This is a genomic window from Hyphomicrobium sulfonivorans (assembly GCF_013306565.1).
Lineage (GTDB): Bacteria > Pseudomonadota > Alphaproteobacteria > Rhizobiales > Hyphomicrobiaceae > Hyphomicrobium_A > Hyphomicrobium_A sulfonivorans.
This window is the reverse complement of sequence record NZ_PZPO01000006.1, coordinates 230687-286936: the sequence shown is the minus strand read 5'-3', so window position 1 is coordinate 286936 and position 56250 is coordinate 230687. Positions and strand designations below refer to the sequence as shown.

Genomic DNA, 56250 nt, shown 5'->3' with positions numbered 1-56250 from the left:
TTCACACTGCCCAGAAGGTGGAAGCCCGGATCGACGACGAAAATTTCAGAGAACGTCTCCGGCAGGTCTTCGGTATCGCGGGCGAAGTCGATCACCTGCCCCACAGTCCAGAACGGCGGCACGGCGACAAAGTCGGCCTGCATAAGTCGGCCGGCGGTTTCGCCGGGATACAGCAGGTTGCGTTCCAGCGCGGCGCGATCGCTCTGCGGCAGCTGATCAAGAATTTCCTGCCGGTCGTCGGCCTCCAGGCTTTCAAGCAGGTAGGCGGCGTCGTCGCTGTCCAGCTCGGTAACGGCCTTGGCCAGAACGTCGTTTGGCAGCGCTTCGGAAATCTGGTCGCGGACTTTTTCGTCAACTTCGGTCAGCACCTCGAAGTCGAAATCCGCCCCCAGCGCTTCGATCAGCTCGACACGCTGTTCCGGCGCCAGTTCCTCGATGACGTCGGCCAGATCCGGATTTTCCAGCCCCGCGGCAACCTCGCGCACCTTCGCCAGATCGTGGCGTTCGAGCGCCTCCGAGATGGTAGAAATGCATTCGGCGATGGGTGTGTTGCCGCGCTCTGGCGCGACGGTCTCGTCAGCGTTCGTCATGGCAAGGAGGCACCCCGGATGGCGGCAGGAAACGGCCGGTGTCTGCCCGTTTAGAGATGATATGATGCGCGATGCAACGCCTTTAGCACGCTGCGACGATGAATACATCCGTGTGCGCAGATGCAACAGCACCCTGATGTTGTGCCGTGGAAGAGCAAAAAAGGCGGAAACTCTTTGCCGTTTCGGCCTACTAACAGGCTCATGAAGCTTATCGGCGGAGGGCGCTGCTGATGGCTGGATTTGGACGGGTTGCGGGGATGCGGCTGTTTAAAGCTTTCACCGTTGGCTTGCTTTGGCTTGCTCTGGGGCAGGCTTCGCCATTGCTTGCGCACGGCGCTCTGCAGGTGGAAGCATGCGCCAGCGGCGGCGATGGCATCGGCCTGTCGCGCATCGTCGAAGTAGATGCCGCGGGCGGCCCTTCGTTCGGACGCACCGTCAGCGGCCATCACGACTTCCTCAACAAGGGCGAGATCGTACTGACGTTCGATGACGGCCCGCTGAAGTCGCACACCCGCACTGTCCTGAAAGCCCTCGCCGAGCACTGCACCAAAGCCACCTTCTTCATGGTCGGACGCATGGTAGTGGCCGATCCGGCGATGGTGCGAGAGGTTGCAGCGGCCGGTCATACCGTCGGTGCACACACCTGGTCGCACGCCCGCCTGCCGTCGCTGTCCAAGGAAAAGATGCTGGAGGAAATCGAGCTCAGCTTCAGCGCGCTGTCGCAGGCGCTCGAGGGCGACGTCGCACCGTTTTTCCGCTTCCCCTATCTCAGCTTCAACAAAACCGGCACCGACTACCTGAAGCAGCGCAACATCGCGAACTTCACCATCGACATCGACTCACGCGACTTCCGCACCAAGGATGCAGCAACGGTCGAGCGCACCGTGCTTGCCCAGCTGGCGGAACGGGGCAAGGGCATCATCCTGTTCCACGACATTCAGCCCTCAACGGCCAAGGCCCTGTCGAGCCTGCTGACCAAACTGAAACAGCGTGGCTACAAGGTCGTGCATGTGGTGCCGCAGGACGATGTAGAAACGGTGGCGGAATACGACGAGCGCGCGCGCAAGATGATCGCGCGCAAGCTGGCCACGGCCAACAAGCAGCCGCTGGCCAAGCGCGCCGTCACCTGGCCCAATGCCGATACGCAGGCCGCGGTCGAGACCGACGAAAACGGACGCGAGATTCTGCCCTGGGCGCGCAAGGCCACCGATCCTTGATCGGCCATCGCGTCGCGGCAGCTCGCATGCCCGCTGTTTGCAGCTCGATCATCGTACCCCGCTGCTGCCGCCGCCGTCATATCCGCCGTTCCGACCGCTAGCGTTCGGCCCGCCTCTTCCCCTGGCTCAGCCGCACGCGATCGCTATTGCCGGCCCCTCGTGCCGTGGGAATTGCGCCTCACCCTGGCACGAAGTGCGCACGCACACTGTGATTTCTCGCCGACACACTGTAGATGGGATTTTAGGGTTCTGAACCAACCGAGGAAAAGCCTGTGATCCGCCGACTTTCCCTGACCATCGCCGTCTGCATCACAGCCGCCTCCCTCGGCACCGTCGCGGCGAAAGCCGAAGAGGCCTGCGCCTCTCCGAAAGGCGCACTTGGCGTCGAACGCATCGTCGAAATCGACCCGTCCACCGGACCGTTGTTCGGCGGTCTCACCAAGTACGAGCAGGAGCCGCGCTTTCTGCGTCCAAAGGAAGTCGTGCTGACATTCGACGACGGCCCACTGCCCAAGTTCACCAAGCCCATTCTCGACACGCTCGACAAGTTCTGCACCAAGGCGACGTTCTTCTATGTCGGCCGGATGGCGCAGGCCTATCCCAGCATGGTCAAAGAGGTGATGGACCGCGGCCACACCATGGGCACGCACACCTGGTCGCATCCGATGAACATGCGCGCGTTGCCGCTGGCCAAGGCCACGGACCAGATCGAACGCGGTTTTGCCGCCGTGGCGCTGGCCGCCGGACGTCCGATCGCTCCGTTCTTCCGCTTCCCCGGCCTGTCCGATTCAGGGCCGATGCTCACCCATATGCAGGAACGCGGCATCGCCTCGTTCACGGTCGATGTCGTCTCCAACGACAGCTACATCGCCAGCCCCCAGCGCCTTGCCGCACGCACCATCCAGCAGGTTGAGGCCCGCAACGGCGGCATCGTCCTGTTCCACGACATCAAGGCCTCAACCGCCGCCGCACTGCCGACCATCCTCACCGAGCTGAAGAAGCGCGGTTACAAGGTCGTGCATCTGCGTTCCAAAACCGAATTCAAGCCGCTGCCCGAACTGACCGCCGAACTTTCCAAGGCGATCCCGGAACAACCGGCGGGGCCGAAGCTGGTGCCGTTCTTCGCCGTCACCAACCTCGACACCAATAGCGAGCCTGAGGTGACGACGATTGAGCCGGATGCAAAAGACCGTGCCCGCACGGGCAAGAGCACGCATCCCGTCGATCGCGCCGTAGCAGCCGACACCGGTTCGACGGACGAGGATGACAGCGATGCGGCACCAAAGCCCGCACAGGCGCGCGCCAAGGCGGCTGCCAAAAAACAGAAAGAGTATTCAGTTCCCTCTAGCCTCGGTGAAGCAATCGGCGGCCGCTGGTAGGCTGTTACGGAAGCCGCGTACCCACGTGCCTCATTACCAACCGCCAGCGCGTTGCGCGGTCATCGGCGAGTGCACAACCATGCGCTAGCGGCCGGCTCCGCGAAGCGGAGTCGCCAGCGCGAACGAAGCTCCACGCAAGTCTCAGGATGCAACAGCCTAGCGGACGTTTGCACGTGCAGCGCCCATCAGCCGCCTGCATTCTGCCGTGCCCGCATAGTCCCTTCGCACCGTGAACATCGCATCGTGATACGATGCAAACCGATCGCGCTCTGGCTCTAACCCAGCTTACGTAGCGCTATGCCCTGAGCTGCAAGCGCATTCAGAGCCGCATCCAGACTGGCCGCCATGCTCGTCGAAGCGTCAACCTCGGTCCATTCCATCGGCCCGATGTCATACTTCAGCTGCTCGCGCACCACGCGCCGATCCGCATCCGAAGCATCGCCGACCCGTTGCTCCACGCGCTGAATGAGCGTGCTTTCCGGCGCCGTCAGCCAAAGCCCGGCAAACTGGCAACCGGCCTCCTCGGCAACAGCCGCCGCCATGGCCCGCTCCTCCGGCTTGGCAAACACAGCATCCACGATCACCGCGTGGCCAATGCGCAGTCCGCGCCGAGCCCGATCTTCCAGCATGCCGTAAACTCGCTGCGCGGTGGCGACGCGATAATGCTGCCGATCGAGTTTCTGCGTCTCGGGCACACCAAACAGCCGCTTGCGCTCAACATCGCTGCGCACATGCAGCGCGCCGGGCGCCGACCCGATATGGCTCGCCAGCATGGCCGCCAGTGTCGTCTTGCCGGTTCCCGACAATCCGCCGACGGCAATAAGCAGCGGCGGCGATGGTGTCAGATAGCCCTCGACCAGACGCGCATAGTGATCGACGACGCGCTCCACCTCGGCCCGTTCGCTTTCCACCACCTGACTGAGCCGCGCCATAGCAACGATGGCACGCACACCGGCGCGGCAAGCCAGGAACAACGGCAGACACGCCAGTCCCTCGATTTCGCCGCCTAAAGGTTCAAACGCACAGTAAGCGTTGAACACGGCGTTCGCCGCCGCATGATCGCCCCGCGCCTCAAGATCCATCAGCAGAAACGCCAGATCGTAAAGCACATCGATGGTGCCAAGCGCCTCGCTGAACTCAAGCGCATCGAACGGAATTGGCTGACCATCAATCAGTACGATGTTGCCCAGATGCAGGTCGCCATGGCAGCGGCGCACGCAGCCGGCATTGCCGCGTTCGGCAAGTTGTGCGCGCACGGTATCGAACGCGCCGCGCAGCCCGCGGGCAATCTGCGGCCGCTCGGTCGCCAGCGCCGTAGCAAGTTGCTCCACCACCGCCTGCATCCGCCCGGCGCCATCGCACAGCGTCGCAATGGGGCTGTCCTGATGGTACCGCGCCACCATATCGGCCAACGCCTTGGCCAGCGCATCACCCAGCGGGCCCTGCTGCGCCTTGAAGCTGAGCACAGCTTCCTGCGGAAAGCGCCGCATATGCACCAGCCAGTCGACGATCTCGCCCGCGACAGGCCCATCGGCCGCACCCAGTTGAAGCTGGCCATCACACCGCACGATCGGACGCAGGCCATGATACATGCGCGGCGCATGCGGCCGATTGAGCTCCAGTTCGCGTAGAGCAGCGGCGTAGCGCGCTTCCAGCGTCGAGAAATCGACAAAGCCGAAGTTCACCCGCTTGCGCAGTTTGTAGGCGTCATCCCCGGCCAGAAACACGCGCCCGATATGGGTCTCGACCACATCCACCCGGTCAACGCCGTAGGTCGCCGGATCGCCCAGCAAAGCGCAGACATCGCGCTCTTCTTCATCGGCGAAGGTGAATACTGAATCACCCATCGGCTCACCCCATCGGTATGCGCTGGCTCAGATTATCAATGCGGGCGCAATGTTAAATGCGGCTATAACAGCCGCAGCCCGCCCCGACAAACGTCTGGCGTTGGCGATTGCATCCCGCATCACCACAATATTTCTGGCCAATATGACGGGCAGGCACGCGCCGGTCTTTGCGCCGGAGCAAGCGGCGATCCAGCAACCGACCAACCAACGCGCAACGGAACAGCGGCGCGGCGGCGGCGTCAGATGCAACGGCACTGACTTCAAACAGCACCAACCCGGCGACTGTCACCAGCGTCCGCCGCGGCAAACCCGCAGCGAACGATCAGGCGCACCCGCACAACCCGCCGAGCTTCAGCTATCTCCGCGTCGCGAAAATTCCGTCTGTCCGCCCGACGCCAGAATGCGCGCCTGCTCGATCCAGTTCTCGCGTTCGATGCGGCCACGGAAATCGAGCAGATTGCTGACGTGCTCGACGTCCTCAACCGACCAGTTGGCGATCTGCTCGAAATAATGAACGCCAAGCTCATGCAGCTTGCGCTCGATAAGCACGCCCACGCCGCGAATACGCTTCAGGTCGTCCGGCTTGCCATCGAGATACAGCGCGCGCGAAGCATCGCCCAGCAGCAACTCCGAACGCACCGAGCGCAGCGCCCCAAGCTCGCTGCCGGAGTGATGCGGTTGCGTGTGGTGTGATTGAGTGTGCTGCGGCTGCTGGCTCTGCGCCTCCAGCTCAACACCATCGTTTACAGACGGCTCGCTTGCTGATGGCTCAGGCAGCGCGGCTGGCTCAGAGCTCGCAAGCCCCGCATCTTCACCCGCTTCACCACCATCGCTATCCGCCAACGCTTCAGCCTCCGCCGCCGCCCTGGCATATTCAGCCTCGGCGTAAACGGCGATCGGCACTTCCTCGTCCAACTGCTGCTCGGCTTCATGCGCGGCCGATGCCCCGCTCACCGCGGCGATTATCTCCTCAACGGCTGCCACTGCTTCCGCCGAAGCCGGCTCGGCGATCTGCTCCACTGCTGGCGCCACGTCGGCGACAACCTCAGACACATTTTCCGGCTCCGGTTCCGGGACGTTTGCAAGTTCCGGCAACAGCGAAGCTACCGTTGCCGAGGGAACAACAATCGCAGCGGCAGCGGCTGCGGTCGCCAGATCATGGCGGCGCGCATAATAGGTCTCGCCGCCCCGCGCCAGCACTGCGGCCTGCCCGAGCCAGTTTTCATCTACGATCCGATTGCCCAGACCAAAATGCGCGCTGAGGTCGGCAACATCCGTCGCGTTGAGCGATGCAAGCTGACGGAAATGGCGGATGCCCAGCTCGTTCAGAGCGCGGCGCATGCCAACATCGACGCCACGGATGCGCGTCAGGTCATCGCTCGGGCCACGTGCGGAAAGCTCGCGCGGCAGCGTTCCCGGCGCTTCGGGCTGATGCCGTGTTTCGGCAGCAGCCGAACCGCTTGCCGTTGAATGCATCGGCACTGTAAACGGCGGCACCGGATCGCCGCTGTCAGCGCGGCGCGCGTAATAGGTTTCACCGCCGGTCGCAAGAATGTGCGCCTGGCGCAACCAGTTTTCGTGCGCCACACGACCACGCTCGATTTCGAGCACCTCTTCGAATTCTTCGACATCCTCTGCCGAAAGCGACGCCAGCTCATAGAACCGCGTAATGCCCAGTTCGTGGATCTGGCTCTGCATCGCGATGTCGATGCCCCGGATGCGGGTAAAGTCATCCGCAGGCACAGTCAGTACGCTGACCGCGCTTTCGACGACGGGAGCAGGCGCCTCGTCCGCAGCAGCAGCAGCAGCAGCAGCAGCAAGCGTAGCGGCGGCGGCAGCTGCCAAGTCAACATTTGCATGGTCGGCGACGGCATCCGTTACTACGGGTGCCATGTCCTCCGGCTCAGGTTCCGACTCAATCGGAGCTGGCTCTGTTGTTGCAGGCTCGACAACAGCGACTGGGGCATCAACTTCCTGCTCAACGGCAACAGGCTCGGCAATCGTCTCTTCGGCAACAACCACAGCAGTCGGCGACGAAGCGGGCAGAGCAGCCTCAGTTGCCGGGCGTCCACCGATCCGTGCCGCAACCGCAGCCACTGCTGCGGCGGAAGCAGCAGCCGTTGCAGCGGCCGATCCGCGATTGCGCTTCAGCATCTGATATGTCGTGCCGCCTTCAGCGAGAACACGTGCCTGTCCGCGCCAGTTCTCGCTCACAACACGATCGCCCAGATCCAGCCGCTCGCTAATCGTCTGCACGTCGGTGTCATTAAGCGCCGCGACATGCTCATACCGCACCACGCCAAGGCGGTTCAGCTCGCCCTCAATGCCGGTATCAACTGCATGGATGCGCGTCAGATCCTGATGCGGATCGGTGCCCACGATGCGCGGCAGCGAACCAAGCTCAATCGGCTTGATCGCAACAGGCTGGGCAGCCGTCGCAACCGGAACGGTGAATGCAGGCACCGGAACGCCGCTATCGGCACGCAGCGCGTAATAGGTCAGACCGCCAGCGGCCAGCACCTGGGCCGAGCGCAGCCAGTTGTCGGTGGCAGCCCGCCCGCGCGCAACGCCGAGCCCGTCTTCAACCGCCTTCACTTCATCATCGCTCAACGCAGCAAATGCCGCAAAGCTCGTAATTCCGCGATCATGCAGCTGCTTCTGCATGACCTGATCGATGCCGCGAATACGCGTCAGGTCATCGCCACGGGCCGGCGCCACCGGAACGATGGCGGCAGCGGCGGCTGCGACGCCCCCGGCTGCAATCACGCTCGCAACGGCTGCCCCGACGCCACCCTCGCCATGCTTCGGAATGGGAACGAAGTTGGGGCCCAACACTGGCAGTGCGGTGTGCGGGATGAAATCACGGCGGGCGCCAGCAGCGATTTGGCCACTGATGGCCCGATTGAAGCGATCGTCCACCTCAGCGCGGGGCGTCACCTCGATGCGCGGTTCTCCGGGGGCGGCTGCGTATGCCGTGCCTACGGCGGCAATGGCGGCTGCCTTACTGGCGCGGCTATAATAGAAGTGGCGTTTCAGCCCGCAGGCCAGGACGGCTCCGAAAAAGAAGGCCGCGGCCAAAAGCAGACACGCCTGCCAAGCCAACTCCGACATAACTTCCCACTCCCCCACAAACAGACCAGCCGCATCCCGGTGCGGTTAGCCATCCACCCGCGCACACAAAATCCACGAAACAACGAAGCCGATCAAAAACGCACCGGCGATGTACCAGCCGAGATTGACGATGAGATAGTCCATCGGTCTCCCCTATCCCTTCGCCCCCGCAGCCGTCCTTCGCACCATGACGATCACCTCGACACGGCGATTTTTCGCCCGGTTGGTCCACGTGGTGTTCGGCGCGACGGGTTGCGTGTCGCCAAAGCCAACGGCGGTTAGCCTCTCGGCGTCAATACCCCTATCGACCATATACGCTACAACGGCACGTGCACGGCGTTTTGACAGTGCCAGATTGCTGCGCGGTCTGCCCGTTGAATCCGCGTGACCGGAAATTCGCAGCGACGCGTAGGGACATCCAAGCAACGCATCAACCAGTTGATCGAGTATCGATTTTTCAATCCGGTCGAGACGCGCAACACCATGGGCGAAATGCACTTCCACCCGTTCGGCTGCCTCCAGCACGCCCAGAATGCAGCCCGCATTCGGGTCGCTGTTGCTTTGCGGTAACGCAGCGGTGTCAAAGCGCGGAGCAGTCGGTTCCGCAGCAGGGCGCTCGACCCTGCGGACGGGTTTGGGCTTCGGTTCGGGCCTTGGCGCAACCTCGATCAGCGGTTCTGGTTCTGGTTCCGGCTCCAGCGCGGCAATTTCCGGTTCGGGCTCCGGCTCATCGACATCCCACGCCGTCACCGTCTCGCCCGGCTCCAGCACCGGCACCGCTGGGCCAAACGCCCAAGCCTCAGCCTCCGGCATTCGCGCCGTCAAACGCATCACCTGCACCGGCGGCCCCTTCAGTTCCGGCGCAGGCGGCTCCGTTTCGGCCTCCTCAGCGCCGGACCTGATGTCATAGATCGCCACCGTGCGGGCTCGGACACTACGCGGCGCTTTGCGGTCGGCCAGCAATTCCGGAATCTCCGCAACCGGGCCAACATCGCCATCGGGATAACCGGCCCAGGTCGCAACCGCCTGCCAGGCCGAGCGCCCGGGAGCCTGCTCGCGAACCGTCTCGATCGGAAAACCGCTGAACGCCGTCACTGTCATGGAACCGGCAACGCCCGCCGCGAGCGTCTCCGAAGGTTCGTCCGAGCCGAGCGCCGCTACCGGATACTCATCCGCCAGCAGCTGCGGACCGTCGTCGGGTTCTTTCGGCACCGGCAGCGCGTCATCGCCCACGAACGCGGGGATGCGTCCCGTCTCCGGCAGCCGCGCACGCACGTTAACCATGCGCACGCCCCACAGGTCGCGCACGATGTTGGCGGCCGTATCGACCTGCTGCTGATTATCGGCAAAGCCAACAAGCAATCCATCGCGGCCGGAAAACGCCACGGAAGCCCAGCCATGGCCGGAGCGCGCAAGTGCTGCTGCGCTGCGCTGTTCGAGCTCGGCTTCGATGGCATCTGTCTCGACATGGATGGCGAGCCAGCTCAACATCGCAACCGGAATGAGCCCCCACAGCCACCGTGCCGGATGGCATCTCATACGAACTCGTGCGCCTCCGCATTGAGCGCTGTTACGCTACTGTTGCCGAGACCCTGTCCCCTGGATCCCCCCGCCCGCGGCCGGGCGCCTGATACACTTTAGCCACGGGTGTGCCCGTGCCTGCGCAACTATAGTCAAATGCTGCTGGCTTTCCAAGCGGATGCCCGGCCACACACGCTGGCGAAAAGTCAAAAATGGCTAATTACTGCTGCTGCTTGCGGATCGGCGTTGGCTCGGCGCCGCCCAACCCCTTGTCAGCCGCAACACCGCTCTCGCGCTGCTCCGCCCGGACAACCTCAGGCCGGATACGCTCCACGCCATCATTGCCGCCGCGCACCGCCTCAGCCCGCGCCAGCTCTGCCTCGCGCATCCGCAGGTCTTCATATCGCTCAGCGATATAATCGCGCGTCAGCGGCACCGCATCGGCGCGGCGCACACACTGAACCTGGAACACAGCTACGTTCTGGAAGCGGAACGCCGCTTCACAGGCCGCTAGGTAATACTCCCACATCAGACAGAAGCGCTCGTCATAAAGCGCCTTGGCCTCATCGCGACGCGCCATGAAACGCTTGCGCCAATCCAGCAGCGTTTCAGCATAATGCATGCGCAGGCATTCAACATCCGTCACCATCAGTCCTGCGCGCTCAATCGCTGGCACAATTTCAGACAGCGCCGGCAGCTGGCCGCCGGGGAAGATGTACTTGTCCAGCCACGGATTCGGATACCACGGCCCATCCATATGGCCGATGGTATGCAGCACCATCACGCCATCGGGCTTCAGCACCTGACGGCATTTGTTGAAGTAGGCCGGATAATACTTCGGTCCCACATGCTCAAACATGCCAACCGACACGATCCGGTCGAAGCTGCCCTCAAGCTCGCGATAATCCTGCAGCACAAAGCGCACGCTGTCGGCCACGCCAGCAGCTTCCGCCCGCGCCCGCGCCACTTCAAGCTGCTCGGTGGAAAGCGTAACGCCATACACCTGCCGCGCGCCCGCAACGCGCTTCATATAAAGGCCCAGCCCACCCCAGCCGCAGCCGATATCCAGCACCCTGCTTTCGGGCTCGACCAGCAGCTTGGCCGCAACCAGCCGCTTTTTCGATGCCTGCGCTTCTTCCAGCGTGCATCCCGGGCGCTCATAATAGGCGCAGCTGTATTGCTTGTCCGGATCGAGAAACAGATCATACAGACGGTGATCGAGATCGTAATGGTGGGCGACATTGCGACGGGAGCGCCAGCGGCTGTTGGCGCTCACGGCGCGCCGCGTCGCCATCCGCAGCTTGCCCAGCATGCGCGTCGCCAGCGAGCGATCTTCAACCGCCGCATCGCGCATGACCAGCTCAAGAAAATCGTAGATCGTGCCTCGCTCGACGACAAAGCGGCCATCCATGAACATTTCGCCGAGCCGCAATTCCGGATTTAGCGCTACAGCGCGCTCAGCACCGCGATCCATGAAGCGCACGCGCACTTCTTCGCCTGTCCCGTCACCCAGTGTGTATTCCTTGCCGCTGGCGCTCACCACCACCAACGAGCCGCGCTTCACAAGACGGGCAAGTACTGTCGTAAGAATCTTTTCCATATGTACGACCACCGGCAATGTGCGAAAGGCCAACGACGCACGTCACACGTACGTCAGCTCCAAAACTGCGAGCGTACGCGCATTGTCTTATGAGAGACTAAATCTACATGCGGCTATCGCCAACACATTCACGCAGAAAATTCCGCACAATGTTTGTGCATGTTGCGCACAACGAACCTGTCCGGCGACTATCCAGACGAACATCAGTGCCAGACGATCAGCGACGTGCCTTGCGCCGTTGCGAGCGATAAACAGGCCGCTCACCGGCGGCTTGTGCTTCACAGAAACGACTTCTGGTGCCGCTCAGGCAGCCATACCGGTTCAGCAACTCCGCATCCCGCGCATTGGTCGGTCCGCCCGCTCTGGCGTTGGCACGCGCGGCTTCAACTTCCCAATAGGAGTCGGCCAAAACAGCGGACGGCGCCAACATGCAGGCGCCCACTCCCGCCGCAACAATCAATCGAACGAAGCCCATCATGCGTACTCCACTATAGGGTCCACACCCTCGGGCGCCCCGGCCATCTAAGTCCTCTAGATGTTTATCCGGCCTGAAAAATACAATCGGGCTCCGATGCAATTATCGGCAGCAAGGAAGCAGGCTACAATCAGCTTCCGGCAATGCACTAACGCGCGCCGGACAAATCAATCGCCGACGCACCTCAGTCAACGACGCTTATCCCTTCGCGCCCTGCCCGCGCGCGTAAACGTCCTCGTAGCGGGTGATGTCGTCCTCGCCGAGATAACTGCCGGTCTGCACTTCAATCAGCACCATCGCCACCTTGCCGGGGTTTTCCATGCGATGGATCGAACCGAGCGGCACATAGACAGACTGGTTCTCGGTCACCAGTTTGGTCTCGCCATCGATTGTGACCTTGGCTGTGCCTTCAACGACAATCCAATGTTCCGAACGGTGATGGTGTGACTGCAATGACAGCGCCGCGCCGGGATGAACCACAATGCGCTTCACCTGAAAGCGCGGTCCAATAGCCAAACTTTCAAACCAGCCCCACGGCCGATGGTCGATGGGGAATGTCGTTGCCTGACGCCGGTCGGCCAACTGCAACGCAGTCACCGCTTCCTTCACGCGCTGACTTTCCGACTTCGGCGCAACGAGCACGGCATCAGCCGTAGCAATGGCAACGATGTCTTTCAAACCGATGCCGACAAGCTCGATCCGTTCCGATTCCGAACGCAGCAGCGAACCCTCGCAGTCGATCGCCGTTGCGTGCTCCGAGCACACATTGCCAGCGCCATCGGGCCCGGTCTCCTGCCACACAGCTTCCCAGCCGCCGAGGTCGGACCATCCGGCGCGATAAGGCATCACCGCAAGGTTCGAAGCCTTTTCCATGATCGCATAATCGATCGAGTTGGACGGCACTCGCGCCCACGGCTCGGGCGCAAACCGCGTAAAGCCAAGATCCGTGGTCGCCTCGGCAACGGATGATTCAACCGGCGCCAGAATGTCCGGCGCATGCGCGCGAAACGCATCAATCAGTGTCCGCGCGGTGAAGAGAAAAATGCCCGCGTTCCAGAGAAAGTTTCCGGCCGCGACCATCGCGGCGGCGCGCTCAGCGTCCGGCTTTTCCACGAACCTCGCCAACCGCTGCGGATCATCGGCATCGATACGTCCGTCCGCCGCCAGTTCAAGATACCCATAGCCAGTTTCCGGACGCGTCGGCACAATGCCAAACGTCACCAGATCGCCAGCGCGCGCACGCGGCACAGCAGCAGCTACAGCAGTGCGGAAAGCCTGCGCGTCGGGAACAACGTGATCGGATGGCGCCACCAGCATCAACGCGTCCGCGTTGCTCTGCGCCAGAACGAGCGCGGCGGCAAGAACGGCAGGCGCAGTGTTGCGGCCATCGGGCTCGATCAGGATCGCCTGTGGAGCAATCTCAACTGCCGCCAGTTGCTCCGTCACGATGAAACGGAAATCGTTGCCCGTCACCACGACAGGCGCAGCATATCCCGGCCCGCACAGCCGCCGCGCCGCCTGCTGAAACAGGCTTTCATCACCGATCAGGCGCGAGAACTGTTTGGGATAGCTTTGACGCGACAACGGCCACAGCCGGGTGCCGGAACCGCCGCATAGAAGTACTGGATGAATATGCATGATCAACGATTTTCGCGTGGGTTGCAGAGTTGTGGCTTACCAGCAATTTGCTTCGCCGCACCACATCAATTGCCAATACCGTTAGCCGGTTATGAGTGGCTGCGGTTCCGCATGGCTGCCGGCTATTTTCACTTCGCCATGGATGATCGCAGCATACGCCCGCTGCACAGCGGTGAAGTCCGGGTCCATCGCAAATTTCGCCGAGGGCTTGAAGCCATCCGACTGGCATAGCGCAAACGCGATCAGCTTCACGACGCTGTCCTGGTCAAAATACGACGTATGGATCAGCTCCTGCCAGGTCAGATAATCCGCCACCACGTCGGACGTCGCCTCCGCCGTTTCGGCGCAGGTGAGGCTGTCGATAATGTTGCGAAACTTCGGCACAGCGTTGCCGATGGCACGATCGCTCGCCTGCTCCAGCGGAGCAGCGATGTCAGGCGTCAACGGAGGAAAACCGCGCGACAGCCAGATCGGCCACTCGCGCGCGTCGATGGCAAAATCTTCGCGCGCATCGCTGCCGTAGGTGGCGGCTTTTAGCTGCGAAAGCGTCACCGGGTTGAGCATCAGGCTCAGGCCGTGACTGACGGCGCGCGCAATAGCATTGAACACCAGCGTCAGCAGATAAACCGTGCCGATCAGCACCGCGATGCCAAACAGCACCAGCCCGATCTGCACCGGCAGCGGCGTTCCGTCGAACTGTACATCCGGCATGATCAGATTGGCGGGGATGATCAGCAGGCCCAGAAACAGCACCGCTGCATTCTCGAAAATGTTGGTGCCGTTGGAAGGATAAAGCTGCTCTGCCGCCAGCGCATCGATACTGCTGAACACACGCGCGGCGATGGCATTCATCACCGTCTGCGAATTAAGCGCCAGCAGACACAGCAGCGGCACGAAACCAACCGCCAGCAGATTAAGCGATGACACCGCAAAGTGGCGCGGAAAGATCGTCAGATCCAGGCGCTTCACCGCCTTCAGACATTGCACCGCCTCGTCTTTCGCGTGCCACAGCGAAAACCAGCGATCAGCGAAGTGCTTGTCGGCAAAACCCAGCAGCCGGCGATTGAACCGCAGTGAGCGCTTCGATTCCCGATACCTCAGCACCGCATAAAAAACTGCAATCGGCGTCAGAAACACTAAAACCAGCATCACCCACGCCTCAGGCGCGGAATCAACCGAGCCGCCCATCGCGATCATGATGCCCAGCACAAGAAACATCAGCAGCGTGAGATAAACCGCCTTGCCCAGAACACTCAGCCGCGAGAATAAAAACCGCTGCCGCCGCGTTTCAATGAACGGCGTGCCCACGGTGATCCAGCGCTGCATGTGTTGCATCGACTGCTTCATCCGCGACGCATTCAGCAGCGCCGCACTCAGCACCGAACCGCCATGGCTGTGACCGATAACGGCAAACGGCTCGCCCTGCTCATCAAGCTCGTGCAGCCTCGCCGCCAGTCGCGCCCCGGCGGCATTCCGCGCCATCTCGCTGTTGAGGCCATCCCAGATGAACGGCTCAACCTGAACCTTGCCGTTGCTGCCTTCGACCAGTTCGGCAATGCGCGTGCTGAAGCAGCTTCCCCGTTGCCACCACTTCTGCCCCTCAACCGGTCCACTCGAAAACGTGCCATGGACCGTGACGATCGTAGCCATGCTGCCCCTGTTTCCAACGCCCCAATACGGGCGCCGCCGCACCGCCACCCGAGGCAGCGAACCGCTATCAGCCAATGCGCCAACCGGTGCGCGAACCCTACAACGGGTTGCACCCATTCAGCGCATAAGGCTGCGGCCATGGTTATCGGTGAAAAAGGCAGGTCGAAGACGGTTTAGTTGGTCGCCGACGCGGCGGGTTATCGGGGCGCGTCTTCATCGGAGCAAGGCAGACCATCATCGCTCGCTGCCGGTCAGAAGGCATTAGCTGCTTCGAGCGCCCCGCCATCGCTGCCACACGCCCGTCGGCCTACGGCAGCCGCACCCAGCTAGCGCTTATCGTCGTCCCAGGGCAACCGCATGATCGTGATGCCCATCGAGACGCTTGAGAACGTCAACATATTGAAGAAATACAGCAAAAACATCGCCAGGAAGTACACGTCCGACCGCACGATCAGATCCTTGAGACCGGCAACATTGAACAGCAAAAGCGTGGAAACAAAAGCGACGCTTATCGCCGCCCCGATCAACCAGCTCAATCCTAGAACCTGCAACAGCATCGGGACTTTCGCGACATCAAAGGCTGGCGACCGGACAATCGATGGCTCAGCCGTCTCAGCAAAATGCACGACAGCTGTGCTCTCGGCGGCGATAGGCTGCTCAAGTGTGGCCATGGAAGCCTCCGGCTGACCCCACCAGCCGATTGGCCAGAGCTAAGTCAGCAACCTTTGTGGCAGACAGACACCTGCCAACTTGTCGCACCGAATATAACCACGATCAACTCTGCCCGCAACGAACTTAACGCTTTTGATACCGATCCGCCGTGGAGAGCGGTTTTTGTGCTCCCGATCCGGCACGCAGAACCGCACGCCTGCGCCACAACGCAAGCGCCGACCGCCGCGCAACATGCCACTACACAACGGGCAACCGTAAGCCGTTGGGAAAGGCACGACGCGACAAATATCGCTGAACGATATTATGACGGCAGCCGTCCACGCCGCCTCAAACGCAGCGTTCAATCACGCCGCAACGAACAAACTGCGCGGCCTGATCAGTGGGGCAAACCATCAAGATTGGTCTGGCGGCATTCGCCACCCAGATTGCGCAGCACGGTGCTTCTGATGCCCGCTTCCACCGGCACAATGCCGGGCGCACCAAGCTTAAGCCCATACAGAACGATCAGCGTGCCGTCGGCCGACTTGATCGTCGACTTGCCATCTTCGTTGATTGCGTACGTCCACACCGGCCGCTCATCGCCCGTGTAGCGCTTCCGGCTGCCATCGGCTGAAACCAGCGCACGCTCATAGAAAAGAGGCGTTTTGCCCTTCGCATAATCGACATCGAAATAGAAATAGAACGCGTTGCTGCGGGTGATGAAGGGACGGAACGCACAGTCGAGCGAAGGCGCCAACTCTGCCTCACGCGTTTCCTCAACGACTTCCGCAACCGGAGTCGGCGTCAAATTTTTCTCCACCTGATAGATCGCCACCACGGCCAACCCGACCACAATGGCAGCAACGATCCCGACGACGATCAAAGCTGCGGACCGGCCGGAAAGATGCGAGTTTATCAAGGCGTGTCTCCAGTAGAGAATGCAACGGCGCACGATGTATCCGTGAGCGCGACTACCGTTCACGAATAAACCATCGCCGCGGGGCCCAGTGGATGCACCCCGCGCACGATGTCAATGCCGCGGGCCGGACTATAGCCGATAGAGCCATAGTTTGGGCAACAGTCCGCTGTCCACCTGCCATAATGGCTGGCGTTCGGCTTCAACACAGGCAGCTGCTGCAAGGAAAATCCCCGCAAACTCTGCCTTTTTGCGTCGATTCAGTTGCATCGCACCCCGATTAAAACCGCGTTCGCTGGCATCCCGCTCGCTGTTCCACCCCTTTTTGCGCTGCGTTTGAGAAACGTTGCAGTAAAACTGCGCCGCGCGCAGCCTCCTCCCCATGTCCATGCCCAGCGCGTTGCTTATCATCAGAATGGCCGTTGACTTGCTGCGCCCCTTCCCTTCCCTAATCGGTCAAAGAACAGGACTAGGGAGATAACGATGACGGATTCTCGCGCGCCCAAATTTGACACCCTCGCGGTGCATGCAGGCGCGGCGCCGGACCCGACCACCAACGCGCGGGCGACGCCGATCTATCAAACCACATCCTATGTGTTCAACGACGCCGACCATGCCGCGCAACTCTTCGGCCTCGAAGCCTTTGGCAACATCTACACGCGCATCACAAACCCAACCCAGGCTGTGCTGGAAGGTCGGCTGGCCGCGCTTGAAGGCGGGTCCGCAGCGCTTGCTCTCGCGTCCGGTCACGCCGCGCAATTCCTGACCTTCCATACCTTGCTGGAACCGGGCGACGAATTCATCGCCGGTCGTCAGCTCTATGGCGGCTCCATCAATCAGTTCAATCACTCGTTCAAGAAGTTCGACTGGAACGTGCGTTGGGCAGACGCCACCGATGCCGCCAGCTTTGAGCAGGCCATCACGCCAAAAACCCGCGCAATCTTCGTTGAATCGCTGGCCAACCCCGGCGGTGTTGTTGTCGATCTGCCTGCCATCGCTGCGGTTGCCAAAAAAGCCGGCGTGCCGCTCATCGTCGACAACACGCTCGCAACGCCATACCTGTGCCGCCCGAAGGAATTTGGCGCCGATATCGTCGTTCACTCGCTGACGAAGTTCATCGGCGGTCACGGCAATTCCATCGGCGGCGCCATTGTCGATTGCGGCACTTTCGACTGGCGCGCCAGTCCACACCATTACAAAACGCTGGTGGATCCGAACGCCTCCTACAACGGCCTCAAGATCGCCGACACCTTCGGCAACATGGCCTTCGCCATCGCTGCCCGCGTCATGGGCCTGCGCGATCTCGGTCCCGCCATTTCGCCCTTCAATGCCTTCATGCTGCTGACCGGCTCTGAAACGCTGTCGCTGCGGATGGCGCGCCATTGCGAAAACGCGCTCGCGGTTGCCTCCTGGCTGGAGAAGCATCCCAAGGTTCGCTGGGTCAGTTATGCGGGGCTGCCCTCCAGCCCGTATTTTGATCTGCACAAACGCATCTGTCCCAACGGAGCAGGCGCCGTGTTCACCTTCGGCGTTGAGGGCGGATATGAGGCCGGCGTAAAGCTGGTTTCCAACCTCAAGCTGTTCAGTCTGCTGGCCAACATCGGCGACACGCGCAGCCTCGTCATTCACCCAGCTTCAACCACACATCGCCAGCTAACGGACGAGCAGCGCATCGCCGCCGGCGCCGGTCCTGATGTTGTGCGCTTGTCAGTTGGCATTGAGGACAAGGACGACATCATCGCCGATCTGGAACAGGCGCTGGCGCAGATCTAACGACCCGCCGTGCGGTTTTAAGTTAGCGCTGGCGACTGCGCTCCACGCAGCCGGCCGCCAGCGCTGATTGGCGCGCGCTGACCCGCCCGCCTGCGCACACCGTCACCTCGACAACGGTCGCGTGATTAAAATTTTTTCGCACCGGCGACGCCCCTACGGGGAGCCGCCGCCGGTGCATGATGGCTTTCCCGTACCGACGGGTTTCCTGGCGTGACGCACGCACTGTCCGAGCGGCGCCCAACCGGTCGAAGACGACTTCGCCAATGTTGACAGCACATTTGCTCGACATCTTTTCTCGCACCCGCGCCTCCACTGCGCGGACGTCCGCCGGTGCGTTTTGCTCCGCTCGCACCGACGGGCTTCCCGCGGGGCGACGGGCACCGGCGCGGACGGCACGATCACATCGGTGAGCGAAGCCGGGAGAACGCGCTCAACCCGCCCTCCTCCGCACATCGTCATCCCCGACAACGGTCGGGATCCACGCCAGGTTGCACACGCTCTTCAGTCGCAGAAGAATATCGGCATACGATAGGCGCGGCAAACGCGAAGCCAGCTTGAACCACGCCATCCGCTCACGCCAACTCTCGCGTGCAGGTATCTGCGCACCAGTTAGTCCGTGACCGAGCCACGCCGCGTCTGTGCGCGATTGCCCTCATCCTCTTCAACCGCGGAAACACCATCGAAGGTTGGCGAACCACTGACTTCGCCCCAATCTTTGATCATCTTTCTAAGGGCTATTGAAATCTTGCCTTGCACGTCGACAAGGCGATTGCTCAGTCCAATCGTCCAGCCGTTCGTCGATATGCCCGATGTGATTTCGCAGCCTCCTGTCAGAAAGCTGATGTCTACCAGGTAAACCCGCCAAGTTTCTTAGGCGGTCACCACGTTTGGCCGCCTTGCTAGCCGCCTTTCCATGTGGCCAGAAAATCTTGGAGACGTTCGACGAAAACTGAAGCGCAAGTCGGATCTGCTCGAAGACGCTTTGAAATTCACGGGCCACTATTCCCGGCTGAACTTGCTTCCGAACTCCACCAAGCCTTTCGATTTCGTAGCGCGCGCGCAATGCGCGAGCACTCTCGGTCAAGGCGAAAATTAGGAAGACGAAATCTCGGTCGGCCTTGGTCATGCTGCTCGGGCAAGGCCATCCTTGCGCAGTTGAGCTGGGCCACGTCGGCCAAACCGACGTACTGCCAATCGCATGCTGACTAGTCGCCCGTTAAAATGTCAGCAGTCCCCGAATAGAGACGTCACGCAGTCCCACGATTTTTTGACCGCTTTGCCAACGGCCTTGCCGGTGTCGTTAAACGCCTTCCCGGTCTTGTTGGCCATATCCTGCAGCGCACCCGGCTTTTGGGGTTTGGCGGCGGCAGCACGCTCGCCCTCCGCTGCAGCTTCCGGCGGCAGCGGCGTCGGATAGCCGTCCTCACCCGCAGACGGTGCATGTCCTGGCGGGTACGCCCCACCGTCGATCGTCCCCACCGGCGTCATCGGTGGCATTGCGCCGCCTGGCGCGGCATGAGGAACCGTCGAGCCAACCGCTGCAGGAGGTAGCTGGGGCGAACCCGAAAGCCCCGTTGCCGGAGCAGCCGCACCGTCCGTCCGTGTCTGCCCCAACGGTAACGTCTCAGGGTCAGCCAGAGAAAACAGAACCGAGCGCGTTTCGCCGGGGCATGGCGTCGCCTGACTGCGCGAAACGCTACAGGTTGCATGCCCCCCGGCTTTGGCCAGCTCCGTGATGCACAGGAACTGCCCTCGGGAGGAGCGCGCCGCCGGGGTGCCTTCGCCGCCGATCAGACAGCGATAGCTCACGTCCGGCCCTTGGCACGAGACGCAGAATTCCTGAGCGTGTGCCCCCGAGAGAGGTGCAGCCACACCAAGAGCGATCAAAGCCCCGGGTACAACTGCGGCAAGCCTCACTGCGGCAGGTTTCAACCGTGCGTTCATGAGGCGCCCTCTGAAACCGGTGTTTCCCATCATCTTGCCACCGTTAATCGCGTCTTGACGATGGGCGTCTTACGGGCGGAGCGTCAAGGCTGATCGCGCATTTTTGGCGCAGTCCGTCGAATAGCTGGGATGGAGACAAACGGCGGCTTGCATTCGCAGCGGGTCGCATCTATTACCGCACGCTTGTGGAGACGTGGCCGAGAGGCTGAAGGCGGCGGTTTGCTAAACCGTTATACGTTTTTAAAGACGTATCGAGGGTTCGAATCCCTCCGTCTCCGCCATTCATCAGCTTAACCAATTGAATTACATAGCTTTTTCCTGGCGACCGCCAAGGCGCTACATCTCTGCCTACAAGAGACGATCCGGTCAAATACGCCGCTTTTTAGGTGTTGTCGAAATGCAACACGCGTTTAGGCTTCCGAAGAATTGTCACTCTTGACCATGCTCCATTGCTTCACGTGGGAAGCACCAGAAATGCTAGCGCATAATTACTGCTTGCGCTTGGTGTCTGCTAGGGAAAGCGCTATCTTATTTGCTAGCAATATTCGAGGTGCTAGCAGATGAAGGCGATTGCGCTTGCATCCCTGAAGGGCGGCGTCGGAAAGTCCACGCTAGCGGCTGCGCTCGCGGTGCGCGCTGTGCAGGACGGTCTGCGGGTGGCATTGGTAGATCTCGACCCGCAGGAAAGCGTTGCCGACTGGTTCGGCCGCCGCGCCGACAAGGCAGGTCTGACGTTATTCCACAATGCCGATCTGGCCAGCGAAGCGATGGAAGCCCTTGGGCTCACCGAGGCGCCCGACCTTGTGATCTTCGACACCCCGCCGGCATTCGTGCCCACAGTTGCCGATGCCATTGCAACCGCTGACCTCTCGGTGATTCCGCTGCGGCCAGGGGCGTTGGATCTAATCGGTAGCGAAGGCGCGGTGCAGCTCGCTGCCGAAGCCGGAAGGCCTTACCTCTGTGTGTTCAACGATGCTGATGCGCGCTGGAAGGGCTTGGCATCGGCGCGGGAATATCTGCAAGGCGCTGGCGTGCCCATTGCGGGGGCTGTAGTGGCCCATAGATCGGCTTTCATGGCGGCCATGGCATCTGGCAAGACCGGCGCGGAAGGCAGCGACAAGCGCGCTGCGGAGGAAATCGACGCACTATGGTCCGAGATAAAGGCCGCGCTTGAGAAAGGCGGCAGCCGATGAGCCAGGAAGCCGACGACCATAACTTTCAGGCGCTGCTTGGAGCTTTCGGCAGTCACGCCAACGTCGAACGCCGCGCGCGCGCCGAGCGCCGGGCCGGCATGGCCGTGAACGACAAGCGCCGCAAGAAACGAGAGACGCGCAACACCCCGCTCAACACCCGCGTGCGGAAGTCTGTTTCCGATCTCGCGAAGGCGCTTTGCGAAGCTGAGGGCATTTCGCAGGCCGATTTGCTCGAACAGCTCATCGAGAAGGCGGCCAAGGCGAAGGGCATAAAATGACCGCCGCACGCGAACACGTCTCCGCGTTCCTGAACAGCACCATAGCGCCAAGCGTGCCGGGTGCTGCCGTCTCACTGCGCAAGATCCACAGCCTCTATCCCGACTGGTGCGACCGGCAGCAGCTCGAAGCCCTGCCCCCCGACGAACTAGGACAGCAGCTTCGCGACATCATCGGTGCGCTCAAACTACGCTGCCACGTCGACACTGCAAGTGACGACGTGTGGATTAGCGGGTTGAGGTTTAAGACACGGAGAAAGCATATTTAGAGCAGCGAAGATTGGCCTGTTTCATCCACCCTCAGCACTCCAAGGAGCTGCCAAGTGTGCGGACGAGCAGCCATGTTTCCGACACAGAACATCATGCCCTTCCGAGGATATTCCTCGTTGAACGTTTTTGACATCCAATCTAATGCAGCTTGGTCCGTTCCCTCGCGACGGCGACCATGGAAAAACATGGCGTGCGCCTCCCAATCACCGTTCGCATAATCATGCGGCCCTGCATCATCGCTAAACTTAAATCTGAATTCAAAAGGGCTTGGCTCTAGGGCTTTTAGCTGTTCATCGAAAAAAGACCCCTGCCTTGCGGCTTCAGCGTAGGTCCGCCGCTCATCTTCAAGATCTTTCTGGGTTTTCCGCCTGTAGTAGAATTCGGTGTTTTTCGGGCGTATCAGCGCCAAAGACTTTCCTGTCGACGCGGCGTGACTTACCGATGGCGACACGAGCCCACTAAGAAACGGCGCTCGGTCCTTTACCGACATGCTGCCCTTGACGACAATGGAGTCTTCCATCACGTGGCAGCTTTCCTCGCGCCTATCTCTTGTAGGAGAGCGGTAATTAAAGCTGACCCAATCCCAACGACTAAATGACGCTTGGTCGGAAAGATGCCGAAATCTGACCGGAAACAGTCTCTTGAATTTGCCTTCAGAGGTTACTCCCGCACAGCAAACCGTCTCCCCATGATTGATGCTACGCTGCGGCAACGCCTTTACGAGGATTGAAACGCGGCAACTTTGAAGCCTGTCGGACATAGCGCTCCGGATCATCTGCAAACAAATTAAAAACGATAAAACCGGTCTCTTGGATCAATTCTTTCGCGACAATCGATCGGTGACAAACTTCGGGTTCGCGCTCGAAGCAGAGCAAACAGGTCGGCCCGACGCTCACAAAATCAACTAACCCGCGCAACGAATCTCGAGCGTCTTTTGTCGCAATATGCGCATTATATATACAATGAAACAAGTCATAGTTGCCGGCTCGCGCGGCTTCTCGCCCCGGCTTAGGATCGCCCAAGGCGACGAAATGCGAGTAAGCAATGCCCTCCGTGGCAAGTCGTGCCGAGAGCTTGGTCTTGGAAAAGCCAGCCTTACGGGAAATAGCTACTGCGCGTACGTCAGCCAATTGTTTGATGCCTGCGAATTTCAATGTACGAACGAACCGCTCAATGTCGGTTCCCTCGTAGCCAACCGTGAACACAACGCTCATCGCTTTCCCTTCTTGCTCAAGCTGTCGAGAGCAATCCGCACCAACCGCCTGATCGCCTCGGCGCGCGTCGGGATGTCTTCCTGATTGCGGCGCCAATCGTCGATCTCGCTCAACTCAGCATCGTGCCAGCGTGCGCCAATAATTGTGCCTGTCCCCGTTGTTTTCGGGCGGCCGACTTTTTTGATATCGCGAATTGACTTGCTCATGTCCGCATGATATCACGAATTAACTTGCAAAAGCAAACGGCCCTTGCCGGTGCGTCAACACCAAGCAAGGGCCTAACCCCAAGCACGGATGGAAGCCATGCTCAGAGCTACCGTAACTTCTACACCACAATTGCGCCCGCGCCCATGTGCGCCACGCATGCAATCCACCGAACTGCGCCGCTTCAACCAAGCCCGTTCTGCTTACGTCGATCGCGTGTGGGCAGGCGATGAGAAGCGCGCTGCCGTTGCCAGCGATCTCGTTGACAATGCCATCGTTGCGCTGATCGAGCGTCCGGTGACCACCTGGAACGACGTACTCGACCTTGCGGAAATGGTCGTAGCCGAGCGCTGGACCACCGACGAAAACGGCCTGCCGGATGAAGTGTTCTGCGACGGCCACCTGCTCGATGTCGAGCGCGCATTGCTGCGGGCGATGCTCCAGTTCGGAGGTCGCTGCAATGGCTAGGCACATGAACCACAACATCGCAGCCGCAACGCCTGCGCCAATGCGAAAAGCGCGCAAGGCTAAAGACGCTTCGGCACCGAAGCGCACCAAGCGCGCGCCCGCAGTCAAAGCCGTGCCGCCGTCAGCCGCCGAGATAGATGCAGCCCGCGCCGCTGCAATTCGGCAGGAGCTGCTCATCCGTGACGCCAACGCATGGCGCGAATATCTCGCGGATGCACCACGCATCGAATGCCAGCTCTATCGCATTGAATGCATCGCCCGGCTGGTTGACGACCTGATGATGCTACGCGGCGAGGGCCACCGGATGCACGAAATCCAGGATGGCACCTTCGCGCTCATCGGGGATTTGCTGCACGAGACGAAGCGTTCCTTGTGGAACGGCCTAGAGCTTCTCAACTGCAACGCCTTCAACGCACGAGCTCCGGCCCTACTGCCGAGTGGCTACCGCCGGCAGGAGGTATGATCATGAGCATCACCACCCAACCAGAACCGAGCGCCACGGAAGAAATGTGCCTGATACCGGTGCCGAACCTTGAACAGCGAATCGACGGCATTATCAGGCTCGCCAACGCGGTGGATTTGATCTCACATGAAATTGACGGTTTTTATCCGATGGCCGCCAACGCAATTCGCAAGCTGGCATCGTGCATCGAGGAGGAAACGAAAGCCTTGTCGCTCGCACTTTATCGCGCTGACAAGAGACTTAATCCGCCCGCGCCGATTGAATATCGGAGCTGACACAATGACGCTCAGAGACCTCATCTCAAGCCATGAAACGGCCCTCGATGCCTATATCGCAGCCATCGACGCAAATGCCGGCGAGCGCCGACAACGTGCGGCCGGCAAGGCCCGCGACAAGGCACTAGCCGCACTGGCGCTTTACCGCCCTGCAAGCCCTTCCGAGGCACGGCGCAAGCGCAAGTATCTCGATGGCCTCGACTTGCACGGCGACGATCTGTTTTCGCGGATCATCGTTTCGGAACTATGCAGTGTTGCGAAGCCGGTGGCGACCGTTGCCGAAATGTTCAAGGCATTTGGTGGCATTCGTGCGGTTAGCGACTGGTCAGGCGAAAGCGCAGAGGAAATCAAGCGCTGGAAGCGTTGGGGCTTCGTTCCGCAATCACTGCATCATCGGATGGAGCAGGAACTTATATCGCGAGGCTATGCTCTGTCGCCCAAGGTGTTTGACCTGCCCGCCGGTTGAGCCGAAAAAGGGGAGCCACATCGCGTGCTCCCCTACCATTTGACTACGCCCCATCCGAACGCTGATGCCGCTGCTCCCACTTTTTTCTTTCTTCCTCACGAGCAGGCTCTATGCGCTCGATCGCGTTTAGAAACTCATCTTCGCGGCGACTTGCTCGACCTCCGGCAGCTCCATCATAGCAAGATTTTTCGACCAGCACCCGCAGGCCCATCTTCGCCGCGTGCACGATAGCGGCATCAACCCGATTGTTCTGCTCATCAATACGCAGCTCTGCGATGGCTTTTTCGAAAAGCTCATACGCCTTGACGCCTTCCGAGTAGCCAACCAGCTTTTGCAAGGTCATGTAATTCTGCATTGCTTCGTAGGTCTGTCCGGCGGGGTCTTGCGATGCTGAGGCCCGCATGCAGTTTCGAAGCATCTGAGCCAGAACGCTTGCCATGTAGTCAACATTCGCGTTGGCCTTGAGAAAACGCTCTCCAAAATCTTCCATGCCGTCCATTTCAATCACCATACGCGTTGCAAGGCCGGCATGGTGACAAGACAAATCAGGCATACTTATGGTTGTGGAGGCGAGTTTTCGCAACGCACCTTTTTATAGAGCTACGGCGGCTGATCCCTCTCCACTTGGCTACGCCTCGCCGCGTGAGCGCTTCTTAAGCACCATCCCGACTTTTAGGTCAGCATGGCGAACAGGTTCCCACCTGTTCGCGTCTTGAAGCATCTGCTCCAGCATAGCCCTTAAATCGTCGAGGTCGTCGCCCTGAGGCGTCATCGCCGGCTTTTCGGTCCATGATTTCAGCCTTCCCTCACTGTCGAGGTAGACCTCACAGAGGGTGAATTCCACGCAATGTTCATGGTCGACCCAGACCGGCAGATAATGCCAGCTCATTCCTCGTTCTCCACGACACGCGGCTTCCATGGTGTCGGCGTTCGCAAATGCATGATTTCAGCAAGCTCGCGAAGAAAGTCGGTGTCGTACTTCGATGCCTGCTCCTGATCACGGTCGAGGATCTCCGCCACCGCCAATAGCCGTTCTTCAATTTCAGCTCGCTTTCCGGGGTTCTCGCGCGCCAGGCAATCGACGATTGCCCAGATCGCAATCTTGACGGTATTCCCAAGCGGCCGCACAAGTCTGTCTGTCACGATGACGTCCACGGGCTTGTTGTCGTTGTTGATGATTTTCTCCATTACCAGTCGCTCCCTCGCTGCACGACAATCCGACCACCGTCACGACCATGCTCGCTCAGTCGGTCAACCAATTCTTCAATCTCTTTGTACCCAAACCGTTCGCCATTGATGACAATCGTAGTCGCTGGCGGCGTCGGCTTGCTATCCGCGACAGTTGGCACAGACGGGACGGAGCCAGAGGATAAGCCGCCAGTGGTTGGGACAGAGATCGAAGACACTGCAGCGCTCTGGCTTCGGATGGCAGCGACAGATGCAAAACCCTGCGCAGCTACAGCAGCAGCGAGCGCAAAGTTCCACGGTGGTGCCGCAGAGGCTAGCGCCTTGGTTATGCCGACGTGAGTGTTGACGATTGCCTGTGCTATGCCTGCCGCCTGCGCGACCTTTGACATTGTTCTGTTGGACTCACCCGACGACTTGGCGACAGCAACAATCGCACCCATGATTGTGTCGGCAGTCTGGTGCCATGCAATGCCCGCGTTTTCGGCGGCTCTTTCAGCGGCCTTCCCGTATTCCTCCCACGACAACGCGCCCTGATTAACGAGATAGTTGAGCCGCTCAATTTCCTTGCCGTATGCCTCATACGGGGTGAGGTTCGCAGTCATCACCTGCTTCGCATCCATATGGGCCGTGAGCGATTCCACCTCTTTTCCAAGCCGTTGAACCTGCGCAATCTGACTCTCGTTGAGAACTATGCCTTCTGACGTCGCGAGGTTCGTCAGTTCCATGACCGTGCGGTAGCGTGCAGCAGCGCCGCCCGCCATGTCGTATGACGCCGATTCGATCCGCATGCCATCGATGCGCTTTTGAGTTTGCTCGACGGCCTTGTCGTACGCGGACATATCGCCAAGGCCCGATGGCGGCGGTGTGTTCTTGTTTTGCGGCAGGATGGCAACATCTGACGGCATGTTGGCAGCGAAGGCGAGGCGAGTAACATCGACTGCGTTCCAAGCCTTGCCGATCTTCGTCACCGACGCCACGATGCTGTCAGCCGCCTTTCTGGTGTCGGTATCGAGTTCGCTCATGTGCTGCTTGAGCCGGGCCGCGCCAGATTCCGCTATGTCAGCCGCAGCGCTCCAATTGCGCTTGATAAAGCCCCATACGGACGTTGCAAGATTGGTGGCGGATTCCGCAATGCCGTTGAACACCGACTTTGCCATAGAGGCGAAGCCGTCAATGCCAAGCTTGTTCCATAGCCAGTCTCGCAATGTCGTGATTGCAGTGATCGCGATGTTCACGGACTCGGTGACAGTGGTCCAGACAGCTTCGAGCGTGTTGCCGAGATGGATCGTCCGGCCAGCAACCTGGACCATGCGGTCACTGAACTGCCAGAGCACTGACACTACCGTCCCAATAACAACCGCCAAAGCGCCAAGCGGGTTTGCGGCGATGGCCAAAGTCAGCCTTTTGACTGCAGCAAGGGCATAACTTGTGATCGTTGTCGCCAGCAATCGAATGCCGCCGATGATTGCGCCACTGTACACAAGCGCGATGGAGCTTGCGGCCACTACGGCAGCGCGCGCCACCGCCTGTAGATTGTCCGCGACCGCCACGAAACCCATCGCGACCGATTCACTGAACTTGCCCGCCTGATCATAAGCGCCGATCAGCCTCAAGAACGAATTGCCGATCTGCCCGAACCCGTCCGCCAACGTGGCCGGCATCTTTTCGTTTTCTTTTCGGAAATGTTGCAACCGCTTGGTCATAGCATCGAACATGACGTTGCCGGTAATTTTGCCTTGCGCTGCCAGTGCGCGAAGCTGGTTCACCGTTACGCCTAGTTCTTCAGCAATGGCCTCTGCCACCAGGCCGCCGCGCGTCATCACGGTGTCAAGTTCTTGTCCCCGCAGCGCACCGAGCGCCATGGCACGCCCGAGCGCATCCTGCACCTGCACCGCTCGGTCACCCTTCGCGCCGCTGGCGACGAGTGCAAGATTCAAGCTCTCGATGTAATCGAGTTGCTGGGCAGTGGATTTGCCAAGCTCACGCAAGGTCGTTGACGATCTTAAGAAACTTTCCGCCGTCAACTCGGTCGCCGAATAGGTCCGCCTGGCAACCGTCGCCAGTCGGTCCATCACGATTGCAGCGGAGTCCATATCACCAATCGCCAAACCGACACGACTAGACATATCGGACCACGAGTCTGCAAACTGAGCACCGAACCGCGTCACGGCTAGAACCGCTGCGGCGGCGCCAGTCGCGAGCACGGCCATACCAACGCTCGTTTGCCGAATTAAAGATCCCAACGAACTGATGCGTGACGCAACGCCACCAAGCGGACCATCTAGCGCGGCCGCCGCTTGAGCCATCTTACGCAGCTTGTCGGCGGCGTCGGCACTTTGCACCGACAGGCCACCGGCGGCGCGGCGCGCAGCTTCAGCGGCGACAGCCATTCGCGCGTGACCGGATTGCACACGGTCACCAGCGGCAACCATGCGCATGGCCTGGCCCTCGGCGCGTTTGCCTGTCTCAACGAGCATCGCAAGCCGCTGTTCCGCCGTCAGCGTGTCGTCGGATTCAATCTTGAAGCCGAGCGTTGCAAGTTCTAAGGCCATTGGATGCCTGCTTTCTGGCGCATCTCAAGCGCCTGTTCACCGCTGAACCGGATACGTCCGCCGAAACCTTTGTGCGCAACTATTTCCGAAAACATCACAGATAAGAACGCCTCGTCATCGACAATTGCCGCGCGGCTGTCAGGTTTGAGCGGTATACAAATGATCTCGTCCAGCGGGTTGTGCCAGACGAGAAGCCACTCGCCTTCGTACGGCACGCCATCCCGAAGAAACTCCATCTCGTGAGGCAGCGCCCGGCGCGCACGGAAGCGACGATCTGGGTTGCAATTAAAGAACGCACGATCACGCTTCCGTCCGGCCACAGCGGCCTTCAATGCCTTTGAATTTTCCATGTGCTTTCCTTTGAATGCCCAACAGGGACGGCCGGTTTCCCAGCCGCCCCCTAACTACGCGCAACTCGTTATGCGGCCTTGCCAAGAACGCTCCCGCCCAACCAGTCTTTCGGGATGTGGGTGGATGGATCATCGTCCTTGATCCAGATGCCGACAGTGATCTGGTCGACGCTTGCGATCTCCTGCTTCACCTGCCCGTCTGCGCCGCGTGTGAAGGCGTATACATGCCCGTCGCGCTGCTTGAGGAAGGTGCGGCTTACGCCATCGAGCGGAGCCCCGTCGATCCACTGCTGAAACGCCCGCGTCGTCATCATGAATGCGCCGCGCATGGTCGTTTCGGCAGCACCGATCATGCGCTCGACTGTTTCGACGGCTTCCCGAAGATCCGAGACCTCGGCACGCTCACCAGGGTGAAGTGCCTCGACGGCCTGCTCAACGAGGCGCTGGTGGCGCGCGGGGATCACGCCAGAAAGCGCCGGCGGGGCCTCAACGATTGCCAAAGCAATCTGCGGATCGACATCGCCAGCCAGAACTGCAGCGCGCTCCTTTTGCGTCATGCCCCGTAGCCAGGCGCGGATCTCGCCACGCATAACAGCCCCAGCAAGGTCCGACTTATCCGGACCTTCGACGTGCAATCGGTTTACACGGGCTTCAAGCTCACGCTTCGCGGCAGGCAGTGCCAGTTTGCGAGCCTTGGCGATCGGCGGGATCGCTGATGCGCGTGCCCACTTTTCCAACTCAAACTTTCGGCCTTCCGGCGTCAGGTGGTCGTTCTTTTCCAACTCGCCCCGACGCTTCCCAAACTCGCGAGCGGCGTTCAGCCCGCTGTCGTAGGCATCCTTGAGCTTGGCAAAGATAGGGTCTCGCTTGTCGCCCCAATTCCAAAGGCCAACATACTGGTTGTCGACAGAAATGCGGCCATCCCGGCCCGGCAGACTTTTCAACATTGTGTATCTCTCTCAGTTTTTGTTTTGCATTCGCACCTCGACTCCAACGCAACAAACAGAACGCAACTTCGCTGACTCAGTACCGATCGACGCGACCGACGTAAGGGCACGGAGCCTCAGACTCATCGGAATACTCAGATGGCCGGCCCCACGTCCCCACGACCGCCGTAGGCCCTTTGAACACGCGACGCACGGCACACATTTCGATCACGCCGGCAACGGCGTTGCATAAGTCTTCATGACCACCAGGCGGGGCGTCGATGATCTCCCGGCCGCCGCGCGAAACGCGACGTTCGAGGCTCACGATCTGCGCAATGAGCTTGGCGTTATCGAGCAAGTCAGCCTTGCCGCTGTTCAGCACTGGCAACATGTCGCGATACAAATCGCTGCGGGTCTTCTGAGAAACGTCGTAGGCAATGCCGTGATTTCTGAACTGTTCGCGAGGCCATTCAGACGCGTACCGATCACCCGTCACGCGCGTGATGCCGAAAGCTTTCAGCGTCTCTGCAAACTCCGTGACCACAGCCTCCGGCGAGAATGGCGGTTTACGTTCACGCACAGCATCAAGCACGGCCGTTTCACCGTCGCGGTGCCCGATGGCGAGCGTCATGCTATCGGTGCCGGAACCGCCCGCAGGATCAACGAATGCCTGATACTTGACGTTGGCAACGCGCGCGCGCTCGAAGATGCCAGGCGATACGCAGGCCTGCACCACCTCAAGGTTGACGAAACGTTCGACGTCAGCCCGGAACTCTGCGCCGAACTCGCTGGCGGCGTTGATAGGATCGTCGTTGAATGCCTCAGTGAGGAAATCACCATCACGCGGCAGTGTCGGGTTGAGCGTCCAAGTCGGAGCCTTGAGAAACAGCACGCGACCCGGCTTGCCATAGTGTGCCTGGTACTTTTTCCAGAACAAACCACGGCGCGCGTAGGGTGAGCTGATGCCGATCAGCAGCGCATTCGGGATCGTCGCCATTGCAGGCTTGAGCGCCCGATAAACCTCGGTGTCGGGGTTGGTGCTGTTCTCGGACGGCAGCCAATGAGCGACCTCGTCCAGGACGCAGGCGACAACGGTGCGCCCGCGAACACGGCGCTTGTCGTTGGTTGTGATCTCGACGGAAAGGCCGTTGTTCAACTCGATGGTGTCGGCCGTCATGTTCAGCACCGTCTGTGCCAGCAGCGGCTGTTCAAAGTAGGCCTTGAGATATCCCATCGCGATCTTCGCCTGGTCACGGTCGACGGCAAGCAATTGCACGACGCCACGTTCGCCGCGTGTGAGGTGCATGCGGAAGTTCAGCAGCTCTGCACCGACCGTCGCGAGGAAGGCCACCAGCGAGGCAGCGTTAACGTCCTTGCCGCCACGCCGACCACCTGCGATCCAGACCTCATCGACCTGCGTTGTTGGTGCGCAGTTGTGCCCGGCAAGATCGGCAAACACCTTCAATTCAGCAGCCGTCAACGCCTCTCCAAAGACCGCCTTGGCGATCACGTCCCACGTGCCCCAAGACGAACCGGAGAACCAGGGGCCGAACAAGTTAGGGTCATGCCGTGCGTCGATGTACTTCATGCCGCCCGAGCCCCCTGATGCGCCTTAGCGTCGATGTAAGCCCGCAGCGTTGGCGTGACGTCCTTTTGGCGCCTCTGCAGGCCCAGCACGGTGAGGGTGCGCGCCAGGGAGTTGCACAGCGTCGCGTATTCGCCCGCCGCGAGGCTCTGTGGCTTGCCGCTCAACAGCTCGGCGTCGGCAGCCGACAGCCTGGTTGCCAGCCCGGCGCAGCGCTCGATAAGCTCAAGCTCCGCACGACTGAGCTGGTCTCTGCCGCCGAGGTCTGCGATGATCGCTTCGCGGGTGTTCTTGTAGAGCTGCCCCGCGCGCGTCCTCATATCGAGCGTCGCGACGGTCGGCAGCGCGATCTTGACCCGTTGCCGTTTGCGCAGTCGGCGCTCTGCGTTCGGTGTGCTTCCGGCTTCCTGTTGCATGCAAACGTCTTCCTTCCGTCTTCCGTTGCCGAGCCATTTTCAACGCCAAGCTTTGTAGGCAGGCGCGTTGTTAGTCTTCACCGGCAGCACCAAAACACAACAAATACGCCTGATTTTACTGGTGCTTGGCGGATGATATGTCCGCCGCACCATCGAATTGCAGCCAGTTGAACCACCGTCTGGCTGCCGTCGCAGAAAACGCTCGGCTGGCAGGTTGTATGGGCGCGGGACTCACGGTTCCCAGCTCAGTGCTTCGAGACTTCGTGCATCACGCTGGCTTGAACCAGATCGTTGACGCGCTGACTGATGCCCTCAGAAACCATCAGATAGGCCTGCGCCAACGAATGAGCGTTCGGTGCCCCGGAGGCCAGTTCATCGAGCGAGAAGTCGATGAGGCATTGCACGAGCTCGCAGTATTCCGCCCCCTCACGTTCGACCTTCTCGCGAACCCACGCATCGAGTTCGGCGCGGTGCTTGTCTGTCTGTGTGCTCATGGTCTTTCCCTCCCTCATCACAGCAACGTCCGGTCGATTGGTTCTTGCGACCGACGCATGGCCATTTCGTCTGCTGCCGATCGTTTGGTGTAGTCTGTGCCGAGCCTGCCGGTGAGGTACGGATTGCCCTTCTTCGACGTGCGCTCGTAGAGCCGGCAAAGCGGTATCGAGGGCGGAAAGCTGTTGCTGCGGTCTGTCACTGCTTGCTCCTTTTGAGTGACGGATGACGGACGTTGACGGATGACTTTTCCATAGAGGTTGCGTACGATTTTACAGGGGGTCTATAGGAATGACGTCCGTCGTCATCCGTCATCCGTCACCTCGCATGGTGGTTCACTGCTGACGGGCTGACCCACGGGAAGTAGCCCCGCCGGTCTTTTTTCTCGGATCGCGTCCAGCCGATTTGCGTCAAAACCTCGGCTATACGGTTCTGCTCTTGTCTCTTGACGCTGCCCATGTTCAGCCCGATGGCATCTGTGGCCACCTGCTTGATGAGGATCTGGTTCTTGCCCCGCAGGTAGTCAGATATAGGCTCAAGCCACACATCGGGATCGTATCGCGCTTCTTGCTCAGGGGTGATGTGCTGGCGCTCGAATGTCCGGTCTGGCCACCATTGCTCCCCCCGGCGATACCGCTCGACCGCCTCTGCAAACAATTGGTCGCGATCCGATGCAAGGCGAGCGGTGTCTATAGATTTGACCTTGAGCGGCCAAAACCGCCGCCCACCTGTTGCATCCTTGAGGTAGCGAGTGCTGTTCGTTGTTCCGATGAACACGCACTGGCGTGGCTCGGTTACTTCAAGGCGCGCGTGGCTCGGTCGATAACGTTCCACCGGACGCGTGATGTATTCCTTGATCCGGGTCGCGTCAGCGCGGTTCAAAGCTTCGAGTTCGGCTACCTCAATCAGCCATTTGTTTCTGAGGTGCTGTGAAGCGTCCTTGTGCGAAACATCCGGCAAGCCATCTGAAAAGTATGTGCCGCCAATGATGCTACACGCTGTAGATTTGCAGAGCCCCTGCGCGCCCTCCAGGATCAGCATGTAGTCGGCTTTGCATCCGGGCTTGTAGATCCGAGCCACCATGCTGATGAAGAACATGGTGAGAATAGAAGCTGCGTAATCGGACTGCTCAACGCCGAAGTATGCGGCGGCGGCGTATTTCAACCGCTCACGGCCATCCCACGATAATGCGCCGAGGTATTCACGCACCGGATGAAAGCGGCGCTTGTCCGCGTGTGCGGCAATAGCCTGAAGCACCACGTCTTTTCCAATGCGGGTCAATCCATCCTTCTGCATGGCAACCTGCACTTCGGTGGCGTCGTTCTCGGTAAGGGGATGTTGCTCGATTGCCTTGCCGGCTGACGTTTGAACAACTGAGACCTCGCGCGCCATCTCATCATAACGAAAGCGATCGGACGCGCACTGACCTAGCCAAACGAGCGCATTCGCCACGTTGGGAATTGGCTTACCAGTGTCAGTGCACAAACAGTTTTCTTTGAGAAACTTTCGTCTTTTGCTCATGCCGCCGCACACCCCCGGCGGTCGTCGGCGCCAGCGCTACGAATGCGGCCCGTCAGCATGCCACCCGCGCGAACGAGTTGCGCGCGATCGTCCATGAGCGACAGGACCCGCTCAACCATTCCGGCCGTGTCGATGTCTCGTTGTTCGACCTCAGCTATGAGCGCGTCGATCTCGGCGTTGATGTCGCGCACGCGGATGCGGAGTGCGCCGCGATAGCGAATGTCACGTTCGCGCGGCGTCCGTGCTTGCCCCGCGAACTGCGGCGGTCGGATGTGGATAGTCAAATTCCGCTCCTGCATTTTCTGCGGGAGCACTTGCATCGCGAGCGGCGAAGCGGTATGTAGAGAGTGTCATCGTCTACTGGCTCCCATGGATCGAATACCCCCTGGCAGGGGCGCGATACGCAGGACGCAACAAACAAATACGAGTACAACGAGCCCTTGAGCGTGCGACCGCTCGACGGGCTTTTATTTTATGCGGCCTGCGCCTTCCGCTTCCGCCGTGCAGCAGTGCGACGAATGCCAGCCTGATAGCGCCGGTTCTTCATGCGCTCTGCGATCCAAGCATCAACCTCGGCTTCAACCCATGCTGACCGCGAAGACGTCAACTCAACTTGGCGCGGGAACAGGTTCACCGCGATCATCGCGTAGATCGTCGAGCGACCAAGACCGGTGCGGCGAGCGACCTCTTTCAGCCGAATAAGTCGAGGCGGTGCTGACGTATTGCGAGCTGCGACAGCCCAGATATTGGCCGGGTGTTGACTTTGCTCATCTAGTGCCGATGGCATCTTCATTCCTCCGCGATTTGCCGAGGTTCACCGTGCCTCATATCATTTTGGAAAGTGGCCGGACTTTCCAACGATTTTCTTTTAGAAATATACTTCTGCGCGTTCCGCACTGTTCTGTCGCAAACACCATATTTTTCGGCAACGAGTGCTGCGGCGGCAGTCTTCTTCGTGCCTTTGGCGATTTCCGCGGCGTAGTCTCGATACATCGCGTCCCAGAGAGCCATTTTGCTTGTCTCGTCTCCGTGGACAGCTTGATGACCTTGCCGTGCGCTTTCCAAAAGCTTTCTACCGCGCACTGAGTCTGGCTCAAGATTCAACAGGGCCCAGCATATGCCAGCGTAAAATGCGCTTGATGCCGCCTTGTCCGCGTCTCCGTCAGCTATAAACATTTCAGCCCAGTTCACACTGCAGAGGACAAGATCCGCATGCCCTTCTGGGGTATCTGTGAACTCAATTTCTTCAGGCCTCTCAACGGTCAACATGATTTCTTCGCAGCGCGTCACAGCGCTTTGCGAAGCCGTCCCAAAAGAACCGAGTTGAACAATCCGTTCTTCCCAACTTCGTTCGCCATCAGCGAGTTCATTTATTGCGCTGTTCTGGGGTTCGATTCCTTCGCTACGAGCCTCAAATTCCACCGGGCACGCGGCTACTTCAGTGGCGCTTTGATCGACCGCTTTTTCTTCTGCCAACAACTGTTGGCGCCGCACTACCCATTTGGGTTCGGCCATTAAGTCAGCATCCGTCATCCTGCCGCCCTCAACTGCCGCACGTTATCCGCCGTCGCCGCGGGCCGCGTGCAATAGCTCGACCACGCTTCCATCAACTTCCGGCGCTTCTCCAAAAGATCGCCGCGTTGATACGCTGCTTCGGTCTTGTCCTTGAGAACGTGCGCCAAGGCGGCCTCGGCAATCTCTCGCGGAAAGTTTGTCTGCTCTGCGCACCAGTCACGGAATGAGCTGCGGAAGCCGTGCACGGTCAGCCCCTTCCCACGCATTTCTCGCAGAAGCTCAAGCATCGCCATATTCGATAACCCCGCACCTTCTTTCCCACCGGGAAAGATAAAAGGTTCGTTTTTTACGCAAGGCAGGTTGGTCAGCAGAGTCATCGCAGGCTTTGACAATGGAACACGGTGTTGGCGTCCTGATTTCGTTCGTTCGCCGGGGATGGACCAAAGCTGTTCCGTCAGGTCGATCTCGTCCCAACGCGCCCCTGTCACCTCCCCAGTGCGGCAGGCGGTGAAGATCGCGAACTGCAGCGCCTTGCCAGAAAAGCCCGGTCGATCACGCAGCTCGCCTATAAACGACGCCACATCCGCGTAAGGCATCGCAGCCATGTGCTTGACCCGGCGAACCTTGGTCTTTGCCGGCAAAAGCTTATCGAGACACCCACGCCAGCGAGCGGGATTGTCGCCAGTTCGGTGCCCACGGACTGTTGCCCAGTCGAGAATTGCCTCGACACGACCTCGAACTCGGCTCGCCGTTTCGGTCTTTGCGAGCCAGATCGGTTCGAGCACATTGGTGATGTGGCCAATCCCGATGTCGGCCACCGTCAGTCCGCCAATGATAGGGTAGGCATAAAGCTTAAGTGTTGCCTCCCATTGGTCCGCGTGCTTCGTGTTCTTCCATCCAGCCTTGTGAGCCGCGATGTACTTTTCGGCGGCATCTTTGAACGTCGTGCGCTTCGCCGCATCGGCCTTTGCCGCGCGTTGCACATCCATTCTCAAATCAATGGGATCTATGCCATCAAGGAGCGCCTGCCGAGCCTTCCTGGCACGCTCGCGCGCCTCTGCTAGGGAAAGCGTGTGCAACGGGCCGAGCCCCATGTGCCTCGCGCGGCCGTTCCGCATATATCGGAAGATCCAAGACTTTGTGCCCCACTCGGAGACTTGGAGGTAAAGTCCATGACCGTCAGCATAACGCCCCGAGTCTTTGATCTTTGAGACCGTCATCGCGGTCAGCCTGTTTGAAGCCCTCATTATCCGCCGAACCACCTAGCCTTCAGCTTGCCTACAAATCAGTGGGCGGATTCTGCGGGACAAATACGGAAAGGTCCAGACACGCGCGCTAACGATTCACCGTTGTATATTAGCGGGTTACTGGACGGCTTTAGATGCCTTCAGAGCGCCAAAGAAAGGCCTCCGTCTCCGCCATTCATCATTCAGAAAAACATGTTTTAGATCTGGCTCTTAGGGCATCGAGCGTCCGTGAGACGCGGTCTGATGACTAGGCGGCTGTCAGACAGCATCTCCACCCCACAAGCGCTCGTTTTCCATATTGCATTGAGCCCGCCGGGCCGCCTCACGACCCTCGAATTATCTCAAACCTTTTGAGTACCGCTGCGGGAAATAGCCGAGCCGGGCATCGCCCGCGCTATCGTATCGGCGTCGAAGCCGAACAGGAAAGGTTTGGCGGAAATGTTGTTGGCGCGGAGAACTCTGGCTCCGAGTGAGTGCCACAGACCCATTGGAGAAAACAGTCGGAGGGCGCCCCGAAAACCAAGCTTTGCCCGCAGATTAGCTTGTGATGCTGGCGGTCCCTACGGGAGTCGAACCCGTCTTTTCAGATTGAAAATCTGACGTCCTAACCGATAGACGAAGGGACCGCAGGCGCATGGGTATAGGGGTGATTTGCCGTTCGCGCAAGCAACACTCGGGCGCGGCGAAACGGCCCGGGTCTGCGTCCGCTGCTTTGTCCACATAATACCGCCCGGCGACCGGCTAACCCTCGGAGATAACGTCGTTTCTTCAGTCATGTCCCGCGGCGGCACGATCTCAGCGACGGCGAGGTCACGATGATGACCGATACTTCTATGCGTCATTGCTCAGCGAAGACGATGACGTTCGGCGCGACGGAGCCAGCTCGCAGCAGCGCTATCAGGACGCTGGTGGACAACAGACTGGATCCGGCATCGAAAGCTCACTGGGCACTTGGTGCAGCCGTTCTGAAACGCTTCGGAACGGTGTCGACATTTTTTGGCGTCGGTACGGCTGGAACAGCAGGACCGGGGGGCTTACCCGGTGAGGGAGGTGCAGGTGGCGTCCCGTCGGACTTTGGTCAAGGTGGCAATGGCGGCGGCGGTGCAGGCGGCGCCGGCACTCTCGTCACCGGAAGTGGCGGAGCAAATAGCAATACGGGCTTCATTCAGGGTGGCAAGGCAATGGAGGCGCTGCGGGTGCAGCCCCTGAGCCTGCAAGCGCCAGTGGCGGCGGCGCCGGTAACGGCATCATCTTTTCCGGAAACAACAGCACATTCCTCAACGCGCAAACCGGAACGGTGGCTGGAGGCAACGGCGGCGATGCCCCTCCCTATTCCAGTCAGCAGCGGCGGATCAGGCGGTTACGAGATCACGGAGTGAATGGTCTTGCCATCACCAACCACGGCACCATTCAAGGTGGCAACGGTGGATGGGCTGATGCGACTGGCACAGGCACCGTTGGAGCGGGCGGCTATGGCATCTACGGCGGCAGCCTGAGCATTGTGAATTCCGGCACGATCGGGGGCGGCCTCGATGGTGAAGACGTCGTACGCAGCGACGCGATCTATTTCGCAGGAGGCACCAAGCGGCTGGAGCTGTGGGCGGGCTGGAACATCATCGGCGATGTGAACTCCGCAGTATCGACCAACACGCTGGCGCTTGGCGTCTGCACAAACAGCAGCTTCGATGTTTCACTTCTGGGAACGCAACTCAACGACTTCCAGACGTTCGAAAAGGTCGGCACCAGCACGTGGGTGCTGAGCGCATCGAACAGTGCCTTCACCGGGGATACGTTGGTTTATGAAGGCACCTTGCAGGCAGGTCAGTATAACGCGTTTATGATAGCTTCGCCGACCACGGTGATGTCGGGTGGAACGCTCGACCTTAATGGCTTCGATCAATATATCCTCGATCTGACCAACGCAGGTGTCGTCTCGATGGGCGCATGGACGCACTACACTCCGAGTAACGCTTACGTCGACGCGCTGCTGTTAGGATCGTGATACGATATTGACGCCAAATCCAACCGCATCGACAAGCTCACCACCGACGGCGGCGCCTTCGGTGCTTCGCTTGAAGGTGGTTATCCGGTTTACACCGGGCTGGGTGGCTTCAGCATCGAACCGCAGGCGCAGCTCGCCTATCAGACTGTCAATCTCAACAACGGTTCGGATGTCGCAGCACAGGTGCACTTCGACAACGTCAACTCGCTGGTGGGTCGCATCGGCGTCCGCTTCGCACAGGACTTCGGCGCACCGACATGGCTGACGGGCGAACCGTCGACGTTCACGGCGTGGGTGCGGCCCAACTTCTGGTACGAGTTCCTCGGTGATCCGAAGACGAAGTTTTCATCCGCCACCGGCTTCATTCCGTTTGCGGCCGACATGGGCGGCACGACATTCGAGATCAACACCGGCTTCTCAACCGACATCGGCGACGGCGCTGCGATCTACGCCAACGCATCCTATCTTGTCGGCATCGGCGAGCACGCCGACGGCAACGCCTACGACGGTAAACTCGGCGTCAAAGTTGCTTGGTGATCGGGTGGCATCAATCAAAAGCCGCCCACGTGACATGGCAAGCGCGATAAGCGAAAACACGAAAGGGGCCTGTTACGGCCCCTTTCTAGCAACATGCGGCACACGGCGTGTTTCGCGCCCAACCTGCCTGCGTACGCTCGGCTTACTTGAGCGACACCGGATGATGGTCAGAACGTCCACCAAAGCGATAGTTTACGCCAAGACGAACGACATCGACTTCATGCTCAAGCGTCTTGGTGCCGATCACAACGCCCGACGGTGCTGTGCCCAGATTATAGCCTTCGCTGTCGAAGTCGTAGCGGAGGTATTCAGCGCGGAGCGACCAGTTTTCGGTGATCGCGGTTTCAACGCCCGCGCCATAGACCCAACCGGTTTCAGTCTCGGATTTGCTGAGGTTGTACTGTCCTGCAGTGGCGCAATGCGTTCCAGCCAATGCGCCAGCTGGGCACGTCTGATTGTGCTCCGAGCGGTTCCATGCCCAACCGGCGGTGCCGTAAATCAGCCAGTTGCCAGAAGCGAAGCCAAGGCGGCCGCGAATGCTGCCGAAACCGGACAGTTCGTGATCCTGCGTGATGAAATTGCCGTCGCGGGCGGTTTCCGCCATGTGCGTGAACGAATAATCGGCTTCAACGCCCAGCACGATGTTGTTGATCTGGTGATTGTAGCCAACCTGGCCACCGACCAAGCCACCCTCAAGATCAGGGCGCGGAGCTCCCGTCGGATGTGCAGGGGTGCCCGGATAGTCGGTATCTGCCCAACCGTAGCCGCCATGAGCGCCGAGATAGAGGCCGGACCAATTATGATCCTGGGCAACCGCAGGGGATGCAGCGAGAATGGCCGCAAATGCGGCACCACAAATGCCTGAACGCAACATACGCAACTCCCAACACAACACTAAACTAGACTTCTTCCATAATCCTGTTCGCCCTCAGCGGAGACAACCTGATTCGACGGCTGCCGTCCGCTCAGGGATGCCGACTGTGTTTGTCAGGGCACTGCATCTTGTGGTTGCTTGACGCGATTTTGCTCCATCAAGGGTAGCGTCGCCAACTGCTCACCTGTTCCGAAGCCTGGAATCTATGGGATGCAAGCATCGCGCGCGGCGACAACAGGCAGCGGCGCACAAGGGGCGATATCGCAATGTAATCATCGCGACGCGATACACTATTGGTGCTACGCGCGCTCAAGCATGCATGATCGCAGCGCTCAAACGGTCCGCACCGCAGCAGCGCTCTCAGCCCTGACGGCGTGGATCAGCGACGTCGTCAATATGCACTTCCAGCTTGTCGCGACCGTTGAACGACGAACGCTTGACGCTGCCCGCCACGTGCAACGGCAGACCGCCTGATCCCAGCAGCATGTCGCCGAGCGGTTGCCCCGCAGCCCGGAATGCGATGGCTTCGAGCTTGGAGCCGTCGGCCGACTGCAGCACGCAGCGCACGTGCGCCTCACCGACGATCTTCGCGAACTTCACGTTGACGGCGGGAAACGCAAAGCGCGGCGTGGGATTGCCCTGACCGTATGGCCCGACGCGCCCAATAAGATCGATCAACTCGTCAGTTACACCGCCCGGCGTCAGCGCGCCGTCAATCTGCAACGCATCGCGCGCGCGCGCCTCGGTCACGCTGCCCTGCAAGCGTTCCTGCAGAAACGCTTCCAGCACGGCGATATTTTCGCGCGCTACGGTGAGGCCAGCGGCCATCGAATGACCGCCGCCCTTGATCAGATGGCCTGCGGCTACAGCCGCGCGCACTGCACCGCCGATGTCCGCACCGGGCAGCGACCTCAACGAGCCGGTCCCCTCGCCGCCCGTTTCATCGCCCCAGGCGATGACGCACGACGGCAAGCGAAATTTTTCAGTCAGACGACTGGCCACAAGGCCGACCACACCTTTGTGCCAGGTGTGCGATCCGACCAGCAGCACGGCCGCATCCGGCTGCTGCATGAGCTTGGCTTCAGCCGCACCCAGCGCTTCCTCGAGCATCTGCTTTTCGAGATCGCGCCGCTCCTTGTTGAGACGGTCGAGCAACGCCGCGATGCGCGCAGCATCCGCTTCATCATCTCCGGCAAGCAACCGCGATCCCAACGCTGCATCGCCGATACGGCCACCGGCATTGATGCGCGGGCCGAGAATGAAACCGAGATGATAGGGTGTCGGTGGCTCGTTCAGCCCCGCAGCGTCGATCAGCGCGCGCAGGCCGATGTTCTTGCGCCAGCGCATCACCTGCAGCCCTTGCGTGACGTAAGCGCGATTGAGACCGACAAGCGGAACGACGTCCGCAATCGTTGCCAGCGCCACGAGATCGATCTCGCCCATCAGATCCGGCGGCGCGATTTCGCCGTAAAATCCGCGCTGACGCAATTCGCGCGTCGCCGCCACCAGAACCATGAAACAAACACCGGCCGCGCACAGATGACCGAGGCCGGACACATCGTCCTGCCGGTTCGGGTTGACCACCGCGCATGCGATGGGGAGCTCTTCGTCGGCCTGATGGTGATCGATGATGACGACATCGCAGCCGAGCTCAGCGGCGCGCGCCAGCGGCTCGCGGCTGGTGGTGCCGCAGTCAACAGTGATGATGAGCTGCGCGCCTTCCTTCACCAGTGTCTCGATGGCCGCGGGATTGGGTCCGTAGCCTTCAAACAGGCGGTCCGGAATGTAGATGCGTGGCTGCAAACCGTGATGGCTGAGAAAACGCGCAACGAGCGCCGACGAAGATGCGCCGTCCACATCATAATCGCCGAAGATGGCGACGCGCTGCCCTTTCACGACAGCGTCGGCAATGCGGGCAGCAGCGGCGTCCATGTCGCGCACGGTGCTGGGATCGGGCATCAACGCCTTGAGCGTTGGATTGAGCACGACCGGCACGTCGTCGACTGCAACACCGCGCGCAGCCAGCATGCGGCCGAGCAACTCCGGCAGACCGTGACGCTGGCTGATGGTGGTGGCGCGCAGATGCGCATCGGGTGTCAGCCGTTCGCGCCACGTAAAACCACGGGCCGAAGACGCAATACCAAGAAACGGGGCCGCGAATTCTGCATCGGTTTCCCGCTGTTTCAGCGCCGTAGCCATTGACCGCCCCCGGATGATTTTGATTCGTCCACCAGCGAAGTTGATCACCCTGCTCCCGCGTTGGCGATAGGAAGCGAGACTTTTCAACAGGTGTGGATAGAGACTTCATTTGCACCGGCGACTCCCCTACGGGGAGCCGGCCGCCGGTGATTGTCCTTATTGCACCGGCGCCGCCAGCGCGTTTTAAGTTGGCGTTCGGAGACTCCCGTCCGGGGTGCCGGCCGTGGTTGTTTGTTGCGCTCGGCGACTCCGCTTCGCGGAGCCGGCCGCCGAGCGGGGCTCCCATCCTGCTGATCTAACTGCGGTAATGGCGCCAGAGCCGCAAAACAGTGCGATGCACCTCTTCCGGTTCCCGGTTGAACGGCTCAAGATTGATGCTGACGACGTTGGTGCTAGCCATCTTCCACGGCAGACGCATCAATGAGCGATAAAATGGCTGCTTGCGCCAGTCAGCAACGAGCGCGCTGGAAAGGCGTTCTTTCAGGCTTAGTTGCAGCTCGTGGATGGTGCTGGCGCGCACGGCAATTTCCACCAGCTCGATCCTGTCGATCGCGCGCCAGCGGATGAGGCCGAGCCCCTGAATGAAAATGCCATACTGGTTCGCGCCCATGGCCGGGCGGCGTTCAAGCAGCGGCACGTTGTAATAGGTGACACCGGCAGCGGCGACGGCGGGCACCAGCCAAAGGGTGGCCCCCGTTGCGATCCAGGCAGCGAACAGAACGGCCGCCAGCCCGGCAGCAACATAAACCGGCGTTTCGATTTCCTCACCGCCGTAGGTGATGGAGTAGCCGCCCACGTTGCGCTCGTCCACGCTGCACCTCCCCGGATCAGGTACACGTTTGCCGTGTGTGATCTTCAGGGAGGTAGCAGACTGCGGCAAGCCTCAACTTCAGGCATAGCGCCGCTGAAATTTAGGCACCGCCGGAGGTGTCGCGGCAGCGCGTATGGACGCGGCGAACCGTGCCCGTCTTCGAGCGCATGACGATAGACTCAACCTCGGCGAATTCGCCGTTGAAGCGCACGCCGTCGAGCAGCGAGCCATCGGTGACGCCAGCGGCAGAGAAGATGACGTCGCCTGACGCCATGTCCTCAAGCTTGAACTTGCGGTTGATGTCGGTGATGCCCATCGACGCCGCGCGCGTGCGCTCCTCATCGTTGGCCGGCATCAGACGGCCCTGGATCTGGCCGCCAATGCAGCGCAGCGCGGCAGCAGCCAGCACGCCTTCCGGGGCGCCGCCCGAGCCGAGATAAATGTCGATGCCGGTTTCTTCCGGATCGGTGGTCCAGATCACGCCCGCGATGTCGCCATCGGGAATGAGCTGCACCGCAGCGCCGGCAGCGCGCACAGCCGCAATCAGCTCGGCGTGGCGTGGCCGATCCAGAATGCAGGCCGTGATGCCCGAAACCGGCACGCCCTTGGCCTTGGCCAGCGCGTTGATGTTGTCGGCGGGCGAAGCGTCGAGGTCGACCAGGTCGGGCGCATAGCCGGGGCCGATGGCGATCTTGTTCATGTACATATCGGGTGCATGCAGCAGGCCGCCGCGCTCCGACATCGCAAGCACCGCGAGCGCATTCGGCATCGCCTTGGCGCAGATGGTAGTGCCTTCTAGCGGATCGACGGCGATATCAACCTCGGGGCCTTCGCCCGAGCCGACCTTCTCGCCGATGTAGAGCATCGGCGCTTCGTCCATCTCGCCTTCGCCGATCACGACGGTGCCGCGAATGCTGAGCCGCGCCAGCTCGCGCCGCATCGCATCGACCGCAGCCTTGTCGGCCGCTTTCTCCGCCCCGCGTCCGCGCAGGCGCGCCGCTGCAATCGCCGCCGCCTCGGTGACGCGTGTCACCTCCAGCACCAGCACTCGATCAAGCCCAGAATTGCCGACGGGCTCCGCCATAGTTCAAATCCTCACACAGTCGCGTTGCCACTGAACCGCGCGCCTGCCGGAGCGCGGAAAAAACCGTTAGCCGAGCTTTTCGATCCGGATGACCTGCGGACGCTCGGACACCTTACCATCCTGTTCGATCGCCTCCACCGCCTGGCGGATAGCCTCTTCGGTGGTCTCGTGGGTGATGATGCGCACAGGCGCCGGTGCGCCACGCACCTTGGTGCGGGCTTCTGCACCCGGCACGCCAGCACGCATCTGCCCTTGCACCATGCTTTCAATCGAGATGTCGCGGTCGCCCATGTGCTTGGCGATAGCCGCCATCGTGCCTGGCCGGTCGTAAACCGATAGACGCACGTAGTAAGCGCCCTGATGTGAACCCAGCTTCGAGCGCACGCATGGCGTCAGGCTGGCAGCCTTGCGCATCAGCGGCGGCAGGATGATGCCGCGAGCGATGTCGACAATGTCGCCGGCAACCGACGACGCGGTGGCCTTGCCGCCCGCGCCGGGACCGACCAGCAGCAGGCTGCCGCAGAAGTCGGAATCGATGGCGACGCCGTTGGTCGCGCCCCACACTTCGGCGATGGCGGATTCTTCCGGCACCATGGCCGGATTAACGCGCATCTCGATGCCGCTATCGGTCTGCGTCGCGACGCCCAGCAGCTTGATGCAGTAGCCCATGTCCTCGGCCGCTTCGATGTCGGCGTCGGTGATGGACTGGATACCTTCGACATCGATTTCGTCGAAGTTGATCTCGGTTCCGAACGCGAGACTGGCGAGAATGGCAAGCTTGTGCGCGGTGTCAAAACCGCCGATGTCGAACGTCGGATCGGCTTCCGCGTAGCCCAGGTCCTGCGCCTCCTTCAACGCATCCGCGAACGAGCGCTTCTCGTCCGTCATCGTCGAAAGGATGTAGTTGCAGGTGCCGTTGAGAATGCCGTAAACGCGGCGCACGCTGTTGGCCGCCAGCGACTCCCGCAGCGTCTTGATGACGGGAATGCCCCCAGCAACCGCCGCCTCGAAGTTCAGCGCAACGCCCTTTTCCTCGGCCAGCTGCGCCAGCGCAACGCCGTGCTTGGCAAGCAGCGCCTTGTTGGCGGTGACGACATGCTTGCCGGCGTTGAGCGCGGCTTCGACCGCTTCCTTCGCTACGCCGTCCTCGCCGCCGATCAGTTCGACGAACACGTCGATGGCGGGATCGCGCGCCAGCGCAATCGGATCATCGAACCAGGTGACACCGGCGGTTTCCGTAATCGCCCGATGCTTGTCCTTCGAGCGTGCGGAAACAGCGACAACGTCAACCGTGCTGCCCAGATTGGCGAGACGGTCGCGATGGGTGGCAAGCAATTCGATGAGACTGGTGCCGACTGTGCCAAGGCCGGCCACGCCTAGTTTCAGTGATTTTGTCATTGGATTGCCGCGAACTAACGGCTCGCGTTCTGTTGAATCGGAAACTCGTTATGCCCGCTTTCACCCGGCTGGGCGAGGAACTTTTTGAGATTGCGGGCCGCCTGACGGATGCGATGCTCGTTCTCAACCAGCGCGATGCGGACGAAACCTTCGCCGTATTCGCCAAAACCAAGGCCCGGGGCGACGGCGATCTCAGCCTTTTCGATGAGCAGCTTGGCGAACTCGACCGAGCCAAGCTCCTTGAACGGTTCGGGCACCGGCGCCCACGCGAACATGGTGGCGGGCGGCGGCGGAATATCCCAACCGGCACGGCCGAAGGATTCCACCAGACAATCGCGGCGGCTGTGATAGGTGGCGCGGATCTCTTCGACGCAATCCTGCGGGCCGTTGAGCGCAGCGGCAGCAGCCACCTGGATCGGCGTGAAGGCGCCATAGTCGAGATAGGACTTCATGCGCGCGAGCGCGGCAATCAGGCGTTCATTGCCAACCGCGAAGCCCATGCGCCAGCCGGGCATGTTGTAGGTCTTCGACAGCGAGGTGAACTCAACCGTGATGTCCATCGCGCCCGGCACCTGCAGCACCGATGGCGGCGGATTACCGTCGAAATAAATCTCGGTGTAGGCGATGTCCGACAGGATGATCAGGCCCAGACGCTTCGCCAGCGCGACCGCATCCTTGTAGAAATCAAGGTCGGCCACCATCGCCGTCGGGTTCGACGGATACGACAGCACCAGCGCCAGCGGCTTGGGGATCGTGTGCACGCACGCGTGCTCAACCTGGCGCAGAAACTCTTCGCCTGTCCCGGCCTTCAGGTGGCGCATCGCGGCGCCCGACAGCAGGAAGCCGAATTCGTGGATGGGATAGGTCGGGTTCGGAACCAGAATGACGTCGCCCGGCGCGGTGATGGCCTGCGCCATGGTGGCGAAGCCTTCCTTCGATCCGAGCGTGGCCACCACCTGCGTCTCAGGATCGAGCTTCACGCCGAAGCGGCGCTCGTAATAGGCGGCCTGAGCGCGGCGAAGCCCTGGAATGCCCTTGGAGGCGGAATAGCGGTGAGTGCGGGGACGCGCCACTGTCTCGACCAGCTTGTCGACGATGTGCTGCGGCGTCGGCAGATCGGGGTTTCCCATACCGAGATCAATAATGTCGGCGCCCCGTGCACGGGCGGCCGCCTTCAACCTATTGACCTCGGCAAACACATAGGGTGGCAAGCGTTTGATACGGTGAAAGTCCTCGTGCACAGGACGCCTCTCGGTCGGGCCGGATCGCTTGGAACAATCGGCGATTTCAAATGATGTTCGCGTGTTTACGCCCTCGCGCCACCCTCCGTCCAGAGCCGACGGCAACGCATGGGCCTCATCTGCACTATTGTTGGAGCACAGCGCGAATTTTAGGCGCGCCCAGCTTCAGCGACCTAATCCCACAGATAGAAACCTGTTTCCGGCCAGGAAGGTAAACTTCATCTCCCGCAAGTGGCCGTCTCCCTGGCCGCTCCCCGTAACCTGCATGCGCCTACCTGCCTGCCAGCAAGCTGAGCGATCTATTCATGCCCCTCGATTTCGCGCACCGCGTCGCTCGCGTGATTGTTGCCCTTGCGGTTCAACGCTTCCACCGCCGCCTTCTGTTCCTGCTGGGAAAGCGATGGCGCGGACGCGCGCCTCAGGTCCGGTAGCGGCGTGGTGCTGCCAGCACATGCGGCCAGACTGAGGCACATTCCGAACGAAACGGCCACACCGGTAGCCGCGCCCAGAATGCGCCTCCCGGCGCTGCGCTGCGGACGTGCCGACCGGACTGAAGCGCACGCAGGTGCGAAAAGGCCGCGTTGCGACATCCTGGGCAGCCCGTACGGCATCCGGCCTCCAAATGCTTATTTCTGCTGCGAGATTACGTGATTCTGATCGTGAACAGCAGAGGCCGCCACGGTCGCAGTTTGTCCACACGTTCAAGTGACACTAGCCGCGCAATGTCGCAAAACATTGGCATAGGATAGATGGCCAACAAGTGCGGCCGCAGTTAATTTTCAAAGGGTTCAATGACCAAGACTAGGCAGGAGCCTCCGAAAGCCGGACCTGACGGCCAGCAATCGCCATATCCAGCGGTGAACGCTGAGGAGCTGTCCCGCAACCTGCTGCGCCTTTTCGAACAGGGTGGCCATGTGCTGGCCGAGTTCATCGAACGCGACGACGCAAAGATGGGCCCCTATTCGGCAGCCTCGGAAATGACCGAGGCAACCACCACCATGACCGAGTTGACCCAGCAGTGGATGTCCGACCCGGCGAATTTTGCGCAGGCTCAGAGCAAGCTGCTGCAGTCCTACGCGCAGCTGTGGAACAACACCGTGATGCGGATGTTCGGCGAGACGGTGAAGCCGGTGGCCGAGCCCGATCCCGGCGATAACCGTTTCAAGCATCCTGAATGGTCGCAAAACCCCTACTTCGACTTCTGGAAGCAGGCGTATCTGCTCACCGCGCGGTGGGCTGATGACATGCTGCTGAACACCGAAGGGCTGGAGGGCAAGGATCGCCAGCGCGCAGAGTTTTATATGCGTCAGGTGACGAGCGCGCTGTCGCCGTCGAACTTTCCGCTGACCAATCCGGAAGTGCTGCACGAAACGCTGGCGACCAACGCCGAAAACCTCGTGCAGGGCATGACACTGCTGGCCGAGGACATGAAGAAGTCCGGCGATCTGCTCAAGATCAGCCAGACGGACGCGACGGCGTTCGAGGTGGGACGCAATCTGGCGACCACACCGGGCAAGGTCGTCTATCAGAACGACATCCTGCAGCTCATCCAGTACACGCCGACCACGGATCAGGTGCGCGAAATTCCGCTGCTGATTGCGCCGCCGTGGATCAACAAGTTCTATGTGCTGGATCTCACGCCGGCCAAGAGCCTCATCAAGTATCTCGTCGATCAGGGCTTCACTGTTTTCGTCATCTCGTGGGTGAACCCGGATGCCACGCTCGCGCACAAGTCCTTCGAGGACTACATGCAGGAAGGCATCCTGAGCGCGACCGATGCCGTGAAACGCGAGACCGGCGTCGATAAGATCAACGTCACCGGTTACTGCGTCGGTGGCACGCTACTGGCCACAACGCTCTCCTATCTGGCGACGCGCGGCGAAGATCTGTTCAATTCCGCCAGCTTCCTCACGACGCAGATCGACTTCACCTTTGCGGGTGACCTGCTGCTGTTCACCGATGAAGAACAGCTTGAATCGCTGAACGAGCTGATGACCGAGCGCGGTTATCTTGACGGCTCGCGCATGGCCAACGTGTTCAACATGCTGCGCCCGCGCGATCTGATCTGGCCGTACATCGTCAACAACTACCTGCTGGGCAAGAAGCCGTTCCCGTTCGACCTGCTGTTCTGGAACCAGGATTCGACCCGGATGGCGCCGGTCAACCACAACTTCTATCTGCGCGAGTTCTACAACGAGAACCGGCTGGCGAAAGGCCAGCTTTCCGTTGCCGGAACGCGTCTGGATGTCGGCAAGGTGAAAATCCCGGTGTTCGAACTGGCCGCTAAGGAAGACCATATCGCGCCCGCCAAGTCTGTATATGCGGGGTCGCTGCTGCTGGGCGGTGATGTGGAGTTTGTGCTGTCCGGGTCAGGCCACATCGCCGGCGTTATCAATCCGCCCGACAAGATGAAGTATCAGTACTGGACCGATGGCAAGCACGCCGACACGCTGGATGGCTGGCTGAAGACCGCTAAGGAGCATCCCGGTTCCTGGTGGCCCTATTGGTCAGAATGGCTGCATGAGCGTTCGGGCGACTGGACTGTGCCGCGCGAGCCGGGCGAAACGCTGGGTGCAATCGAAGACGCACCGGGCAGCTACGTGAAGGCAAAGACGTAACACGTCTTTGCCTCTCACTTTCCCCGCTGGGATGCGCGCACGTTCAGCGCGCATCTGCCGAAGCTACGCTACGCTAAGCCAGCCGCTCCGGCGCGACCTCCGCCATCAGAATATCAAGGTTGGTGCCGGTGCCGCCTTTGCTGGTTTCGGCTGAAACGGTGCGACTACGGCCCACTTCCTTCTGCGCCAGCGTGACGAAGCGACGGGCGGCATCGTGCGCGACGCAACACATGCGGGCACGGCGCTCCTTATCGGCAGCGGTAAAGGTGCCCGCGATCGCGTGGGCGACAAGGATCTGATCGAGAATTTCCGGGCGACGACCGCGATAGGCTTCGGGCTTGTCAGCCCCATGATCGCCTGCGGCCGCGTTCCTGAAGAACAACCGCCCCTGCTCCGCCAGCACCGACGTTTCGAAATAGATCTGGCGCAGCGCATCGCGCTCCATCTCAGGATCGATGGAGGCATGTCCCTGACAGATCAGGTTGAGCCGCTGCATGGCCGAGATGACCTGTTGCGACCAGCTCAACACTTCGCCGGTGCGAAGCGCGGTTTCCCTGCTGCGCCGCCACGCCACCATAAGGCCGATAGCGGCGATGATCGCGGAGACAAAACCGGCGACGGCTTCCCACATGTTCTGGCTGCCCTTTGCGATAGCGCTGGACTTATCACGGGCTCGCAATCCGAGCCGCGCAGACACTAGCGCCCAGCTCCAGACTTATTTGCGGCAGACAGCCAATGATCTCGATCCAGCGCAACGGACAACCGAACACATTCCGATAGGGATGCGTCAGTGCTTCTTGATCCACTCGCGAGCAAGGCGCTGTGCGCGGGAGATCTGCACTTTCGTCATCTCGCGTGAGATCTCAAGCCGATAGCGCTTGGCGTCGTCGTTGCCGCGCATGGCAGCAAGGTTGAACCATTTGTGCGCTTCGATGAGATCGAGCTTTACATCCCGGCCTACGCAATACCTAAGGCCGAGTTGGAAAAAAGCATCCGGCGCTGCTGCGTAATCGGTGCTTTCCTCAAATCCGTGGTTTCTCAGTTCCAGCCGTGCCATTTCGTGTCCCGCCCGTACTCATTACATTTCGGACGACGCCGCTTTTGTTGCTTATCCCGGCGTCTCGATAACCATGATCGAGGATGGCAGGCAGGGGATGAAAACTGGTAAATGGCGGGCGCCATATAGGTAAACGGCGCCGTTCAAATGCGCCCCAAGCTGGCGCAAACGGATCGGTTTCGCTCAAGCGGAAAGCAAGCGTTCACCGTCACGGTTACCTGCGGTAAACCATAACCGAAAGTTGCTTGTTAGCTATAGCGACCTGGGTCTTGGAAGCGGCCACCTCATCAGGCGGCCGCTCTCCCTCTCAATCAGACCGTCAGCACGATTGAGCCGGTGGTGCTGCGCGATTCCAGATCGCGGTGGGCCTCCGCAACATCACGCAGCGGATAGGTGCGCGAGATGTTCGGCCGGATCGCGCCGCTGGCTATCATTTCGAACAGCTCATTGGCGTTGGCGAGAAGGTCGGCGCGGGTGGCCGTGTATGCCATCACTGACGGCCGGGTGGCGAACAGCGATCCTTTGGCTGACAGCAGGCCGATGTCGAACGGCGGCACCGGGCCGGAAGCATTGCCGAAGCTGACCCACAGGCCCTTCGGCTTCAGGCAGTCGAGCGACGCCGGGAACGTATCCTTGCCGATGCTGTCGTAGACGACATCGCAGCCCTGCCCGCCGGTCAACTCACGCACGCGCGTGACGAAGTCTTCGGTCCGGTAGTTGATCACGTGCGTGCAGCCGGCGGCCTTGGCCAGCTCCATTTTTTCCGGCGAGCCAACGGTGCCGATCATGGTGGCACCCAGCGCCTTCGCCCACTGGCAGGCAATGAGGCCCACACCACCCGCAGCGGCATGGAACAGCAGTACCGTCGAGGCCGAGACGCGATAGGTCTCGCGCAGCAGGTAACGCGCGGTCATACCCTGCAGCATCACCGACGCCGCCGTCTCGAAGCTGACATCGTCCGGCAGCTTCACCAGCCGATCGGCCGGGATCAGGCGCTCCTCGGCGTAGGCGCCCGGCACACCGGCATAGGCGACGCGAGCGCCAACGGCCACGTCCGTCACCCCTGGCCCCACCGCCGCCACGACACCCGCACCCTCCATGCCAATGATGGCCGGGAACGATGCCAGCGGATAAAGCCCCATGCGATGGTAGACATCGATGTAGTTGAGGCCCACCGCCCGCTGATCCAACAGCGCCTCACCCGGCCCCGGCGCGCCGACCGCGATTGCCTCCCAGGAGAACACCTCCGGACCGCCATTTGCGTGGATACGGATCGCGTGTGCCATGGGAACGCCTTTCGCTGTTGCCGCCGCGCATCGAATTCGCCTTGACGCGGCCATGGTGGCCTTCTACGGGCTTTAACCGTGCGCCGACAAGGGACCAAGAATGAATCTCGACCGACGCCGGAGGTTTCCGGTTCTGCTCATCGTTTTTGTGCCCCTCGCGCCGGTCGGCTGCACCGGCCCTAACGTCACCACCGGAGGCGCCAGTTCCGGCCTGACCTGCGTTGACGATTCGAGCGACTGCATCGCCAAGCGGCAGCGCACCTTGCGCCATCTCGTCGATGACCATGATCGCGCCTGGCTGCGAGCTCCTGCTCCGCCCGAAGCCTATGCTTCCGGCGTGCGCCTGTTTGCGCTCAAGAGCAAAAAGAAAGAGCTTTCCTGCGAAGAGCTTGCCCACGGCAAGAACGAGGCCGACCGCGCGCCGGGTGTGCTGCGCGGCGCCAACAACCTGACACCGGCACAGGTCTCGCGCGGCATGATGCTGGCCACCGAGGTATCGCGCGAACTGGGCGCCGAAATGAAGCGCCGCTGCCGCCGCGGTTGATGGCCTTGGGGTTGAGTCGCGCGTCGGGCGGCACTAATTGCTCGTCTTGCGCATTGGCCAATCTGTCCACGCCACGCGCGACCCTCGCGCCGATAACAACGGGACCACGCCATGACCGACAGCCTCGTCGAATCGATCGTTTCCATAGTGCGGCAGGGTCAGGGCTGGGCCATACCGATTGCGTTTCTCGTCGCCTTCGGTGAATCGCTCTGCTTCCTCTCCATCGTGTGGCCGGGCTGGGCCATCCTCACCGCACTGGCCTTTCTGCTGGCCGCCAGCGGCGTCGGCTCCAGCGTTCTGCTGTGGAGTGTTGTAGCGGCAGGGTTGGGCGGCGTAGCGGGCTACTCCGTGTCGTACTGGATCGGCCTATACTTCAAGGACACCATCCCGAACGTCTGGCCGTTCAAGAACAACCCGACGCTCATTCCACGCGGCGAAGCGTTTTTCGAAGAGCACGGACTGTGGAGCGTGTTCCTTGGCCACTTCGTCGGCCCGGTGCGCGCGGTGATCCCGGTGGTGGCGGGCATGTTTGCCATGCCGCAGATTCCGTTTCAGATCGCCAATGTCGCGAGCGCCTTCATCTGGGCCATCTGGGTCATCCTGTGGCCGGTGCTGTTCGTCGCCTATCAGGACACGATCTTCGCCTTCATGCGCGACCATGAGTGGCTGATCGCGGCGATCATGTTCGCCGTTGCCTTTGCCGGCGCAATTCCAATGGCGTCGCTAGTTATTCCAATGATGGTGGTGTTCGCCTTCATCGGCGGCCTGCACCTTTATGCGGGCGGTTCGTTCCTGCCCATTTTCCTTGCGGGTGCCGCCGGTGCTCTCGCCGCCGACCTGTTCTTCCATCGTGCCGGCGCGACATCACGGGGCGAACTTTCCGACGCCTGGTACATCAACGACGGCGGCAAAGGCGTTGCGGCGGCGCGCAGCTTCCTGCGCCAGAATGGCGTACTCGGCGTCATCACCAGCAAGGCACTGGGTACGCGTCGGGCAACTGTCCCGATTGCTGCGGGCGTTGAGAACATGCCGCTGGCGAGCTTCATCCCGCTGAGCGTGGTGTCAGCGGCACTGTGGTCCGCTGCTCTGCTGGTGCCGGGATTGATCGCGCGCGCCATGTTCGCCGGCTAGCAAGCGGGCCTTAAGCCGGGTCTTTGCTGATGACGGCGTAAACCGCATAGCCACGATAGAGCTGGTTACACTGAACGCTCAAACCCGGCTGAGCGGCGATATGTGCAAGCTCATCGGCCAGCGCATCGCGCGGCGTTACTGAAAAGTGCGCCAGCCAACGCCGCAAACCGCGCTTGAACCAGCCCGGCAACCCAGCCTGATCGCCAAAATCCACCAGTAACAACTGGCCGCCCGGTGCCAGCGCCTGCAACGCCTGCTGCAACGCTTCACGCCACGGCGGGATCATCGACACCGCATAGGAAATGAAGATGCGGTCGAACGCTTCAACACCAAACAGCTGGACGGCGGAGAAGCTGGTTGCATCCCCGTGCGCAATCTGGATGCGGCCATCAAGCCCGGCGCCGTTGATTGAAGCCTGCGCCGTTTTCAGCATCGCCGCGGAGATATCGAAGCCATAGAAGTGCGCATCGGGATAGGCCCGGGCTGCGGCGATGAGATTACGTCCGGTACCGCATGCTACTTCCAGCACCGCGCCATCGGCTGGCGGGCGCAATTCGGCAATCAGACGATCGCGCCCCAGCAGATAATACTTGCGCGTCGCATCGTAGATGTAGCGCTGACGCCGGTAGATGGCATCCATGTGCGCACTGGCAGATGATCCCGAAGCCGGCCGAGCCACGCGCTATTCCTCAGGCGTTGAGCGTATAAAGGTGGAAGCCGCCGTATATCGACGAGCGATCCTTTTCCGTCAGCGCACGGCCATAATCGCGATCGTAGCTGAAGCGCGAAAGGATTGCGTCGGGCACGCGGCCCGGCAGGATGGTTTCTTCGCCGGCGGTGCGAAAAATCACACGGGCGCCGGGGCGTCCGGTGCGCACGATCTCGCTCCACAGCGCACCCAGTTGCTCGTCGGTCATCCAGTCCTGGGCATCGAGCAGCACGTAAGCATCGCATGAAGCAGCAGGTGATGCCGCCAGATGCTCGGTGAACGAGGCATGCACGACGTTGAGATCCGATGCGCGGCGGCGCAGTTTCTCAAAGCCCTGACGATGCAGATAGGGCGGCAGCGGTGCATCGGCAGCGGTTGAATAGCGGCGGCCGAAAGCCTGCCACGCAAAGTAATTTTGCTTAAGGTCGAAGCCGCACGCCAGCCGCTCCAGCCGCGCGCGCAACACATCCGCCATGCTGTCGGCGCCACCCTTCAGCGCATCGAACTGCGACGGCGGGATGCCCAGACCGAACAGCGCCGACGGCTTGTCCAGCAGCCAGCGGATATGACGCTTCTCGAACAACGGCGCCAGTTCGCTATCGAACAGCGCGCGTTGCTCCGCCATGGATTTGGCTTCAAGTACCCGGCGCGGATCTTTGCCGTGCAGTCGCGCCAGCTTGTGGCCTGCAGCGATGAAGTTCCCAAGCAGACCATGCCGGTAGAAGTTGGTGGCGAAATACCGGATGCGCTGACGTCCCAGGCGATCGCGCGATTCCCAATATTTCCGCGTCTGCGGATCGAGGTGATCGCGTAGATAGTCGAAGTATGCCTCGACGTTGTCTTTGCTATCGGCATCGACAAAGAAGCTGCGGAAGGCGTCATAGTCCGGCAGATAGCGCAACGCGGCGAGCTTCAGCCGGTTAAGGGCGACGTGCGCGGGATTGAGATCGATTGCCGTTACCAGCACCGGCACAGTGGCCAGATAGCTGAACACATTGCAGCCGCCCGAAGCGATCGCGACCAGATGCTCGTCCTCGCGCAGATTGAGCGCTTCAAGATCGACAATCGGATCTTCCCAGATCTGGGGATAGACGAGACCGCTGAACGCCAGCGTGAAGAGACGCTCCTGAAGGCCCTGCCGCGTTACAGCGCGGTGCCGGTGCACCGCCTGCCGCAGCCGCTGGTTGCGTCCACGCCGCAGCCCATTGTCACCGCGCGCTACGGCATCCTCACCCACAGCCATGCTGGTCGATCCCTCGCCGTTAATCAAAGCCCGCAGGCTGATCCCATTGGCCCCGCCGCGCCCAAAGCTATGGGCTGGAATGCGGGGGGCGTTGGCGTCCGGCTAAGGGACTCATGTTGCAGTTTTATGTCGCCCAATTCGGCGGCAGCCCTTGCGTCAGCGCGAAAGATGACCTAGGAAGCGCCCTTCGCGCTTGAAATGGCCGTACCGGCTCTGAGAGCGTTAATCCAATTCTGTGAAGGGCGCGCGCGCCCCAATTCGGTGAACGCCATGAGCAGCAGCAGCAAACGCAGCCTCCGCAACGTTGAAACCCGCAAGAAAAAGGCTCGTCGGGCTATTCCGCGCGCCACGATCACGCGCACCCAGGGCAACACTGCCGGTGGCCGCACGCGTCTGAAGAAGCTGGCCGGCCTGCGTCGCGGTGCCGCGGCGGCTTCCGCCCAGGCCTGATCAGTCGGAAAACCGGCTTATCAGCAATGACGGATTTCGAAAGGGACGCTTTATGCGTCCCTTTTTTGTTTCCTGTTCGTGTCGGCATGCAATCGCCACTAATGCGGTTGCAACATCCGCCCATACCGGCCTGC

Annotated in this window: 59 protein-coding genes and 2 tRNA genes (1 of these 61 running past the window's edge); 18 read left to right on the top strand and 43 right to left on the bottom strand. The window is 60.8% G+C overall.

Going from position 1 to position 56250, the window contains the following annotated elements; translation table 11 throughout:
- Window positions 1–590, bottom strand: partial view of a magnesium transporter gene (mgtE, locus tag C6Y62_RS14765; protein WP_173954560.1) — the 5' portion only. The gene continues 787 nt to the left of window position 1, outside the view; the window shows 590 of its 1377 coding nt (coding positions 1–590); it begins with the start codon at window positions 588–590; its stop codon lies beyond the left edge, outside the window.
- A 230-nt stretch (window positions 591–820) separates the two neighbouring features.
- On the opposite strand from mgtE, the gene C6Y62_RS14760 reads away from it, so the two are divergent.
- Window positions 821–1807 carry a polysaccharide deacetylase family protein gene (locus tag C6Y62_RS14760; RefSeq protein WP_173954559.1) on the top strand — a complete coding sequence of 329 codons (987 nt, stop codon included), beginning with the start codon at window positions 821–823 and terminating at the stop codon, window positions 1805–1807.
- 272 nt (window positions 1808–2079) lie between these two features.
- Entirely contained in the window at window positions 2080–3186 is a 1107-nt protein-coding gene (locus C6Y62_RS14755; protein ID WP_173954558.1) for a polysaccharide deacetylase family protein, read from the top strand.
- A gap of 275 nt (window positions 3187–3461) precedes the next feature.
- On the opposite strand, the gene C6Y62_RS14750 is transcribed toward C6Y62_RS14755, so the two are convergent.
- The 9 genes from C6Y62_RS14750 to C6Y62_RS14710 all read right to left on the bottom strand — a co-directional run bounded on the left by C6Y62_RS14750 (window position 3462) and on the right by C6Y62_RS14710 (window position 17006).
- On the bottom strand, window positions 3462–5033 hold the full coding sequence (locus C6Y62_RS14750) for a bifunctional aminoglycoside phosphotransferase/ATP-binding protein (RefSeq protein WP_173954557.1): 1572 nt from the start codon (window positions 5031–5033) through the stop codon (window positions 3462–3464).
- Window positions 5034–5384: 351 nt separating this feature from the next.
- A complete protein-coding gene (locus tag C6Y62_RS14745) occupies window positions 5385–8144 on the bottom strand; it encodes a hypothetical protein (RefSeq protein WP_173954556.1) in 2760 nt (919 codons plus the stop codon).
- 153 nt (window positions 8145–8297) lie between these two features.
- Entirely contained in the window at window positions 8298–9683 is a 1386-nt protein-coding gene (locus tag C6Y62_RS14740; RefSeq protein WP_173954555.1) for an OmpA family protein, read from the bottom strand.
- Window positions 9684–9885: 202 nt separating this feature from the next.
- A complete protein-coding gene (locus C6Y62_RS14735) occupies window positions 9886–11265 on the bottom strand; it encodes an SAM-dependent methyltransferase (RefSeq protein WP_173954554.1) in 1380 nt (459 codons plus the stop codon).
- A gap of 673 nt (window positions 11266–11938) precedes the next feature.
- The gene (locus tag C6Y62_RS14730; RefSeq protein ID WP_173954553.1) at window positions 11939–13378 is read right to left on the bottom strand and encodes a mannose-1-phosphate guanylyltransferase/mannose-6-phosphate isomerase; all 1440 of its coding nucleotides are present in this window, start codon (window positions 13376–13378) and stop codon (window positions 11939–11941) included.
- 81 nt (window positions 13379–13459) lie between these two features.
- Complete coding sequence (locus C6Y62_RS14725; protein ID WP_173954552.1) at window positions 13460–15028, bottom strand: hypothetical protein; 1569 nt, start codon at window positions 15026–15028, stop codon at window positions 13460–13462.
- Window positions 15029–15354: 326 nt separating this feature from the next.
- Window positions 15355–15699 (bottom strand): hypothetical protein, encoded by a 345-nt coding sequence (locus C6Y62_RS14720; protein WP_068464231.1) that lies wholly within the window; start codon window positions 15697–15699, stop codon window positions 15355–15357.
- 377 nt (window positions 15700–16076) lie between these two features.
- A complete protein-coding gene (locus tag C6Y62_RS14715) occupies window positions 16077–16598 on the bottom strand; it encodes a hypothetical protein (RefSeq protein ID WP_173954551.1) in 522 nt (173 codons plus the stop codon).
- 129 nt (window positions 16599–16727) lie between these two features.
- On the bottom strand, window positions 16728–17006 hold the full coding sequence (locus C6Y62_RS14710) for a hypothetical protein (RefSeq protein ID WP_173954550.1): 279 nt from the start codon (window positions 17004–17006) through the stop codon (window positions 16728–16730).
- A gap of 72 nt (window positions 17007–17078) precedes the next feature.
- Here C6Y62_RS14710 and C6Y62_RS14705 point away from each other — a divergent pair, with 72 nt between their 5' ends.
- Complete coding sequence (locus C6Y62_RS14705; RefSeq protein WP_173954549.1) at window positions 17079–18368, top strand: O-acetylhomoserine aminocarboxypropyltransferase; 1290 nt, start codon at window positions 17079–17081, stop codon at window positions 18366–18368.
- Window positions 18369–19095: 727 nt separating this feature from the next.
- On the opposite strand, the gene C6Y62_RS16245 is transcribed toward C6Y62_RS14705, so the two are convergent.
- Together C6Y62_RS16245 and C6Y62_RS14700 are read right to left on the bottom strand one after the other, a co-directional pair.
- Window positions 19096–19494, bottom strand: coding sequence for a hypothetical protein (locus C6Y62_RS16245; RefSeq protein ID WP_198491365.1), 399 nt, complete (start codon window positions 19492–19494; stop codon window positions 19096–19098).
- Window positions 19495–19592: 98 nt separating this feature from the next.
- The gene (locus tag C6Y62_RS14700) at window positions 19593–20177 is read right to left on the bottom strand and encodes a hypothetical protein (protein WP_173954548.1); all 585 of its coding nucleotides are present in this window, start codon (window positions 20175–20177) and stop codon (window positions 19593–19595) included.
- A gap of 322 nt (window positions 20178–20499) precedes the next feature.
- Here C6Y62_RS14700 and C6Y62_RS14695 point away from each other — a divergent pair.
- From C6Y62_RS14695 to C6Y62_RS14680, 4 genes are all read left to right on the top strand, one after another.
- A tRNA-Ser gene (locus C6Y62_RS14695) sits at window positions 20500–20593 on the top strand.
- Between the two features lie 279 nt (window positions 20594–20872).
- Window positions 20873–21505, top strand: a complete 633-nt coding sequence (locus C6Y62_RS14690; RefSeq protein ID WP_173954547.1) for a ParA family protein — start codon at window positions 20873–20875, stop codon at window positions 21503–21505.
- Window positions 21502–21783, top strand: a complete 282-nt coding sequence (locus C6Y62_RS14685) for a RepB family protein (protein ID WP_173954546.1) — start codon at window positions 21502–21504, stop codon at window positions 21781–21783. Before C6Y62_RS14690 ends, C6Y62_RS14685 begins: the two co-directional genes overlap by 4 nt.
- Window positions 21780–22049, top strand: coding sequence for a hypothetical protein (locus C6Y62_RS14680; protein ID WP_173954545.1), 270 nt, complete (start codon window positions 21780–21782; stop codon window positions 22047–22049). Before C6Y62_RS14685 ends, C6Y62_RS14680 begins: the two co-directional genes overlap by 4 nt.
- Here C6Y62_RS14680 and C6Y62_RS14675 read toward each other — a convergent pair.
- The 3 genes from C6Y62_RS14675 to C6Y62_RS14665 form a co-directional block, all read right to left on the bottom strand.
- On the bottom strand, window positions 22046–22573 hold the full coding sequence (locus tag C6Y62_RS14675) for a hypothetical protein (RefSeq protein ID WP_246274755.1): 528 nt from the start codon (window positions 22571–22573) through the stop codon (window positions 22046–22048). The two genes, C6Y62_RS14680 and C6Y62_RS14675, sit on opposite strands and share 4 nt — an antisense overlap.
- Before the next feature lie 175 nt (window positions 22574–22748).
- Complete coding sequence (locus C6Y62_RS14670; protein ID WP_068464210.1) at window positions 22749–23264, bottom strand: DUF488 domain-containing protein; 516 nt, start codon at window positions 23262–23264, stop codon at window positions 22749–22751.
- Window positions 23261–23470 (bottom strand): hypothetical protein, encoded by a 210-nt coding sequence (locus C6Y62_RS14665; RefSeq protein WP_173954544.1) that lies wholly within the window; start codon window positions 23468–23470, stop codon window positions 23261–23263. The genes C6Y62_RS14670 and C6Y62_RS14665 overlap by 4 nt, the downstream gene beginning before the upstream one ends.
- 157 nt (window positions 23471–23627) lie before the next feature.
- On the opposite strand from C6Y62_RS14665, the gene C6Y62_RS14660 reads away from it, so the two are divergent.
- From C6Y62_RS14660 to C6Y62_RS14645, 4 genes are read left to right on the top strand one after another with little or no spacing between them, the layout of a single operon-like run.
- Window positions 23628–23936: a hypothetical protein gene (locus C6Y62_RS14660; protein WP_173954543.1), complete on the top strand. Its 309-nt coding sequence runs from the start codon at window positions 23628–23630 to the stop codon at window positions 23934–23936.
- A complete protein-coding gene (locus C6Y62_RS14655) occupies window positions 23929–24399 on the top strand; it encodes a hypothetical protein (protein WP_210258075.1) in 471 nt (156 codons plus the stop codon). The genes C6Y62_RS14660 and C6Y62_RS14655 overlap by 8 nt, the downstream gene beginning before the upstream one ends.
- A 2-nt stretch (window positions 24400–24401) precedes the next feature.
- The gene (locus C6Y62_RS14650) at window positions 24402–24674 is read left to right on the top strand and encodes a hypothetical protein (protein WP_173954541.1); all 273 of its coding nucleotides are present in this window, start codon (window positions 24402–24404) and stop codon (window positions 24672–24674) included.
- A 4-nt stretch (window positions 24675–24678) separates the two neighbouring features.
- Window positions 24679–25140 (top strand): hypothetical protein, encoded by a 462-nt coding sequence (locus C6Y62_RS14645; protein WP_173954540.1) that lies wholly within the window; start codon window positions 24679–24681, stop codon window positions 25138–25140.
- A gap of 43 nt (window positions 25141–25183) precedes the next feature.
- Here the strand turns inward: C6Y62_RS14645 and C6Y62_RS14640 are convergent, their stop codons facing one another.
- From C6Y62_RS14640 to C6Y62_RS14565, 16 genes are all read right to left on the bottom strand, one after another.
- Window positions 25184–25651 (bottom strand): hypothetical protein, encoded by a 468-nt coding sequence (locus tag C6Y62_RS14640; protein WP_198491364.1) that lies wholly within the window; start codon window positions 25649–25651, stop codon window positions 25184–25186.
- A 117-nt stretch (window positions 25652–25768) separates the two neighbouring features.
- Entirely contained in the window at window positions 25769–26029 is a 261-nt protein-coding gene (locus C6Y62_RS14635) for a hypothetical protein (RefSeq protein WP_173954538.1), read from the bottom strand.
- Complete coding sequence (locus C6Y62_RS14630) at window positions 26026–26328, bottom strand: hypothetical protein (RefSeq protein ID WP_173954537.1); 303 nt, start codon at window positions 26326–26328, stop codon at window positions 26026–26028. The genes C6Y62_RS14635 and C6Y62_RS14630 overlap by 4 nt, the downstream gene beginning before the upstream one ends.
- Window positions 26328–28880 carry a tape measure protein gene (locus C6Y62_RS14625; RefSeq protein ID WP_173954536.1) on the bottom strand — a complete coding sequence of 851 codons (2553 nt, stop codon included), beginning with the start codon at window positions 28878–28880 and terminating at the stop codon, window positions 26328–26330. The genes C6Y62_RS14630 and C6Y62_RS14625 overlap by 1 nt, the downstream gene beginning before the upstream one ends.
- The gene (locus C6Y62_RS14620; protein ID WP_173954535.1) at window positions 28871–29230 is read right to left on the bottom strand and encodes a hypothetical protein; all 360 of its coding nucleotides are present in this window, start codon (window positions 29228–29230) and stop codon (window positions 28871–28873) included. Before C6Y62_RS14620 ends, C6Y62_RS14625 begins: the two co-directional genes overlap by 10 nt.
- Before the next feature lie 68 nt (window positions 29231–29298).
- A complete protein-coding gene (locus C6Y62_RS14615) occupies window positions 29299–30177 on the bottom strand; it encodes a hypothetical protein (RefSeq protein WP_173954534.1) in 879 nt (292 codons plus the stop codon).
- Window positions 30178–30253: 76 nt separating this feature from the next.
- Window positions 30254–31744, bottom strand: a complete 1491-nt coding sequence (locus C6Y62_RS14610; RefSeq protein WP_173954533.1) for a hypothetical protein — start codon at window positions 31742–31744, stop codon at window positions 30254–30256.
- Complete coding sequence (locus tag C6Y62_RS14605; RefSeq protein WP_173954532.1) at window positions 31741–32157, bottom strand: hypothetical protein; 417 nt, start codon at window positions 32155–32157, stop codon at window positions 31741–31743. The genes C6Y62_RS14610 and C6Y62_RS14605 overlap by 4 nt, the downstream gene beginning before the upstream one ends.
- Window positions 32158–32402: 245 nt before the next feature.
- A complete protein-coding gene (locus C6Y62_RS14600; RefSeq protein ID WP_173954531.1) occupies window positions 32403–32651 on the bottom strand; it encodes a hypothetical protein in 249 nt (82 codons plus the stop codon).
- A gap of 17 nt (window positions 32652–32668) precedes the next feature.
- The gene (locus C6Y62_RS14595; protein ID WP_173954530.1) at window positions 32669–32851 is read right to left on the bottom strand and encodes a hypothetical protein; all 183 of its coding nucleotides are present in this window, start codon (window positions 32849–32851) and stop codon (window positions 32669–32671) included.
- Window positions 32852–32967: 116 nt separating this feature from the next.
- A complete protein-coding gene (locus tag C6Y62_RS14590) occupies window positions 32968–34170 on the bottom strand; it encodes a virulence-associated E family protein (protein WP_173954529.1) in 1203 nt (400 codons plus the stop codon).
- Window positions 34167–34454, bottom strand: a complete 288-nt coding sequence (locus C6Y62_RS14585) for a hypothetical protein (RefSeq protein WP_173954528.1) — start codon at window positions 34452–34454, stop codon at window positions 34167–34169. The genes C6Y62_RS14590 and C6Y62_RS14585 overlap by 4 nt, the downstream gene beginning before the upstream one ends.
- Before the next feature lie 188 nt (window positions 34455–34642).
- Window positions 34643–34957, bottom strand: a complete 315-nt coding sequence (locus tag C6Y62_RS14580) for a helix-turn-helix transcriptional regulator (RefSeq protein WP_173954527.1) — start codon at window positions 34955–34957, stop codon at window positions 34643–34645.
- Window positions 34958–34959: 2 nt separating this feature from the next.
- The gene (locus C6Y62_RS14575) at window positions 34960–35703 is read right to left on the bottom strand and encodes a hypothetical protein (protein WP_173954526.1); all 744 of its coding nucleotides are present in this window, start codon (window positions 35701–35703) and stop codon (window positions 34960–34962) included.
- Window positions 35700–36905 (bottom strand): tyrosine-type recombinase/integrase, encoded by a 1206-nt coding sequence (locus tag C6Y62_RS14570; protein WP_173954525.1) that lies wholly within the window; start codon window positions 36903–36905, stop codon window positions 35700–35702. Before C6Y62_RS14570 ends, C6Y62_RS14575 begins: the two co-directional genes overlap by 4 nt.
- 578 nt (window positions 36906–37483) lie before the next feature.
- Window positions 37484–37558 (bottom strand) — tRNA-Glu (locus tag C6Y62_RS14565).
- A gap of 189 nt (window positions 37559–37747) precedes the next feature.
- Here C6Y62_RS14565 and C6Y62_RS14560 point away from each other — a divergent pair.
- From C6Y62_RS14560 to C6Y62_RS14550, 3 genes are read left to right on the top strand one after another with little or no spacing between them, the layout of a single operon-like run.
- On the top strand, window positions 37748–38311 hold the full coding sequence (locus tag C6Y62_RS14560) for a hypothetical protein (RefSeq protein WP_173954524.1): 564 nt from the start codon (window positions 37748–37750) through the stop codon (window positions 38309–38311).
- The gene (locus tag C6Y62_RS16780; protein ID WP_173954523.1) at window positions 38308–38934 is read left to right on the top strand and encodes an autotransporter-associated beta strand repeat-containing protein; all 627 of its coding nucleotides are present in this window, start codon (window positions 38308–38310) and stop codon (window positions 38932–38934) included. Before C6Y62_RS14560 ends, C6Y62_RS16780 begins: the two co-directional genes overlap by 4 nt.
- 6 nt (window positions 38935–38940) lie before the next feature.
- Window positions 38941–39471, top strand: coding sequence for an autotransporter domain-containing protein (locus C6Y62_RS14550; RefSeq protein WP_173954621.1), 531 nt, complete (start codon window positions 38941–38943; stop codon window positions 39469–39471).
- Window positions 39472–39613: 142 nt separating this feature from the next.
- Here C6Y62_RS14550 and C6Y62_RS14545 read toward each other — a convergent pair whose 3' ends face one another.
- The 7 genes from C6Y62_RS14545 to C6Y62_RS14515 all read right to left on the bottom strand — a co-directional run bounded on the left by C6Y62_RS14545 (window position 39614) and on the right by C6Y62_RS14515 (window position 47569).
- Window positions 39614–40345 (bottom strand): outer membrane protein, encoded by a 732-nt coding sequence (locus C6Y62_RS14545; RefSeq protein WP_173954522.1) that lies wholly within the window; start codon window positions 40343–40345, stop codon window positions 39614–39616.
- 360 nt (window positions 40346–40705) lie between these two features.
- A complete protein-coding gene (gene recJ / locus C6Y62_RS14540; RefSeq protein WP_173954521.1) occupies window positions 40706–42544 on the bottom strand; it encodes a single-stranded-DNA-specific exonuclease RecJ in 1839 nt (612 codons plus the stop codon).
- Between the two features lie 295 nt (window positions 42545–42839).
- Window positions 42840–43355 carry a hypothetical protein gene (locus tag C6Y62_RS14535; RefSeq protein WP_338074352.1) on the bottom strand — a complete coding sequence of 172 codons (516 nt, stop codon included), beginning with the start codon at window positions 43353–43355 and terminating at the stop codon, window positions 42840–42842.
- Between the two features lie 100 nt (window positions 43356–43455).
- Window positions 43456–44439 (bottom strand): class II fructose-bisphosphatase, encoded by a 984-nt coding sequence (gene glpX / locus C6Y62_RS14530; RefSeq protein ID WP_068461701.1) that lies wholly within the window; start codon window positions 44437–44439, stop codon window positions 43456–43458.
- A gap of 66 nt (window positions 44440–44505) precedes the next feature.
- The gene (locus C6Y62_RS14525) at window positions 44506–45837 is read right to left on the bottom strand and encodes a homoserine dehydrogenase (RefSeq protein ID WP_173954520.1); all 1332 of its coding nucleotides are present in this window, start codon (window positions 45835–45837) and stop codon (window positions 44506–44508) included.
- A gap of 14 nt (window positions 45838–45851) precedes the next feature.
- Window positions 45852–47078 carry an LL-diaminopimelate aminotransferase gene (locus C6Y62_RS14520; RefSeq protein ID WP_173954519.1) on the bottom strand — a complete coding sequence of 409 codons (1227 nt, stop codon included), beginning with the start codon at window positions 47076–47078 and terminating at the stop codon, window positions 45852–45854.
- 299 nt (window positions 47079–47377) lie between these two features.
- On the bottom strand, window positions 47378–47569 hold the full coding sequence (locus tag C6Y62_RS14515) for a hypothetical protein (protein ID WP_173954518.1): 192 nt from the start codon (window positions 47567–47569) through the stop codon (window positions 47378–47380).
- 300 nt (window positions 47570–47869) lie between these two features.
- Here C6Y62_RS14515 and C6Y62_RS14510 point away from each other — a divergent pair, with 300 nt between their 5' ends.
- Window positions 47870–49696: a PHA/PHB synthase family protein gene (locus tag C6Y62_RS14510; RefSeq protein ID WP_173954517.1), complete on the top strand. Its 1827-nt coding sequence runs from the start codon at window positions 47870–47872 to the stop codon at window positions 49694–49696.
- Between the two features lie 73 nt (window positions 49697–49769).
- Here C6Y62_RS14510 and C6Y62_RS14505 read toward each other — a convergent pair whose 3' ends face one another.
- From C6Y62_RS14505 to C6Y62_RS14495, 3 genes are all read right to left on the bottom strand, one after another.
- A complete protein-coding gene (locus C6Y62_RS14505) occupies window positions 49770–50393 on the bottom strand; it encodes a hypothetical protein (RefSeq protein WP_173954516.1) in 624 nt (207 codons plus the stop codon).
- 90 nt (window positions 50394–50483) lie between these two features.
- The gene (locus tag C6Y62_RS14500; protein ID WP_246274753.1) at window positions 50484–50753 is read right to left on the bottom strand and encodes an SEL1-like repeat protein; all 270 of its coding nucleotides are present in this window, start codon (window positions 50751–50753) and stop codon (window positions 50484–50486) included.
- A gap of 311 nt (window positions 50754–51064) precedes the next feature.
- Window positions 51065–52039 (bottom strand): quinone oxidoreductase family protein, encoded by a 975-nt coding sequence (locus C6Y62_RS14495; protein WP_173954515.1) that lies wholly within the window; start codon window positions 52037–52039, stop codon window positions 51065–51067.
- A 100-nt stretch (window positions 52040–52139) separates the two neighbouring features.
- Between C6Y62_RS14495 and C6Y62_RS14490 the strand changes: the two genes are divergently transcribed.
- Both C6Y62_RS14490 and C6Y62_RS14485 read left to right on the top strand, forming a co-directional pair.
- On the top strand, window positions 52140–52583 hold the full coding sequence (locus tag C6Y62_RS14490) for a hypothetical protein (RefSeq protein ID WP_068461712.1): 444 nt from the start codon (window positions 52140–52142) through the stop codon (window positions 52581–52583).
- 111 nt (window positions 52584–52694) lie between these two features.
- The gene (locus tag C6Y62_RS14485; RefSeq protein ID WP_173954514.1) at window positions 52695–53714 is read left to right on the top strand and encodes a VTT domain-containing protein; all 1020 of its coding nucleotides are present in this window, start codon (window positions 52695–52697) and stop codon (window positions 53712–53714) included.
- Between the two features lie 10 nt (window positions 53715–53724).
- Here the strand turns inward: C6Y62_RS14485 and C6Y62_RS14480 are convergent, their stop codons facing one another.
- Window positions 53725–54393: a class I SAM-dependent methyltransferase gene (locus C6Y62_RS14480; RefSeq protein WP_338074351.1), complete on the bottom strand. Its 669-nt coding sequence runs from the start codon at window positions 54391–54393 to the stop codon at window positions 53725–53727.
- 10 nt (window positions 54394–54403) lie between these two features.
- The gene (locus C6Y62_RS14475) at window positions 54404–55666 is read right to left on the bottom strand and encodes a BtaA family protein (protein ID WP_173954513.1); all 1263 of its coding nucleotides are present in this window, start codon (window positions 55664–55666) and stop codon (window positions 54404–54406) included.
- Window positions 55667–55936: 270 nt separating this feature from the next.
- On the opposite strand from C6Y62_RS14475, the gene C6Y62_RS14470 reads away from it, so the two are divergent.
- Window positions 55937–56116, top strand: coding sequence for a hypothetical protein (locus C6Y62_RS14470; protein WP_068461717.1), 180 nt, complete (start codon window positions 55937–55939; stop codon window positions 56114–56116).
- The last annotated feature ends 134 nt before the right edge of the window (window positions 56117–56250 follow it).

Excerpts from the sequence above, each read along its gene's own strand:
- C6Y62_RS14690 (WP_173954547.1), top strand. The coding sequence starts at position 20,873 with ATGAAGGCGATTGCGCTTGCATCCCTGAAGGGCGGCGTCGGAAAGTCC.
- C6Y62_RS14470 (WP_068461717.1), top strand. The coding sequence starts at position 55,937 with ATGAGCAGCAGCAGCAAACGCAGCCTCCGCAACGTTGAAACCCGCAAG.
- C6Y62_RS14570 (WP_173954525.1), bottom strand. The coding sequence starts at position 36,905 with ATGACGGTCTCAAAGATCAAAGACTCGGGGCGTTATGCTGACGGTCAT.
- C6Y62_RS16245 (WP_198491365.1), bottom strand. The coding sequence starts at position 19,494 with ATGACCAAGGCCGACCGAGATTTCGTCTTCCTAATTTTCGCCTTGACC.
- glpX (WP_068461701.1), bottom strand. The coding sequence starts at position 44,439 with ATGGCGGAGCCCGTCGGCAATTCTGGGCTTGATCGAGTGCTGGTGCTG.
- C6Y62_RS14650 (WP_173954541.1), top strand. The coding sequence starts at position 24,402 with ATGAGCATCACCACCCAACCAGAACCGAGCGCCACGGAAGAAATGTGC.
- C6Y62_RS14560 (WP_173954524.1), top strand. The coding sequence starts at position 37,748 with ATGATGACCGATACTTCTATGCGTCATTGCTCAGCGAAGACGATGACG.
- C6Y62_RS14670 (WP_068464210.1), bottom strand. The coding sequence starts at position 23,264 with ATGAGCGTTGTGTTCACGGTTGGCTACGAGGGAACCGACATTGAGCGG.
- C6Y62_RS14485 (WP_173954514.1), top strand. The coding sequence starts at position 52,695 with ATGACCGACAGCCTCGTCGAATCGATCGTTTCCATAGTGCGGCAGGGT.
- C6Y62_RS14590 (WP_173954529.1), bottom strand. The coding sequence starts at position 34,170 with ATGAGCAAAAGACGAAAGTTTCTCAAAGAAAACTGTTTGTGCACTGAC.
- C6Y62_RS14475 (WP_173954513.1), bottom strand. The coding sequence starts at position 55,666 with ATGGCTGTGGGTGAGGATGCCGTAGCGCGCGGTGACAATGGGCTGCGG.
- C6Y62_RS14750 (WP_173954557.1), bottom strand. The coding sequence starts at position 5,033 with ATGGGTGATTCAGTATTCACCTTCGCCGATGAAGAAGAGCGCGATGTC.
- C6Y62_RS14760 (WP_173954559.1), top strand. The coding sequence starts at position 821 with ATGGCTGGATTTGGACGGGTTGCGGGGATGCGGCTGTTTAAAGCTTTC.
- C6Y62_RS14740 (WP_173954555.1), bottom strand. The coding sequence starts at position 9,683 with ATGAGATGCCATCCGGCACGGTGGCTGTGGGGGCTCATTCCGGTTGCG.
- recJ (WP_173954521.1), bottom strand. The coding sequence starts at position 42,544 with ATGGCTACGGCGCTGAAACAGCGGGAAACCGATGCAGAATTCGCGGCC.
- C6Y62_RS14575 (WP_173954526.1), bottom strand. The coding sequence starts at position 35,703 with ATGACGGATGCTGACTTAATGGCCGAACCCAAATGGGTAGTGCGGCGC.
- C6Y62_RS14730 (WP_173954553.1), bottom strand. The coding sequence starts at position 13,378 with ATGCATATTCATCCAGTACTTCTATGCGGCGGTTCCGGCACCCGGCTG.
- C6Y62_RS14705 (WP_173954549.1), top strand. The coding sequence starts at position 17,079 with ATGACGGATTCTCGCGCGCCCAAATTTGACACCCTCGCGGTGCATGCA.
- C6Y62_RS14525 (WP_173954520.1), bottom strand. The coding sequence starts at position 45,837 with ATGACAAAATCACTGAAACTAGGCGTGGCCGGCCTTGGCACAGTCGGC.
- C6Y62_RS14635 (WP_173954538.1), bottom strand. The coding sequence starts at position 26,029 with ATGAGCTGGCATTATCTGCCGGTCTGGGTCGACCATGAACATTGCGTG.
- C6Y62_RS14630 (WP_173954537.1), bottom strand. The coding sequence starts at position 26,328 with ATGGAGAAAATCATCAACAACGACAACAAGCCCGTGGACGTCATCGTG.
- C6Y62_RS14640 (WP_198491364.1), bottom strand. The coding sequence starts at position 25,651 with ATGGTGATTGAAATGGACGGCATGGAAGATTTTGGAGAGCGTTTTCTC.
- C6Y62_RS14615 (WP_173954534.1), bottom strand. The coding sequence starts at position 30,177 with ATGTTGAAAAGTCTGCCGGGCCGGGATGGCCGCATTTCTGTCGACAAC.
- C6Y62_RS14500 (WP_246274753.1), bottom strand. The coding sequence starts at position 50,753 with ATGGCACGGCTGGAACTGAGAAACCACGGATTTGAGGAAAGCACCGAT.
- C6Y62_RS14685 (WP_173954546.1), top strand. The coding sequence starts at position 21,502 with ATGAGCCAGGAAGCCGACGACCATAACTTTCAGGCGCTGCTTGGAGCT.
- C6Y62_RS14620 (WP_173954535.1), bottom strand. The coding sequence starts at position 29,230 with ATGGAAAATTCAAAGGCATTGAAGGCCGCTGTGGCCGGACGGAAGCGT.
- C6Y62_RS14735 (WP_173954554.1), bottom strand. The coding sequence starts at position 11,265 with ATGGAAAAGATTCTTACGACAGTACTTGCCCGTCTTGTGAAGCGCGGC.
- C6Y62_RS14495 (WP_173954515.1), bottom strand. The coding sequence starts at position 52,039 with ATGGCACACGCGATCCGTATCCACGCAAATGGCGGTCCGGAGGTGTTC.
- C6Y62_RS14610 (WP_173954533.1), bottom strand. The coding sequence starts at position 31,744 with ATGAAGTACATCGACGCACGGCATGACCCTAACTTGTTCGGCCCCTGG.
- C6Y62_RS14490 (WP_068461712.1), top strand. The coding sequence starts at position 52,140 with ATGAATCTCGACCGACGCCGGAGGTTTCCGGTTCTGCTCATCGTTTTT.
- C6Y62_RS14665 (WP_173954544.1), bottom strand. The coding sequence starts at position 23,470 with ATGAGCAAGTCAATTCGCGATATCAAAAAAGTCGGCCGCCCGAAAACA.
- C6Y62_RS14545 (WP_173954522.1), bottom strand. The coding sequence starts at position 40,345 with ATGTTGCGTTCAGGCATTTGTGGTGCCGCATTTGCGGCCATTCTCGCT.
- C6Y62_RS14605 (WP_173954532.1), bottom strand. The coding sequence starts at position 32,157 with ATGCAACAGGAAGCCGGAAGCACACCGAACGCAGAGCGCCGACTGCGC.
- C6Y62_RS14720 (WP_068464231.1), bottom strand. The coding sequence starts at position 15,699 with ATGGCCACACTTGAGCAGCCTATCGCCGCCGAGAGCACAGCTGTCGTG.
- C6Y62_RS14600 (WP_173954531.1), bottom strand. The coding sequence starts at position 32,651 with ATGAGCACACAGACAGACAAGCACCGCGCCGAACTCGATGCGTGGGTT.
- C6Y62_RS14710 (WP_173954550.1), bottom strand. The coding sequence starts at position 17,006 with ATGATAAGCAACGCGCTGGGCATGGACATGGGGAGGAGGCTGCGCGCG.
- C6Y62_RS14510 (WP_173954517.1), top strand. The coding sequence starts at position 47,870 with ATGACCAAGACTAGGCAGGAGCCTCCGAAAGCCGGACCTGACGGCCAG.
- C6Y62_RS14655 (WP_210258075.1), top strand. The coding sequence starts at position 23,929 with ATGGCTAGGCACATGAACCACAACATCGCAGCCGCAACGCCTGCGCCA.
- C6Y62_RS14580 (WP_173954527.1), bottom strand. The coding sequence starts at position 34,957 with ATGCCATCGGCACTAGATGAGCAAAGTCAACACCCGGCCAATATCTGG.
- C6Y62_RS14680 (WP_173954545.1), top strand. The coding sequence starts at position 21,780 with ATGACCGCCGCACGCGAACACGTCTCCGCGTTCCTGAACAGCACCATA.
- C6Y62_RS14625 (WP_173954536.1), bottom strand. The coding sequence starts at position 28,880 with ATGGCCTTAGAACTTGCAACGCTCGGCTTCAAGATTGAATCCGACGAC.
- C6Y62_RS14660 (WP_173954543.1), top strand. The coding sequence starts at position 23,628 with ATGCAATCCACCGAACTGCGCCGCTTCAACCAAGCCCGTTCTGCTTAC.
- C6Y62_RS14745 (WP_173954556.1), bottom strand. The coding sequence starts at position 8,144 with ATGTCGGAGTTGGCTTGGCAGGCGTGTCTGCTTTTGGCCGCGGCCTTC.
- C6Y62_RS14725 (WP_173954552.1), bottom strand. The coding sequence starts at position 15,028 with ATGGCTACGATCGTCACGGTCCATGGCACGTTTTCGAGTGGACCGGTT.
- C6Y62_RS14645 (WP_173954540.1), top strand. The coding sequence starts at position 24,679 with ATGACGCTCAGAGACCTCATCTCAAGCCATGAAACGGCCCTCGATGCC.